Source organism: Lysinibacillus sp. NPDC094403, from assembly GCF_050278745.1.
Taxonomy (GTDB): domain Bacteria; phylum Bacillota; class Bacilli; order Bacillales_A; family Planococcaceae; genus Lysinibacillus.
In genome coordinates this window covers 230,392-284,891 of record NZ_JBNNTL010000004.1, presented here as the reverse complement: position 1 = coordinate 284,891, position 54,500 = coordinate 230,392, and the positions used below count along the sequence as shown (strand labels likewise).

The 54,500-nt window shown below is 34.5% G+C and carries 53 protein-coding genes, 1 pseudogene and 1 riboswitch (1 of these 55 running past the window's edge); of the genes and pseudogenes, 32 read left to right on the top strand and 22 right to left on the bottom strand.

Annotated elements, in window-relative coordinates; translation table 11 throughout:
• Nucleotides 1-171: IS3 family transposase (locus ACQKMV_RS09925; protein WP_427503704.1), on the top strand; the 171-nt coding region annotated here is incomplete at its 5' end.
• A 111-nt stretch (nt 172-282) separates the two neighbouring features.
• On the opposite strand, the gene ACQKMV_RS09920 is transcribed toward ACQKMV_RS09925, so the two are convergent.
• The 8 genes from ACQKMV_RS09920 to ACQKMV_RS09885 form a co-directional block, all read right to left on the bottom strand.
• A complete protein-coding gene (locus ACQKMV_RS09920) occupies nt 283-1,041 on the bottom strand; it encodes an ABC transporter ATP-binding protein (protein WP_427503693.1) in 759 nt (252 codons plus the stop codon).
• A gap of 246 nt (nt 1,042-1,287) precedes the next feature.
• Nucleotides 1,288-1,773: a DinB family protein gene (locus ACQKMV_RS09915; RefSeq protein WP_427503691.1), complete on the bottom strand. Its 486-nt coding sequence runs from the start codon at nt 1,771-1,773 to the stop codon at nt 1,288-1,290.
• 74 nt (nt 1,774-1,847) lie between these two features.
• On the bottom strand, nt 1,848-3,287 hold the full coding sequence (locus tag ACQKMV_RS09910; RefSeq protein ID WP_427503689.1) for an ATP-binding protein: 1,440 nt from the start codon (nt 3,285-3,287) through the stop codon (nt 1,848-1,850).
• Nucleotides 3,288-3,295: 8 nt separating this feature from the next.
• Nucleotides 3,296-4,006 (bottom strand): response regulator transcription factor, encoded by a 711-nt coding sequence (locus ACQKMV_RS09905; RefSeq protein ID WP_427503688.1) that lies wholly within the window; start codon nt 4,004-4,006, stop codon nt 3,296-3,298.
• 23 nt (nt 4,007-4,029) lie between these two features.
• On the bottom strand, nt 4,030-4,737 hold the full coding sequence (locus tag ACQKMV_RS09900) for an ABC transporter permease (RefSeq protein ID WP_427503687.1): 708 nt from the start codon (nt 4,735-4,737) through the stop codon (nt 4,030-4,032).
• Nucleotides 4,738-4,755: 18 nt separating this feature from the next.
• Nucleotides 4,756-5,622 (bottom strand): ABC transporter ATP-binding protein, encoded by an 867-nt coding sequence (locus tag ACQKMV_RS09895; RefSeq protein ID WP_427503703.1) that lies wholly within the window; start codon nt 5,620-5,622, stop codon nt 4,756-4,758.
• Between the two features lie 481 nt (nt 5,623-6,103).
• Nucleotides 6,104-7,120: an ABC transporter permease gene (locus ACQKMV_RS09890; RefSeq protein WP_427503685.1), complete on the bottom strand. Its 1,017-nt coding sequence runs from the start codon at nt 7,118-7,120 to the stop codon at nt 6,104-6,106.
• Nucleotides 7,117-7,845 carry an ABC transporter ATP-binding protein gene (locus tag ACQKMV_RS09885; RefSeq protein ID WP_427503684.1) on the bottom strand — a complete coding sequence of 243 codons (729 nt, stop codon included), beginning with the start codon at nt 7,843-7,845 and terminating at the stop codon, nt 7,117-7,119. The genes ACQKMV_RS09890 and ACQKMV_RS09885 overlap by 4 nt, the downstream gene beginning before the upstream one ends.
• Before the next feature lie 389 nt (nt 7,846-8,234).
• Between ACQKMV_RS09885 and ACQKMV_RS09880 the strand changes: the two genes are divergently transcribed.
• Nucleotides 8,235-8,834, top strand: a complete 600-nt coding sequence (locus ACQKMV_RS09880) for a TetR/AcrR family transcriptional regulator (RefSeq protein ID WP_427503682.1) — start codon at nt 8,235-8,237, stop codon at nt 8,832-8,834.
• A gap of 59 nt (nt 8,835-8,893) precedes the next feature.
• Here the strand turns inward: ACQKMV_RS09880 and ACQKMV_RS09875 are convergent, their stop codons facing one another.
• The 3 genes from ACQKMV_RS09875 to ACQKMV_RS09865 all read right to left on the bottom strand — a co-directional run bounded on the left by ACQKMV_RS09875 (nt 8,894) and on the right by ACQKMV_RS09865 (nt 11,640).
• On the bottom strand, nt 8,894-9,691 hold the full coding sequence (locus tag ACQKMV_RS09875) for an ABC transporter permease (protein WP_427425350.1): 798 nt from the start codon (nt 9,689-9,691) through the stop codon (nt 8,894-8,896).
• Nucleotides 9,688-10,575, bottom strand: coding sequence for an ABC transporter ATP-binding protein (locus tag ACQKMV_RS09870; protein WP_427503701.1), 888 nt, complete (start codon nt 10,573-10,575; stop codon nt 9,688-9,690). The genes ACQKMV_RS09875 and ACQKMV_RS09870 overlap by 4 nt, the downstream gene beginning before the upstream one ends.
• A gap of 165 nt (nt 10,576-10,740) precedes the next feature.
• A complete protein-coding gene (locus ACQKMV_RS09865) occupies nt 10,741-11,640 on the bottom strand; it encodes a hypothetical protein (RefSeq protein ID WP_427503681.1) in 900 nt (299 codons plus the stop codon).
• A gap of 233 nt (nt 11,641-11,873) precedes the next feature.
• Between ACQKMV_RS09865 and ACQKMV_RS09860 the strand changes: the two genes are divergently transcribed.
• The 4 genes from ACQKMV_RS09860 (at nt 11,874) to ACQKMV_RS09845 (ending at nt 15,395) form a co-directional block, all read left to right on the top strand.
• Nucleotides 11,874-12,446 (top strand): class I SAM-dependent methyltransferase, encoded by a 573-nt coding sequence (locus ACQKMV_RS09860; RefSeq protein WP_427503680.1) that lies wholly within the window; start codon nt 11,874-11,876, stop codon nt 12,444-12,446.
• Nucleotides 12,446-13,060, top strand: a complete 615-nt coding sequence (locus ACQKMV_RS09855; protein WP_427503678.1) for a DedA family protein — start codon at nt 12,446-12,448, stop codon at nt 13,058-13,060. Before ACQKMV_RS09860 ends, ACQKMV_RS09855 begins: the two co-directional genes overlap by 1 nt.
• Before the next feature lie 132 nt (nt 13,061-13,192).
• Complete coding sequence (locus ACQKMV_RS09850) at nt 13,193-13,894, top strand: response regulator transcription factor (RefSeq protein ID WP_427503677.1); 702 nt, start codon at nt 13,193-13,195, stop codon at nt 13,892-13,894.
• Nucleotides 13,878-15,395: an ATP-binding protein gene (locus ACQKMV_RS09845; protein ID WP_427503676.1), complete on the top strand. Its 1,518-nt coding sequence runs from the start codon at nt 13,878-13,880 to the stop codon at nt 15,393-15,395. The genes ACQKMV_RS09850 and ACQKMV_RS09845 overlap by 17 nt, the downstream gene beginning before the upstream one ends.
• A 33-nt stretch (nt 15,396-15,428) precedes the next feature.
• Here the strand turns inward: ACQKMV_RS09845 and ACQKMV_RS09840 are convergent, their stop codons facing one another.
• Together ACQKMV_RS09840 and ACQKMV_RS09835 are read right to left on the bottom strand one after the other, a co-directional pair.
• Nucleotides 15,429-15,737 carry a hypothetical protein gene (locus ACQKMV_RS09840; protein ID WP_427503675.1) on the bottom strand — a complete coding sequence of 103 codons (309 nt, stop codon included), beginning with the start codon at nt 15,735-15,737 and terminating at the stop codon, nt 15,429-15,431.
• A 71-nt stretch (nt 15,738-15,808) separates the two neighbouring features.
• A complete protein-coding gene (locus ACQKMV_RS09835; RefSeq protein WP_427503674.1) occupies nt 15,809-16,687 on the bottom strand; it encodes a LysR family transcriptional regulator in 879 nt (292 codons plus the stop codon).
• Nucleotides 16,688-16,790: 103 nt separating this feature from the next.
• Between ACQKMV_RS09835 and ACQKMV_RS09830 the strand changes: the two genes are divergently transcribed.
• The 4 genes from ACQKMV_RS09830 (at nt 16,791) to ACQKMV_RS09815 (ending at nt 19,553) form a co-directional block, all read left to right on the top strand.
• Nucleotides 16,791-17,984 (top strand): YbfB/YjiJ family MFS transporter, encoded by a 1,194-nt coding sequence (locus tag ACQKMV_RS09830; RefSeq protein WP_427503672.1) that lies wholly within the window; start codon nt 16,791-16,793, stop codon nt 17,982-17,984.
• 184 nt (nt 17,985-18,168) lie between these two features.
• Nucleotides 18,169-19,011 carry a hypothetical protein gene (locus ACQKMV_RS09825; protein ID WP_427503671.1) on the top strand — a complete coding sequence of 281 codons (843 nt, stop codon included), beginning with the start codon at nt 18,169-18,171 and terminating at the stop codon, nt 19,009-19,011.
• 170 nt (nt 19,012-19,181) lie between these two features.
• On the top strand, nt 19,182-19,364 hold the full coding sequence (locus ACQKMV_RS09820; protein WP_427503670.1) for a hypothetical protein: 183 nt from the start codon (nt 19,182-19,184) through the stop codon (nt 19,362-19,364).
• A 36-nt stretch (nt 19,365-19,400) separates the two neighbouring features.
• Nucleotides 19,401-19,553, top strand: coding sequence for a hypothetical protein (locus ACQKMV_RS09815; RefSeq protein ID WP_427503669.1), 153 nt, complete (start codon nt 19,401-19,403; stop codon nt 19,551-19,553).
• Nucleotides 19,554-19,788: 235 nt separating this feature from the next.
• Here the strand turns inward: ACQKMV_RS09815 and ACQKMV_RS09810 are convergent, their stop codons facing one another.
• Together ACQKMV_RS09810 and ACQKMV_RS09805 are read right to left on the bottom strand one after the other, a co-directional pair.
• The gene (locus ACQKMV_RS09810; protein WP_427503667.1) at nt 19,789-20,649 is read right to left on the bottom strand and encodes a YitT family protein; all 861 of its coding nucleotides are present in this window, start codon (nt 20,647-20,649) and stop codon (nt 19,789-19,791) included.
• Between the two features lie 30 nt (nt 20,650-20,679).
• On the bottom strand, nt 20,680-21,219 hold the full coding sequence (locus ACQKMV_RS09805) for a helix-turn-helix domain-containing protein (RefSeq protein ID WP_427503666.1): 540 nt from the start codon (nt 21,217-21,219) through the stop codon (nt 20,680-20,682).
• 178 nt (nt 21,220-21,397) lie between these two features.
• Between ACQKMV_RS09805 and ACQKMV_RS09800 the strand changes: the two genes are divergently transcribed.
• The 13 genes from ACQKMV_RS09800 to dut all read left to right on the top strand — a co-directional run bounded on the left by ACQKMV_RS09800 (nt 21,398) and on the right by dut (nt 34,410).
• Nucleotides 21,398-21,649 carry a PLD nuclease N-terminal domain-containing protein gene (locus ACQKMV_RS09800; protein ID WP_427503665.1) on the top strand — a complete coding sequence of 84 codons (252 nt, stop codon included), beginning with the start codon at nt 21,398-21,400 and terminating at the stop codon, nt 21,647-21,649.
• Nucleotides 21,633-22,535, top strand: a complete 903-nt coding sequence (locus ACQKMV_RS09795) for an ABC transporter ATP-binding protein (protein WP_427503664.1) — start codon at nt 21,633-21,635, stop codon at nt 22,533-22,535. Before ACQKMV_RS09800 ends, ACQKMV_RS09795 begins: the two co-directional genes overlap by 17 nt.
• A gap of 4 nt (nt 22,536-22,539) precedes the next feature.
• Entirely contained in the window at nt 22,540-23,319 is a 780-nt protein-coding gene (locus ACQKMV_RS09790; protein WP_427503663.1) for an ABC transporter permease, read from the top strand.
• A 556-nt stretch (nt 23,320-23,875) separates the two neighbouring features.
• A complete protein-coding gene (locus ACQKMV_RS09785) occupies nt 23,876-24,577 on the top strand; it encodes an ABC transporter ATP-binding protein (RefSeq protein ID WP_427503662.1) in 702 nt (233 codons plus the stop codon).
• The gene (locus tag ACQKMV_RS09780; protein ID WP_427503661.1) at nt 24,567-26,162 is read left to right on the top strand and encodes a hypothetical protein; all 1,596 of its coding nucleotides are present in this window, start codon (nt 24,567-24,569) and stop codon (nt 26,160-26,162) included. Before ACQKMV_RS09785 ends, ACQKMV_RS09780 begins: the two co-directional genes overlap by 11 nt.
• The gene (locus tag ACQKMV_RS09775) at nt 26,159-26,539 is read left to right on the top strand and encodes a GntR family transcriptional regulator (RefSeq protein ID WP_427503659.1); all 381 of its coding nucleotides are present in this window, start codon (nt 26,159-26,161) and stop codon (nt 26,537-26,539) included. Before ACQKMV_RS09780 ends, ACQKMV_RS09775 begins: the two co-directional genes overlap by 4 nt.
• Nucleotides 26,540-27,034: 495 nt before the next feature.
• Nucleotides 27,035-28,513, top strand: coding sequence for an Lsa family ABC-F type ribosomal protection protein (locus ACQKMV_RS09770; protein WP_427503658.1), 1,479 nt, complete (start codon nt 27,035-27,037; stop codon nt 28,511-28,513).
• Nucleotides 28,514-28,965: 452 nt separating this feature from the next.
• Nucleotides 28,966-29,178 carry a hypothetical protein gene (locus tag ACQKMV_RS09765; protein WP_427503657.1) on the top strand — a complete coding sequence of 71 codons (213 nt, stop codon included), beginning with the start codon at nt 28,966-28,968 and terminating at the stop codon, nt 29,176-29,178.
• A gap of 859 nt (nt 29,179-30,037) precedes the next feature.
• A riboswitch (cobalamin riboswitch) is annotated at nt 30,038-30,215 on the top strand.
• A 119-nt stretch (nt 30,216-30,334) separates the two neighbouring features.
• Nucleotides 30,335-30,559, top strand: a complete 225-nt coding sequence (locus ACQKMV_RS09760) for a glutaredoxin family protein (RefSeq protein ID WP_427503656.1) — start codon at nt 30,335-30,337, stop codon at nt 30,557-30,559.
• On the top strand, nt 30,556-30,915 hold the full coding sequence (gene nrdI, locus ACQKMV_RS09755) for a class Ib ribonucleoside-diphosphate reductase assembly flavoprotein NrdI (protein ID WP_427425375.1): 360 nt from the start codon (nt 30,556-30,558) through the stop codon (nt 30,913-30,915). The genes ACQKMV_RS09760 and nrdI overlap by 4 nt, the downstream gene beginning before the upstream one ends.
• Nucleotides 30,912-33,005 (top strand): class 1b ribonucleoside-diphosphate reductase subunit alpha, encoded by a 2,094-nt coding sequence (gene nrdE / locus ACQKMV_RS09750; RefSeq protein WP_427503655.1) that lies wholly within the window; start codon nt 30,912-30,914, stop codon nt 33,003-33,005. Before nrdI ends, nrdE begins: the two co-directional genes overlap by 4 nt.
• A complete protein-coding gene (nrdF, locus tag ACQKMV_RS09745) occupies nt 32,993-33,961 on the top strand; it encodes a class 1b ribonucleoside-diphosphate reductase subunit beta (RefSeq protein ID WP_427425377.1) in 969 nt (322 codons plus the stop codon). Before nrdE ends, nrdF begins: the two co-directional genes overlap by 13 nt.
• Before the next feature lie 11 nt (nt 33,962-33,972).
• Nucleotides 33,973-34,410 carry a dUTP diphosphatase gene (gene dut / locus ACQKMV_RS09740; RefSeq protein WP_427425378.1) on the top strand — a complete coding sequence of 146 codons (438 nt, stop codon included), beginning with the start codon at nt 33,973-33,975 and terminating at the stop codon, nt 34,408-34,410.
• Nucleotides 34,411-34,618: 208 nt separating this feature from the next.
• On the opposite strand, the gene ACQKMV_RS09735 is transcribed toward dut, so the two are convergent.
• Complete coding sequence (locus ACQKMV_RS09735) at nt 34,619-35,386, bottom strand: sulfite exporter TauE/SafE family protein (protein ID WP_427503653.1); 768 nt, start codon at nt 35,384-35,386, stop codon at nt 34,619-34,621.
• Nucleotides 35,387-35,490: 104 nt separating this feature from the next.
• On the opposite strand from ACQKMV_RS09735, the gene ACQKMV_RS09730 reads away from it, so the two are divergent.
• The 3 genes from ACQKMV_RS09730 to ACQKMV_RS09720 all read left to right on the top strand — a co-directional run bounded on the left by ACQKMV_RS09730 (nt 35,491) and on the right by ACQKMV_RS09720 (nt 39,549).
• Nucleotides 35,491-36,375 (top strand): LysR family transcriptional regulator, encoded by an 885-nt coding sequence (locus tag ACQKMV_RS09730; RefSeq protein WP_427503651.1) that lies wholly within the window; start codon nt 35,491-35,493, stop codon nt 36,373-36,375.
• A 254-nt stretch (nt 36,376-36,629) separates the two neighbouring features.
• Complete coding sequence (locus ACQKMV_RS09725; RefSeq protein ID WP_427503650.1) at nt 36,630-37,025, top strand: VOC family protein; 396 nt, start codon at nt 36,630-36,632, stop codon at nt 37,023-37,025.
• An 814-nt stretch (nt 37,026-37,839) separates the two neighbouring features.
• Nucleotides 37,840-39,549: a methyl-accepting chemotaxis protein gene (locus ACQKMV_RS09720; protein ID WP_427503648.1), complete on the top strand. Its 1,710-nt coding sequence runs from the start codon at nt 37,840-37,842 to the stop codon at nt 39,547-39,549.
• Nucleotides 39,550-39,700: 151 nt separating this feature from the next.
• Here ACQKMV_RS09720 and ACQKMV_RS09715 read toward each other — a convergent pair.
• Nucleotides 39,701-40,181 (bottom strand): annotated as a pseudogene (locus ACQKMV_RS09715) (ZinT/AdcA family metal-binding protein); the annotation flags it as partial.
• Nucleotides 40,182-40,814: 633 nt separating this feature from the next.
• Here ACQKMV_RS09715 and ACQKMV_RS09710 point away from each other — a divergent pair.
• The 6 genes from ACQKMV_RS09710 (at nt 40,815) to ACQKMV_RS09685 (ending at nt 47,755) form a co-directional block, all read left to right on the top strand.
• On the top strand, nt 40,815-42,524 hold the full coding sequence (locus ACQKMV_RS09710) for a methyl-accepting chemotaxis protein (protein ID WP_427503646.1): 1,710 nt from the start codon (nt 40,815-40,817) through the stop codon (nt 42,522-42,524).
• Between the two features lie 289 nt (nt 42,525-42,813).
• Nucleotides 42,814-43,896, top strand: coding sequence for a sensor histidine kinase (locus ACQKMV_RS09705; protein ID WP_427503645.1), 1,083 nt, complete (start codon nt 42,814-42,816; stop codon nt 43,894-43,896).
• Nucleotides 43,897-44,145: 249 nt separating this feature from the next.
• Nucleotides 44,146-45,507: an ethanolamine ammonia-lyase subunit EutB gene (locus ACQKMV_RS09700; RefSeq protein ID WP_427503699.1), complete on the top strand. Its 1,362-nt coding sequence runs from the start codon at nt 44,146-44,148 to the stop codon at nt 45,505-45,507.
• Nucleotides 45,508-45,522: 15 nt separating this feature from the next.
• Entirely contained in the window at nt 45,523-46,380 is an 858-nt protein-coding gene (eutC, locus tag ACQKMV_RS09695; protein WP_427503644.1) for an ethanolamine ammonia-lyase subunit EutC, read from the top strand.
• Nucleotides 46,381-46,411: 31 nt separating this feature from the next.
• The gene (locus tag ACQKMV_RS09690; RefSeq protein WP_427503642.1) at nt 46,412-46,873 is read left to right on the top strand and encodes a response regulator; all 462 of its coding nucleotides are present in this window, start codon (nt 46,412-46,414) and stop codon (nt 46,871-46,873) included.
• Between the two features lie 543 nt (nt 46,874-47,416).
• A complete protein-coding gene (locus ACQKMV_RS09685; protein ID WP_427503641.1) occupies nt 47,417-47,755 on the top strand; it encodes a GNAT family N-acetyltransferase in 339 nt (112 codons plus the stop codon).
• A 238-nt stretch (nt 47,756-47,993) separates the two neighbouring features.
• On the opposite strand, the gene ACQKMV_RS09680 is transcribed toward ACQKMV_RS09685, so the two are convergent.
• From ACQKMV_RS09680 to ACQKMV_RS09660, 5 genes are all read right to left on the bottom strand, one after another.
• Complete coding sequence (locus ACQKMV_RS09680) at nt 47,994-49,790, bottom strand: HAMP domain-containing sensor histidine kinase (protein WP_427503640.1); 1,797 nt, start codon at nt 49,788-49,790, stop codon at nt 47,994-47,996.
• Complete coding sequence (locus ACQKMV_RS09675) at nt 49,790-50,473, bottom strand: response regulator transcription factor (protein WP_427503639.1); 684 nt, start codon at nt 50,471-50,473, stop codon at nt 49,790-49,792. The genes ACQKMV_RS09680 and ACQKMV_RS09675 overlap by 1 nt, the downstream gene beginning before the upstream one ends.
• 89 nt (nt 50,474-50,562) lie before the next feature.
• The gene (locus ACQKMV_RS09670; RefSeq protein WP_427503638.1) at nt 50,563-52,083 is read right to left on the bottom strand and encodes a hypothetical protein; all 1,521 of its coding nucleotides are present in this window, start codon (nt 52,081-52,083) and stop codon (nt 50,563-50,565) included.
• Between the two features lie 23 nt (nt 52,084-52,106).
• Nucleotides 52,107-54,044, bottom strand: coding sequence for an ATP-binding cassette domain-containing protein (locus ACQKMV_RS09665; protein WP_427503636.1), 1,938 nt, complete (start codon nt 54,042-54,044; stop codon nt 52,107-52,109).
• Nucleotides 54,045-54,339: 295 nt separating this feature from the next.
• Nucleotides 54,340-54,500 carry the end of a hypothetical protein gene (locus ACQKMV_RS09660; protein WP_427503635.1) on the bottom strand. It continues 949 nt past the right edge of the window, so only the last 161 of its 1,110 coding nucleotides appear in the window; its start codon lies beyond the right edge, outside the window — the gene reads right to left on this strand; the stop codon is at nt 54,340-54,342.

Here is a 54,500-nt window from a genome sequence, read left to right as displayed (position 1 = left end):
TCATTTTTCGGTCATTTTAAAGACGAAGTAGACTTTAGCTCCTTGAAGACACTTGAGGAACTAAAAGCGAAAATCAATCACTATATGGTCTATTATAATAATTATCGTTATCAATGGAATCTAAAAAGGATGGCTCCTGTACAATACAGAAACCATCTCTTAGCTGCTTAATCTCTTTTTTTAGTTTGTCCTTGACTTGGGTACCACATTAGCTAATAGTACATTTTGTATTTTTCTTTTCTTGATATGTGCAAAACAAAGAGTAATAATTGCGTGCATTTTTTACTCCTTTCCCGCGACAAAAGAAAATATAATATGTTCACGTTCTTGTATGCTAGCATCATCGTATTGATCGAAGTTTAAAATACCTCCAATTTTTCCATCCTGAATGATAATAAGCCGATTAGCACGACAGGCAGCTTTTATATCATGTGTAATCATTACTACAGACTGACCCTTTTTGTTTATATCCGTTAAAATATCTAGGACAGCTACACCATGATCATAATTTAAACTACCAGTTGGTTCATCTGCAAACAGAATTTCTGGGTCATTGACTAATGCTCTAGCAATAGCAGCTCTTTGTTGTTGTCCACCAGAGGTTTGCGAAGGTAAACGATTTCGTTGCTTTTCAAGCCCCATTTTATTTAATAGCATATCCGCTTTTTTTATCACATCTTTTTTAGGATATTTTGCAATATATCCTGGGAGGGTGATGTTTTCTAGCAATGTCATATCCGGGACGAGATTACTACTTTGATAAACATATCCAATTTTTTTAGAGCGAAATGTAGCTAACTGCTGTTCGGTAAATGTATCCAGCCTTTCTCCATGAAAATAAACTTCACCAGTCGTAATGGAATCAAGACCACTTAAAAGATAAAGCAGTGTCGATTTACCCGAACCGGAGTTTCCCATAATGACTGTAAAATCTCCTTTATATATTTCAATATTAATATTTTTTATTGCATGAAATTGCTCACTCCCTGTGGAATATGTCTTACATAGATTTTGAGCACGAATAAGTACTTCTTTATCCACGAGAATACCTCCTTCAAATGTATTACTTTTAGTGTAAGGGGGAATTATTATAAGGTCCTTATTAAATTATTAATAAATTCTTACAACATATTTGTAGATTTGAAAATAATATATTATCCCGTATTAACAGCCCGTAAAAAGTGATTGGTGGAGAACTAATAATCAGTAGGAATAACACAGCGAAATTTTATATAAAAACAAAAATAAGCTTTGGATATAAGATGATGTCCAAAGCTCTTTCATAAATTATTTTGTCTTTACCTGCTCAATTTTTAATCCGAAAATTTGAGGCGGTTCAATCTTGTTCATTTGTAAATATGTAGAGATTTGTCCGCGGTGATGGATTTCATGCTCGGGAATCGACATAAGTATTCTCCAAGCACTTACTTCATGACCATGAAGGGTTAAAACCTTTTTTGACAACAAACCGTTACCAATTTTCAATAGCCCCTCTGTTAATTTAGTTTGACATGATTCTAAATAATTTGAAATATCCTCAAGAGTAGCCCCCTTACTAGTATCATGTCCTGCGTACGTCCACGAGCTGTGTTCAAATATTCCGAGGAACATCAAACGAGCCGATGCAATATGTCGCAATAATTCACCTATAGAAAATTTATCTTCTGAGGGCTTCCAATCTAAAAGTTCATCAGGTATTGCCTTCATATATTGCATCGTTCGTTTATGAACACCATCTAAATATTTTACATATTCCCCTATGTCTTGAATCATGTCTGAACTCTCCAATCTTTTCTGACTTTCATTACTTATATTCTTAATTTTTTGAAATTATCCTCTTGAGAAATTTAAATAATAGGAAGGGTTAATGTAAATGTTGTTCCTACATTTTGCTTACTTTTAAATGAAATGGAACCATTGTGAGCTTCCATAATATGCTTGCAAATAGATAATCCGAGTCCGGCTCCTTCATTTTTAACAGCAGTTTCACCTGTAGCTTGAATACCTCTGAAATAGCGTTCGAAAATAAAAGGCATATCCTCAGGTAGCATTCCATTACCATTATCTATGACATTAATGTTTAGTAATTGATTTTCTATATTGATAGAAACTGTTATTGAATCACCTTTAGTAGTATGCTTTAGTGCGTTCGTAATAAGGTTTGAAAGTACCTGTTCAAGTCGATGCTCATCTACTTGAGTAAGTACATTAGGGATAGACTCTGGCTCTATAAAATGAATGCCGGCCGTTTGGACGTAATGACGAATTGGATACAAAATATTCGTAAAAACATCTTTGCTATATTGCTCTGTTAAGTTAACTGGGATATGTCCAAGCTCTTTCAAAGTATGAATAAATAAATCATTAATTAATCTGGACATTTTTTCAGTATTTGTTTGCATGATTTGGATATACGACATAAGCGAATCCATATCAGGACAAATTCCCTCAGAAATAGCATCTAAATAAGCTTTTATTGTTGTTAGAGGAGTTCTTACTTCATGCGAAATACTAGAAATAAGCTTTTTTTGATTTTCTTCTTGTTCATCACGTTGTATAGTAAGATTTTTTATTTCTAAGCGCATTTGATCAAACACTGCATACAATTCACCGATTTCATTTGCCCGCGAATATACAGTATTTTGTTCATAATTTCCTTTAACAATTTCTTCGGTATTTTTTTTCAAATGATTTAAAGGAAGTAAGATCTCCTTGTTAGACTTCCTTACAATGTACAAGGCAAGCAATATAACTAAAAAACATAAAAAACCACTGAGAAATAAAATAACAAAGTTGCTAGGGCTAGACTTTTTTGCTGGTAAGAGTTCATCTTGATCAATGGTGAAAATAGCGTTACCTAGTTGTTCATTCGTACTACTAATTATTGGAAATGCGATTTTAATGATCCCCGGTTGTTGTTGAGACGTAAATAAATCATAATGTAAATCCTCTTTTAAGTTGATAAACTTTGACATGTCTCCTTGGATTGAATTAAAAATAACTTTCCCATCTAATCGAACAACAGTAATATCTATCTCTTCGCTATTGCTCATTTCTTGTAGGGAATTGCGTAAATTTGGATTCTGCTCAATACTTGTATAATGGTCTTCTATGTACAATAATAGTTCATTTACTTTTAAACGAATTTGATTGATGACGTATTTATTTTGTGGTTCCTCATTGCGATTAAAATTTGTGAAAAATAGTGTGAGGAAACAAATAAACAATAGTAAAACACAGATTAGTGTCGACCATAACCATTTCTTCATCCAATTTTTTAAGTACATTGTGCCTCCTACGAATGATTTTGAGTAGTAAACTTATAGCCAACGCCCCAAACAGTTTGAATATAAAAAGGACAAGATGGATCGTTTTCAACTTTTTCGCGTAGACGTCTAATGTAAACGGTTATCGTATTTTCATCACCATATGTCTCATAGCCCCAAATAGCATCGAGTAACTGATTTTTAGAGAAAACTTGATTACGATTTTTCATTAGAAAAAATAGTAGATCAAATTCTTTAGCTGATAGAGGAACGTGCTTTTTATGACGTGAAAAAGTATATTCATTTTTATTGATTTCCATATGATCGATTTGAATAATATCCATCTGGCTCACATTTTCCTGTAGCCATCTATTCTGTTTTCGTAAATGGGCATTTATTCTTGCTACAAGCTCACTTAAAGAAAAGGGCTTTGTCATATAATCATCTGCACCGAATCCCAAGCCAAGAACTTTATCGGTGTCACTGTTACGGGCGCTTAAAATTAGTATAGCAACATTACTATTTTCACGAATTTGACGACATAATTCGATACCATCGCAATCCGGGAGAGAAAGGTCAAGAATGATGAAGTCTGGATAGGTTGCCTTCATATATTGGATTGCCTCATGACCAGTATTAACGATGTGAGGGTCAAAATGGTTGACGCTTAAGTAGTCCTTTAAGATATTTGCAATAGCACTTTCATCTTCTATAATTAGCACCTTGGCTTTGTTAACCATAAGAACGCTCCTTCTTTAGAAATTTATCTCCTTTTTCGATTCGAAAGGAGGAAGAACAATATTATGACTAAGATTGCATAGAGGAAAATCCAAACAAATTGCCAATAAAAAATGTTCGGTATTGACGTTATAGAATCTTCCGAACTCATCATTTCCAGTGAAAGACGGACAGGTGGAAGCAGCCAAACTAGTCCCTTGATTTGAAGAATTGTCTCTTTTAAAGTAGCGATAACGACAGAAACAATTAAGATACCAAGTACACCCCACCAAGTATTTTGCTTGTTTTTAACGAGTTCTCTAGTAAATATAGCTGAAAGTGCGATAGCTAGTACAGATAAACTAAAATGAGAGAGGAATCCAAGTAATTGATGTATAAATCTTGGTTTTTCTCCAAAGGCGCCAATGAGAGTAGGGTAGATTACTGATACACAGCTTAAGAATAAACCAATTAGTACACAAATCATAAAAATTGCTAAATTGTATTGTGTTCGACTTTTTGCATGAAGAGTTGTAATTACTTTTTGTCCTTCATCTTCTGCGTGAAATAGTGTAACTGTAAACCATCCCATTAGAAAAAAGAGAATAATAGCTGTAAACGAATAGCTATTTAAAATTGGATTCGGTGTAAAGGTATAGTTTACAACAAGACATAAAACGAAAATTGAAAAAGGTGGAACATATTGATAGGTTCTTAAATAATTGATAAATTGATAGCGCAATAAACTAGTCATGGTAGCGTCTATTCCTCCTTAAAAATGGGTATAAAATTGTTCCTCCTTCTGATTGATTGGGATTAATTGTTTAATAGAGGCTTTTTTCTGTAGGAGATCTAATAATACCTGATCTGTATCTTCGGCCTTAATAATGGCAATTATCTTATGAGAACCATTATTTAAAAGGGATTGTTGTTGAATTTCAAGAAAAGGTAGTAGGTTATCTAATAATTTCATGCTTGAAATTTCGAACATTAATTTATTTTGTGGTATATCTTTTTTATTTAATGTATCAGCTAGAATAACCTTATTACTTTGAATAACAAGAACTGTATCAACAAGATGCTGCAGTAATTTTGTTTCATGACATGTTAAAACAATACTTAACCCTTTGTCCTTTAAAATAGAGAGGGTTTCTTCTAAATCGCTCTGTGCCTTGGAATCGAGTCCTGATAATGGTTCATCTAAGATTAGCAGATCTGTGTCTTCAAGCATTGCCTGCATAATCATAACCTTTTGCTTCATACCCTTAGAAAAGTTAACAATCCGAATGTTCCGAGCTTCTTGTAAATGAAATAATTCAAGTAAGTCATTTATTCTTTGCTGTAGTTGTTTTTTTGTCATACCTCGAATGCTGCCCATATGATAAAGATATTCTTCAGGTGTAAACAAAATATGTGAAGGTGTTACTTCTGGCACATAGCCAATTTTTAAAGATTGTCGATGTTTTACTATAGAACCACTGTCAGCATCGACTAATTCCGCAATAATTTTAAGAAGGGTACTCTTACCTGACCCATTCTTTCCTACAAGAGCTATAATTTGATTGGCACAAATAGCAAATGTAGCATTCTCTAATATTTTCTTACCTCTATACTGTTTAGAGATGTTCTGGATTTCCATAATCGTATTCATCATTACACACCTTTATTTTACGATTTCTTATTCTAAATCACTGTTATTTTTATATATGTATACTTACGGTTCATCACCAAAAGTTGTGGGTGACATTTTTTAAGACGTAGGCTTTGTATATAAGTTGATTGGAGTGGAGACTGGGCGACTCCTTGGGGATCAGCGTCACAGATGAGACCCTGGAGCGAGCTCTGCGAGTGAAGCGGCTCATCGGACGCCCCCAGGAAGCTTTGCTCTGTGCGAAAGCGTAGTGCTAACGTAGCGGCAGCGACAAAGCGCCCAGTCGGAACGGAAATCAACCACACGTTATGGAGATGATCCATACTTCTGATGTACAAAGTCCAAGACCAGTAACTGTAAATTTAGTATAGATGAATATTTGTTCTATTGCTAATAGAAATTGGTGTAATTTTCTATTTTTGGTTAGTTTATAAAAAGGGTCTGCCCAATGTTGAGCAGACCCTTTTGATTATAATGAGCGATATTTTTTTAGACCTACAATATTTAATGTAATAAATACAAGAGCAAAGCAAGCAAGAATCACTAAGTCCACTAGAATTTCACTAAAGGAATATCCTTTATACATAACCCCATTCAACGCGTCAGCGGCATAGTATAGTGGCATAATACGACCAATATTTTGCAACCACTCCACCATATTATCAAGTGGGAAAATACCAGAAAAGAAAATTTGCGGTACAATGACAAGCGGGATAAATTGCATCATTTGAAACTCTGAAGCAGCAAAACTTGATAAAAGAGCTCCTAAAGATAATGAAACAAGTGCTACTAAAATATTGATCAGCAGAACGAGCCAAATCGAGCCAACGTGCACGATATCAAGGACATAAATCCCGAATAGAACAATAATAATCGTTTGAATAAATGCAAACAATCCATATCCAATCATATAGCCAGCAACAATTTCAGAACGTTTAATCGGCGTCGCTAGTAAACGCTCTAGTGTTCCTGAAGTTCGTTCTTTTAACAACGCTATACCTGTAATTAAAAAGACGAAGAAGAAAACAAAGAAGCCTGTCAGCATCGGGCTAAAAATATCAAAAATGGCGGTATTTTCATCACCATATACGTATTCAGTCGTCAACTTCATCATTGAAGATTGTTCTGGCTGCAAAACCTGAGAAAGCTTCATCTTTAAAGCCTTAGCTGTAGACGGATCATCATTTAATAATGTGAGCTTCAATTGAGTTTGATGAAAAGCTAACCAGCCATCATATTTTTCTTCTTTTAAACTAGCAGCAGTAAAATCATTGTTCTCGATAACATGAAAATCCGCCTCTTCAAGCTTTTCAATTAGTGATGCAGGACCATTTGATACTACGATTGTCATTTCAGACTCATTACTATTAAAAACAAAATACATTAACGTAAGCACAAGAAGTGGTGCCAAAAATAATAAGGCAAGTGTACGTTTATCGCGTCTCATTTGTTGCATAATTCTTGTAACAACTGCGCCGATTCTCATAGCACCTCACCTCCAGCCTTTAAAAACACTTCATCAAAATCTTTTGCCTGATAATGAGCTTTTAAATCATCTGGTGTTCCATACGCGATGATATGACCATTGCGTAGCATAGCCAACTGGTCACAGCGCTCTGCTTCATCCATTGCATGTGTCGTTACTAAAATTGTTTTATGCTCATCGTTTTTTAAACGAATTAACTCCTGCCAAATTTCTTTTTTTAATACTGGATCAATACCAACAGTTGGCTCATCTAAAATCAGCAGCTTTGGATTTTGGATAAGAGCAATTGCAAGGGATAATCTCCGTTTCATCCCTCCAGAATAATTCAATACCTTACTATTTAAATCATCCGTTAAATGAACAAGGCTTGCAGCATAATTTACACGCTCAGCACGCTCTTTTTTTGATAATCGATAAAGCTTAGCAAAAAAATGAAGGTTTTCTTCACCGGTTAAATCCAAATACAGTGCATCAGATTGTGCCATATAGCCGATATCCGTCAGTAATTGCTTATGAGGGACGATAAAATCTAATACTTGAATATTGCCGTTATCGGGTTTGATCATTCCCATGATCATTTTAATTAACGTCGTTTTCCCACAGCCTGAAGGACCAAGTAAGCCAATAAGCTGTCCCTGTGGGATTTCTAAGGAAAGCGGGGCAATTACTTGTTTTTGATGAAACTTTTTTTCAATGGAGTTTAGTGAAATTGCATTGTTTCCCATATTTCCATCTCTCCTTTACTAAACACAGTGTTGATACTTGAAATTTTAAGGTAGTGTATTAGGAATTACAATAAACAGATAAATAAAAAGTGTTAAGTGATTTTGGATTACTTCGTTTTGAGGCTTGATGGACCTACCTTAAACAAAAGTGAGGTAAATGCTAACAACTACCAGAATCGTACTGTTTATATAATTTGAAGGTTAGGGAATTGATTGAGATGTTTATTTCCAAATCCTGTAGGGAAATAAATAAAGAAGAATGCCGATAAATAAGGTAATGCCTGTGATTACTAACACTATTTTGACCTTGTTGTGATCATGAAAGTAACCATATAACAAGATCGCTAAATCCAAATCGGAATAAAGTGATAATAAAATGGGGGTTCTAAATGTCCATTCACGATATTATGAATTTTGAAACAAAACAAGCTATAAAAAATGCATTACTTATACAAATAGAGGAAGTGGGCTTTGAACGAGTAACAGTAAAAAATCTAGCTATTACTGCAAACATAAATCGAGGAACTTTTTATTTACATTATAAGGATAAATATGAAGTGATGGAGGATTTACAGAGGGGATTATTAGATGAACTTGAAAGCTATGTAAAAAACGTTCAACCACTAGAAGCATTTCACACGATAAAAATAGGTCAACTTTATCAACCATTTATAGCAATGTTTAAATATATTAAAGAGCATGCAACAGCCTTTCGAGTTATTTTAGGGGAGCAGGGGAGCCCCGCCTTTAGTAAGAGGATGAAGAAAGTTTTTAGTAATCATATATTGGACAGAATTTCTGTTATTCGAGAAGAAGGACTTGACCCAGAGTTTCAACAATATTTCGAAGCTTTTTTAAGTTCTGCGATTTTAGGTGTTATTCAAGAGTGGCTAGACAGTGGAGATGAGAGTTTAAACGTGGATGAGTTAGCAATGATTCATTTTCGGTTATTGCGTTTCCTTGGTGATTTGGCATCTTTGCAGCAATGATATTTATATTTCTAAATCTAAGAATCTGCTTGCTCCAAGAAAGCAAGCAGATTTTCACGTTACAAATACAAATCACGTTTAATAAAAATACGAATAGCCAGCATATAGCAAAGCATCCCGATTAAAAATAATGCCCCTAGCATCCAAATAGACGAGCTATCTTGAGTCATTAATTTTTCAGGTGCAAACAATGAGTAGATGGTGAAGTACTGTAACTTTCCTAAAGCACCACCCATATTACTAAGCGCCTGAATTAAATAAAATAGAATAGGAATTCCTGTACTATACGCATAAGAGGTTCTTAAATCCTTACTACTGCAGGATACAAAAAAGCAGTATCCACTAATGGCAAAGTGTAAGAAAAAAAGACCGATATTTAAAGTCAAAAAAGCACTTATATCCAATTCATTTGGAAATAGAATCTCTGAAAATATAACTGCAACCAAAGTTGTTATAGAGAGCAGAATAAAAATGCTAGCAATTAAAAAAAATGCTTGCGTGAAAACAATTTTAAAACGTGTATTCGGTGTCGCGATTAAGTATGCCATGGAGCCATTATCGATATAGCCCATAATTAGTTTATTTGCCAACATAATGATGAAAACTAACGGCAGAATGAGTAATAAAAATCCATACAAATAGGTTGATAGAAATTCAATTAACGTATTACCTATGTTACTCATGCCAAATGCTGACATCAATTCAGGCATTGTTTCGGTAAGCTTATTAAGAGTATTACTCATTTCAGGGTTATACATATAAACAATACTAATGATATAGAGCATTAATACAGCGAGTATAATACTAAAAAGTTTAACAGTAGCAAGAACCTCATGTTTCAGCAAAGTAAAGTTCATGATTCATTACCTCCTCTTTCGTAATAATGCATGAATATATCTTCAAGTGATTGTGAAATTATATCGAGGTCATTAATTTTATAGTCTGCTAGTGTATGAAGTAATGTTTGGACATTACCCTGAACTTTTATAATTGCTTGAGTTGGGCCAATCTGTTCAATTTTAAGTTGCTCTCCTAAGAAACGAGACAGCTCTTGCTCGCTTTGAAATTCAATTAAAAACTTTTTAGATTTTTGTTTTTTTAAGTTAGCAATTGTTTCAGTTGCTACAATTTTCCCAGCGTTAATTATCGCTACACGGTCACAAGTTTTCTCAATTTCTTCAATCATATGAGAGGACATGAATATGGTCGTTCCTTTTTCTTTTTCAGCTAAAATAAAGTCTATAAACTTTGTTTGGATAAGAGGATCTAATCCACTTGTCGGTTCATCTAGAATGACTATCTCTGGATTATGCATAAATGCGCAAATGAGACCAACTTTTTGCTTCATACCCTTTGACATTTTCTTAATAAGCCCAGTGGCATTTAACTCAAAGTATTGCATGAGATCATTAGCTCTTGTTAAATCATGTAACCCTCGCATTTGGGCAATAAATTTGATAAATTGTAGTCCAGTCATTTTATCGATAAATGCAATTTCACCAGGTAAATATCCTACAAATTTTTGAATTTCAGCCGTAGATTGTCGACAATCCAACCCTTTTATGAAACACTGTCCTTCTGTGGGCTGTAAGAAGCCCATTAAATGACGTATTGTTGTAGATTTACCAGCACCATTTGGACCTAAAAATCCAAACACTTCACCTTTTTCGATTTGTAGGTTCACATTCTGTACGCTATAAAAATCCCCAAACATTTTAGTTAAATTATTGACCTCGATCATTGGCATACAATTCACCCCTTCGACTGTTCTTTATAATGATTATAAGTCTAATTTTCAAAAAATAAATTACAATAAAAAAGAACATGAATGGCTTCTTTAAAAAGACTCATTCATGTTCTTTGGTTAGTGATTATAACTTTACATGTAGTATCAGCTTGAAGATATTTATTCCCCATAATAATTATTTAGTGCTACTTCTAAACGTTCCTCTAGGTGCTTCGAAATATAGTTCAACACAAATTGCTCCTTTTCCATCTCAATTTGAGAGGAACGGAAAGTTTTTCTGAAAAATCCTGCCTTATTTTCCACCGCAAATTGCTGTAATGCTTCTGTTCGTAATGTCGACACTATTTCATTTTCAATATGACGCTCACGAATTTTTTGAACAATATCCTTTACGCTACGCTCTTGCAGTTCTGAAATTTGTTTTTGTAGATTTTCATTTTCGTGTTTAAGTTCAGCTGTTTCTTTTTGAATTTTTTCTACTTGAAGATTTGATTCTGAGGATACTAATTGAATTTTTTGTGCGAGAAAATCTTGATTTATCGTTACTTGTAATACTTCACGTTCTTCATTTGGGAAAATATTGAAAAGTCCTGTTTGTATCATTTGCTGAAGAACATTCCCAAGAACATCAACTTTATTAACTAAATCATCAGAACCCATAGTTGTTGCAGTTATTTGATGTTTGATGAGCTGACCGTTGTCATCTATCCCTAGTAAAAGTTTTAAACCTTTAACGCGGTATTCATCTTTTAATAGTAAAATCATGCGAAGTCTTAAAATGGCAGGGAGGTTCAAGCGAATATTGGTGTTTGGGCTATTCGTAGCATTATCAAAAATATACTGTTCAAATGGTTTAATGTAATAGCGAAGCATCGCATCCGTTATTTCAAACCAACCTGCGACTTCTGAAGTAGAATAATAATTTGCTACCTCAATATGTGCTAAATATCCGTCATTGTAAAGTATTTCCTCTAAAGACGAGTTTTGTATTACTACGAACAATGGGTCATGTTGCACAATTTCGAGTACCATATCTTTTGCATCAGTTAGTTTAAGCATCCTTTCACACCCCACTTTATTTTTCCGTTCAGTATTAAATGTTTTCTATATAGGTTTCTATTCTACTGGAAGCAATTGTATGACTATTTTGTGTAGGAAATAATTATTAGAACCAATGACATGCAAACCTTTTCTGACTCTTAAGAAAAATTTAAGAAATCTCCTCGGAAATCTTTAAGGAATGCTCTTTATAGTAAAAGTATACAAATAATCATTGATCGGGGAGAAAATATATGCAATTTATAACGTTCCTTGCTGAATTTATAAAACATCCAAAAACTATAGGTGCGATTTCACCAAGTTCTAAAAAATTAGCAGAAAAAATGGTCGAAACAATTTGTTTTGAAAATGCCCAATGCATTGTTGAACTAGGCCCAGGTACAGGTTCATTTACGAAAGAATTAATGAAAAGAAAAGAGCAGTCAACAAAGTTAATTCTTATTGAAAATAATGAGATTTTTTGTGAAAAGCTACGTAAACAATTTGAACAAGAGCCGAGTGTAATCGTTATACATGGATCTGCTGAGAATTTATGCATGTATATGTCAGCGTTGAATATCGAAAAAATTGACTATGTCGTATCTGGGTTACCTTTTACCTCTCTGAATCCTGCCATCTCCTCATGTATTTTAAGAAATGTAAGGGATTGCTTAAAGGACGGAAAATTTATTACATTCCAATATTCACTTGTTAGGAAATCCTTTATTCAAAAATATTTTGAGGATATTTCACATGAAAAAGTGTGGATAAACATTCCACCTGCCTATGTGCTAAGTTGCAAACTTGGAAATGTGAGGGCTAGTTAATGGGGTTACAGGATCTTTTATCATATATCGAGCAATACGGTTATTTTGCTTTATTTTTCAGCTTATGGTTAGGCATCGTAGGTATGCCTCTTCCTGATGAGCTGATCGTTATGAGTGGTGGATTTCTGTCGTCATTAGAAAAAATGAGTGTGTTGAAAGCTTTTGTAATAACTTATCTTGGCGCGGTTTCAGGACTTTCCTTAGGATTCATCCTTGGTAAAGTGTTTGGTCATAAAATACTTGATAAATTGATGAAAAAGAAAAAGGCTAAATATTTATTAAAGTCAAAAGAACTAATAGATAGGTATGGTCATTTTGCTTTAGTTATAAGCTATTTCATACCAATTGTGAGACATATACTTCCATACGTAGTAGGTATGAACAACATGTCATTTAAAAAATACGCTTTGTATTACTACACAGCAGGTTTTGTTTGGACATTGATTTACTTTACACTTGGTTTATTTTTCGGGAAAAATATGGAGTACATTTCCACACTTGCTACAAGATATGGTATATATTTTGGCGTTTTCGTTGGAATTGTAGGATGTCTCTATTATTTTTTATATACGAAAAATAAAAAAATAGTTAAAATTAGGAACTATAATTATTGATAGGAAGTATATTGCAGGAATAGGGTGATTTTAGTGGAGACTGGACGCCACCCAGCCGGAAAATCAACTCCACGTTATGGTGTTGATTAATATACCTGATACTTTAATATAATTTGAAATTGGTGGGATTAGATGACTAAAGAAACAATACTTATAGTTGATGATGAGAAAGAGATTAGAAATCTTATTGCTATTTATTTAAAAAATGAAGGTTACGATGTTCTAGAAGCAAGTGATGGAGAGGAAGGCTTAAGTCTTTTAAAGAAGCATAAAGTACATTTAATTGTCCTAGATATTATGATGCCTAACGTGGATGGTATTGAAATGTGTATGAAGGTAAGGGAAATAGCTGAGATGCCAATTATCATGCTGTCAGCAAAGTCTCAGGATATGGATAAAATCGTTGGACTAACTTTAGGGGCAGATGATTACGTAACAAAGCCCTTTAACCCATTAGAGCTAATTGCGCGTATAAAATCTCAGCTTCGTAGATATATCAAAATGAATCGTTTAGATATGATGGACGAGAATGAGATAGAAATTGGTGATATGCGAATCAATACAGACACACATGAAGTAATCGTCAACAATGAAAAAGTGAAGCTTACGCCAAGGGAGTTTTCAATTCTTGAATTATTTGCAAGAAATCAAGGCATTGTGATGAGCGCTGAGCAAATTTATGAAAAGGTTTGGAAGGAAGAGGCTATACAGTCTGAAAACACGGTAATGGTACATATTCGTAAAATTCGAGAAAGAATTGAGACAAATCCAAGAAATCCTCAATATATTAAAACAGTATGGGGAGTAGGTTATAAAATTGAGAAAGATCATTAAGCCATTTAAATACTTACTAAGCAAACTTAAATTATTTATAGTGAATGCCATTACAAAAGTTCGGGAAAGTATTAGAATTCAACTTTTAACAACCTTTATCCTTTGTGCATTTCTTGGTTTACTTGTTGCACGATTTACTCTACCGTATGTTGGGAATCCAACACCTACCATTGACTACAGTGGAGATATGCAGAAAATAAATTTTCAAGCAAAGCAAGCGGCAGATTTGGCTGTTAGTGAAAATAGTGTCGAAACTATACTGCAAATGATTGAAGCAGAAAATGAAAAACTGAAATTGACAGAGTATGCGCTGAAAGTGTTAGTTACCGATGAGCACGGGAAAGTTTTGTATAAAACAAAGCAAGCGGAAGAGGAACAAATTGATGTACATAATAAGATTCGTCATGTAATGGATTTTGCAATCAATAATCCACTCTATAATTTTAATTATGATATACCTGCAGTCGAGCAATCTCATAAAGAAATTATTGCCTTTTATCCAATAACTATAGAAGATAAAAATTTATATTTGTTTGTCAGTGGTATTCCAACAGGCGTACTTATTAAAAGCATTACGGAGGGTCCTTTTCCCGTATTAATTGGACTTGCTGTTTTTGCCCTGTCATTCTTTTATTTAACGAAACGAAAAATGAAACAAATAGAGGTGTTGGCGGAGGGGGTTAAGGAAATCGCAAAAGGAGATTTAACTTACCGAATTGAAAAAAAGGGGATAGATGAAATAGCTTTACTAACAGAGAACGTCAATCATATGGCCGAAGCCATTATGACGAATATAGAGATGGAACGAAGGATTGAAAAACAAAAAAATGAATTAATTACCAACGTTTCGCACGACCTACGAACACCACTAACTTCGATTATGGGCTATTTACGATTGTTAAGAGATGAGAGGTACGACACGAAGGAGCAATATGATGAGTATTTAAAAATTGCTTTCTCAAAATCCGAACAGTTAAAAAACCTAATTGATGATTTATTTGAATATACGAAGCTAACGAATGAAAGTATTATCCTTGGGCAACAAGATGTATGTATCAATGAACTGCTGGATCAGTTAATCGAGGAGTTGATTCCTCAAGCGGAGGAAAACCATCGTACATTCAATAAAAATTTCTCGGAGGAGCGGATCTTTGCTACAGTAGATTCTGAAAAAATTGTCAGGGTTTTTGATAATTTATTAATGAATGCAATTAAATATAGTACAGGTGATGGTGAGATTTTTGTTTCTCTTGAAAGAAAAGAAGGTAATGTTCAAATCTGTGTCGCAAATGAAAGTAATGAATTTACATCTGAAGAGTTAACGAGCTTATTTGATCGTTTTTATAAAAAAGATCAATCTAGAACAAGTGTAGCGGAAGGTTCAGGACTTGGACTTGCTATTGCTAAAAGCATTGTAGAACTACATAGTGGTAAAATTGACGCGAAGTATACGGATGGAATGTTGCAGTTTATCATCGAACTGCCTGTTACAGCTTTATAAAAAAAGGTAGCATTAGAGCAATGCTACCTTTTTTTATGGGCGAATTAAATGCTCAATAGTGAGAATATGATTGGCATTAGAGAGGGGGAGGCTCTTTTGTAAGTGCATTAAAATATTTTTGTCTTTAATAATAATTTGAATTTCTGTATAGCTATATTGTTTTTGGACTTCTTGAACATATTCTGTAATTTTCAATAAATGATGTGGGTTTTTTATTTCTACTTCTACAAAAAAGGGCAGCGTTAATTGATGTAAACTTAAGCAACCGCGACGAATCCAAATCGCCTCATTGACGTAATAACGGATAGGTAATTGACGATTACTCGCGATAAATAAGTCCATTTATTTCTCCTTTTTTATATCTTGATGTTAATAGTGATGGATAGAACCATCAAAATGATGGACAGCCTTCTTTAAATCGAAGAATATTTGTACGCATCAATCGTCTCTAGAAAATATTTTAGCGCAGGTGATTGTACTTCGTCATTGCGATAAATAAACCAAGTTGGGATTTGAGCTTGCTTTGTTGCTAGTATGTGCAGCGACAGTGACTGAATATCCATATATTTTTGAGCGATTGCACGTGGCAGTAATGTTACACCTAGCCCAGCAGCAACGCAGCCAATGATTCCATCGAGGGTGCCAAATTCCATACGCTTTTGTGGTTGCACACCGTCTTCACGTAACCAATGCTCCCAAATAGCTCTATATGAGCAACCATGAGGAAAAGTAATAAATGTGCTGTCCTCTAAATCTCGTTGGCTATCAATTCGTTTATGCTTGCTAGATGTGATGATAACAAGCTCCTCACAAACAAATTCCTTCGCAAGGATATTTTCTTTATAAACGGGTCCATTTACAAATGCACCATCTAATTCATAGTTTTCTAGCCGTTCGATATTTTGTTGAGATGGACTCGTCAATATAGTGATATCCACCTGATTATAGGCTTTATGGAAAGTAGTTAACAGGGTAGGTAAATGCAGTGCCGCAGTCGTTTCCATTGAACCAATTCGTAAAAGTCCTCTATTTTCCTCTGTATCCTGAAGTATTTCAAAGGATTTTTCATAGAGATATAGCATTTTTAATACCATTTCATAAAACTGTTCTCCCTTTGGTGTCAATCGGATACCTCGATGTCCTCGATAAAAAAAGGTTGTTTGATACATGGCCTCAAGATTTTGTATTTTCATAGAGATGTTGGATTGGGTGTAATTAAGCTCTACAGCAGCCTTGGAGAAGCTACCTGTTTGTACGACTGTCCGAAAAATTAAGAGATCATTAATATTCATATATTCCCTCCAGCCATCAATTTATTTGATATCTATTATAACGAATTCGTGCTATTTGTGATATCTGAATTTTCGTTATAGTGAGAAGGAGGGGAGGGAAAATATGCACAAGCACACAGTTCAATATTTAGTAGGAGGCATTTTTTCACTAGTTATTGCTATGAGTATTGGGCGTTTTTCATATACGGTTATCTTGCCGTATATGCAAGATACTTTTGACTTTAGTCATGCCACAGCAGGTTTTCTAGCGACAAGTAATTATTTAGGATACTTAGTAGGGGCGTTGGTGGCTGGTCGTTTACAAATTGGGGAAAAACGTATTCCTTTTTTACAAATAGCACTCGTTATTAGCATTTTGACAACGGCTATGATGGGCTTTACTGATGCTGTTATCGCATGGTATGTACTTCGTTTTATTTCTGGCGTTATGAGTGCATTGATCTTTGTAGTTGCTGCTAGCCTTGTACTCGATCAGTTAGCTGGGAATGGTAAAGCGCATTTATCTGGGCTTTTTTATAGTGGGGTAGGTGCAGGAATTGCCCTAAGTGCGGTTATTGTGTCGCCCATACATGCAATGTTTGATTGGAATGGAACGTGGATTGCTTTGGCGTTGTTTTGTGCCGTATTGCTTGTATTAATTGTAATGTTCATAAAGCCAGTTGCTCAACATCCACAACAGAAACTAAGTCAAACAGTAGTGTCACAAAAAGTCCCACCTACGCCATGGATGAAGTGGCTAATTTTGGCTTATAGCTTAGAGGGCCTTGGCTATATTGTCACGGGAACTTTTATCGTGTCAATCGCAGAAGAATCAACAAGCTTTCATGGTGATGCTACCTTTGTATGGTTTGTTGTTGGGATTGCAGCGATTCCATCCTGCATTGTTTGGTCTACGCTGGCACAGCGATACGGTTACGTGAGAACATTATTGATTTCCATGTTAATTCAAGGGCTAGGAATTGTTTTACCAGCGTTTGCGACTAATACAATGACACTTTATATAAGTGCATTTATTTTTGGAGCAACGTTTATGGGAATTACTACTGTAGCTACAACATTAGCAAGACAAATATTGCCTGTGAACAGTCACAAAATATTAGGTTACCTAACTGCTGGTTATGCTTTGGGACAAATGTTAGGTCCTTCACTTGCAGGAGCATTAGCCAATTATACGAATCGCTATCAGTATGCCTTATTTGGAGCAACAGCTGTTGTAGTGGTTGGAGCTATATGTCTAATTAGTGGATTAAAATATGAAAAAGTGAAAGTCGGAGAGCTGGATGCCATAAGTGAATAATAGAAAAAAGCCAAGTTAATTGCAGTACACTTTATCAATACGCAATAAAAATACCTCTTTTTCGGCAAAAGAGGTATTTTATATAGAGATTATAAGAACCCATTATGCAAGTTTATTAAAGAATTACTTATCCAATTACGTCAATACTAGAAGTTATATCTGGCTGTAAAAAGGGGACTTATTGATGAAAAAATTAATGCTACTTACATTATTGCTACTCTTTGTAGTTAGTTTTAGTCCAATATTTGTTCACGCTAACGAGCACCAGAAAGAAGACTTAATAAAAATTGTTAGCCGATTTATGCCATCGAATGCGTCACTTTTAAGCCCTGTAAATCCTTCCTCCACACTGCCAATTCAACTCTATGACTTTGACCACGATGGACAGAAAGAAATATTATTTACTTTTGAAATTAAAGCAGAAAATCAACCATCTCCTTCTCAGTTTGGATCAATAGTGCTAAAAAAACACAATTCGGATTGGAGAAAAATTTGGGAAACTAAAATTCAAGGAGTCGATTTGGATTTTTCGGGTTTGGTGGATATAACCGGTGATGGTACAAAGGAATATTTATTTGGTATTACAATTGGTGCAGCAATAGGAAGCGAACTTCAAGTTTTCCAATGGATTGATAACTCATTCATAAAAATTGCAGATGTGCCTTATCATAAAATTGACTTTGTGTGTGGGAAGCAAAATGTCGGTATAGCAGTTTGGCAAATGTATATTGGTGATAGTTATTTAGTGGATGTACTAAAATGGAATGGGGAAAAGTTGGTTTATGATGAAGAATTATATTCCAAATACTATCCAATCATCGAAAAGTTTTATAACGATAAAATTTCAGAAATGGATGCCTGGTTTTATTGGTATTGCCTTGCAGATGCCCAAATCAAAGCAAATAAATTTGAAGAAGCATTTAAATCGATACAAAAGGGAATTTCGTTGGCTAAAAAATCATCAATGCGAGAAGTAGTCCAAAACTTTAATGATTTAACTGAAAGACTGGAGAACAAGAGAAAATAAAAGAAAGCTTAACTGCTGTAGCAGTGATTTGTACAGCAATCGCCTTCTTATTGTTCCCGAGAAGAGGTGGTATTGCATGATGAATATACTCAAGACAAAATTTTTATTATTAAAAAAAGCCTAGCTCTTTAATCGCAACTACTATTATTATTTGTCTTTATGCGTATATTATGGGGATTGGACAACAAGCAAAGCAGCCGGTTGCTGTCCATTCGACTTTAAGTGAGGAAATGACTAAGCAAGTACTGGCTGAGTTAGAAAGTATTAAAAATTACCAATTTACGACCTATAATATGGATGAAGCAACAAAATTAGTTGAAACAGGTGAAGTTGATGTAGCAATTTTTTTATAGGAAACAGGCTATGAGTTACTGGTGGCTGTTGATTTTATGAATTCCAAATTGGTTCAACATGAACTAGACCGAATTTATAATCAGGTGCTTCAAAACGATGTGATGATAAAAGCTTTTCCTACAGATTTGCAAGATGAGGTAACAAGTGCGATCGCAGTAGCGAAACGATTAATGCTAGTTCTTATGTAGAGCTACTACAACCTTTAAGTCTACTATTATTTATGACAGTCGTATTTATGGGCATTGGCATTAGTGTCATGGAGAAGAAAAGCTAAAGTGTAGTTCAATTGACTTCTGCCAGTAAGCTAAACCCATCGTAATGTTAATTCAACTGTAAATTTAGTCATAAAAAATACTGCACCTACAACTGCTAGATATCTAACAATTGGGGTGCAGTTCATGAACGTCTTACTTTACCTTTTATTTAGTGAATATCACGTTTTTTGAAGTTTCCACCACGTACCTCTGATACATCAGAAATAACTACGAAGGCACCTTCATCGATATCTTTAATAATCGACACAAGTTTATTTTCTTCCATACGGTTAATGACACAGTTTAATATATCAGTTGGTTCATTGGAAAAACCGCCACGCCCTTTTGTATATGTAACACCACGTCCTAAACGAGCCTGAATAGCATCTCCAATCTCCTCTGACTTCGCACTAACAACACGAACGTCTTTTGATTTTTCTAAACCATCTTGGATAATATCGATAACGTTTTTCGCAATAAAGTATGTTAAAGCTGAGTATAATGCACTTTCTAAGCCAAAAATAAAGCTTGCCCCTAAGAAAATAAAGGCATTAATAAATAATATAATATCCCCGACTGAAAATGGAACCTTACGTGAAAGTAACACGGCTAAAATTTCAGAGCCATCCAAAGCACCACCGTTACGTAAGACAATCCCAATCCCAACACCTAGTAGCATACCACCAGATAAAACAACTAATAACGGATCATTTGGACCTAAAATTGTTTTAACATTATGCATTAGCACTGTGGAAATAGATAGAGCTGCTATCCCAGCAGTACTCATCAATGCAAAAGTTTTACCTACTTGTTTGTAGCCAATATAAATAAAAGGAATGTTTAATACAAAGAGCAGCACGCCTAATGGAATACCAAAGAGGTGTGCTCCCATAATACTAATCCCCGTCACACCACCATCAATGACATCGTTCGGTATTAATACCGCCTCTAGTCCATATGCTGCGATGACAGCGCCTATTACAATCATGATAAATTTTCGTGTGTTTTCAATTGACTTTCTTTTTTTCATTCATCTTCTCCATTTCTTTAAAAATGATACTTAAGGTTTTGGAATAATATTTATAGCTAATGTTTTTGTCTCAGTCTCATTGCTTGAGTCGGCCATATTATAGTATTTAATTATTAAATCGTTTAATTCTTTTTCAAAACTCATAAATTGATCAGTCGTTAATGTCAAATCAAGAAATGAAAAAGTTGCTAAATCTGCAAGTCTTTCTTCTTCATCAAGTGAATGCAAATAATTTTGGTATTGAGATAGTAGAGCTAATTGATAGTTGGAAACATAATTTAATTTTTGTTTGATAGTTAGTTGTGTCCAATCCTTCTCACTAAGTTTTTCTGCTCCTTCATTTAATGCATAAAATTTTTCTGTAACAGATCGTACTTTTCGCTCTTTAACAATTTTTATGATGTTTTCATCCATTAAAATTTGGATGTGACGATACAAAGTAGCTTGAGGTACATCTTTTATGATAGAAATCATCTCCAAGGTGCTTAAGCCTTCTTCTTTATCGTGCATTAGAGCTTGTAAAATTTTCATTCTCACAGGGTGCATTAAAACCTCTGCTTTATTCCGCATAAAAACGATCCTCCTATCAAATTGAATCAAGGGAAGCACAATCAAATGTTATCAATATGAGAACATTATCAAAACATATACTATATATTTTTTTTTAGGATGTACAGTAAAAAGGTAATGAAATTTTTTACACATTCTGTTATCATTATTGATAATGATAATGAATGGGGGTTTAGGAATGAAATTACACTATGGTTTTGATGATTTAAGTCAACTGGATTGGGCAAGCATACTTCCAATCATTTTGCCATTTTTATTCGTAGGATTTGTTTTAATCATGGTTGCTTTATTCGATTTATATCGGCACCGAGATACGCGAGAAAACATACTTATGTGGACAATTATTATTTTGTTCTTTAACTCAATCGGTTCTGTTCTATACTTCATTATTGGTAGGAAGGATGTAAATAAACGTGCGCTTAGAGATTAAAAATATTACGAAAAAGTTTAAATCAAAAACAGCAGTGAATGATTTTTCAATGGTCATTGATGCTAATGAGTGTGTCGGGTTAATTGGACCAAATGGAGCGGGGAAATCCACGTTAATTCAGATCATTGCTGACATTCTGAATGCAGACAAAGGAGAAATTCTTCTTGATGGGCAAAAGATTTCATCTATGAAAAATCACATTGGTTACTTACCTCAGTATCCTAATTTTTTCTCATGGATGACAGCATTTGAAACATTGTCCTTTATGGGAACACTTTCTGGCATATCAAAAAACGAATTGCAGAAAGAGATTCCATTACTTTTAGAAAAAGTGGGCTTAGGGAAAGAAGCACATATTCATGTCGGGACATTTTCAGGTGGTATGAAGCAACGACTTGGCATCGCACAGGCATTATTGCATAAGCCTGCTTTAATGATTATGGATGAACCGGTATCTGCACTAGATCCAATAGGGAGAAGGGAAGTGTTAAATCTATTAAATGAGATCAAAAAAGAAACGACTGTATTATTATCAACACATATATTGAGCGATGCAGAGGAAATTTGTGAGCGCTTTGTGATGATCAAAAATGGTTACAAAATAGAGGATGCTACAAAATCAGAGTTGCTTAAGCGCCATCAAGAATCAGCTATCTTTTTAATGATTCGAAAGGCAGATTATAAATGGTTAACAATGATTGAACACTTATCATATGTGAAGAAAATCGAAAGCTGTGGAGATGGCTTTAAAATCTATGTTGAAAATTTGGAAACAGATGCTAATCGACTAATACAACATGGTTTGGATACAAAGGTGATGTTTACTAAATTGGAAGTGGGTATTCAAGACAATCTAGAAGAAATATTTTTGGAATTGGTGGTATGAGCATATGAATTCGTTTATCGCACTAAGTAAAAAAGAAATACATCAAATGGCAAGGGAATTTAAAATACTTTGGCTCCCAATCGTCTTTATTTTACTAGGGCTAACCCAGCCGATTATGATGTATTATTTACCTGTTATTTTACAATCAGTTGGTGGTGTTGAAGGGATAATGATTGATCCTACGATGGCAAAGCCTGAGGGACAGGAGGTACTTGCCTCAACATTAAATTCACAGTTTGATCAGTTAGGCATTATTATTTTGGTCGTTGCCACTATGAGTATTATTCAAGGGGAAAAAGCAAATGGCATGATGGCGTTTATTCTAACCAGGCCAGTATCGATATCATCTTATTTGAATAGTAAAATCATCATCCATTATATTTTGGCTGTTATATGTATAGCTCTTGGTTATGCGGTATCTTACGGCTATTCAGCGTATTTATTTACAACTGTTCCTGTGACACAAGCTATGTGGGCTTTAGCGTTCTATTGTGTTTGGCTGTTATTCATCATAACGTTTGTTGCGCTAATGAGTACATTTTTTAATAGCCCTGCATTTATAGCACTAATAAGTATCGTCGTCCTATTAATATGTCGTTTTATCGCGGGACTACATCCATTCATAGACGTTGTGAATCCTGCTAGTAATAGTATGTATGCAACAAATATTCTAACGACAGGTGATGTGGAATCTTGGTATGGCATCAATATTGTAGTAACACTGCTGTTAGTTTTATTGATGGTCATTACTATGCAAAGTTTCATTGCGAAAAAGAAATTTTAAATTCTTTCAGCAGAAGTCTCCTACCTCTATTGTTGGTGAGATGAATGCGAATTTAAGTCACTTTTCAGTGGGTGTCCAACACCTGTACCTGTCGCTACGCTTTCGGTACAAAAAACATTTGCTGAAATAGAGGAACTCAGTCTAAGAACGCCACGTCCTGTGGCAATTTATCTGTGCGAAAGTGAAGCGACAACAACAACAACAACAACACACGACTGAGTGACCAACATCGTGCTGCTGCCGCTGCGTTAGCACTACGCTTTCGCGCAAAAAACATCGTGCTGCTGCCGCTGCGTTAGCACTACGCTTTCGCGCAAAAAACATCGTGCTGCTGCCGCTGCGTTAGCACTACACTTTCGCGCAAAAAACATCTGTTGGCCTAAAGCCTCCGGCGGATGTCACGGAATCAGAAAGGAGTTAATAAAGGATGTTAGCCTAAAATCATCGCATCCATGCGATAACGGCTAACTGACCTGCATCACGCAGGCCTAAGCACAAAGCTGATTCAGGACGCAATTATGCCGAGGAATAATTGATCAGAAATTAGGTGGAAAAAATGTTATCGATACAAAATTTACAGAAATCGTATGGACAGCATGAGGTATTAAAGGGAGTAGAGTTAAAAATAGAAAAGGGAGAGATATTGGGGTTCGTTGGTGGGAATGGTGCAGGTAAAACAACGACATTAAATTGTATTACTGGATTAATTGAGCAAGATTCAGGAAAAATAATGATTAATAATGTGCCAAAATCGCAGTCACTCGACTATAAAAAACAATTTTATTTTATTCCTGATACCATTCATGTATTTCCAAATATAGCTGCATATGATTGGATACAGTTTGTTTTGAAGCTATATGAAAAAACTGATGATGAAAAACTACAAAGCTTCATTAACGTCTTTGATATGGAAAAAAGTATTTATAAACCAATCGGAACTTATTCTTATGGAATGCTTCATAAGATGGCGTTAATTACTGCCTTTACAATTAGTCCGCCCATTCTAATCATGGATGAACCATTAAATGGTCTGGATCCACTTGCTGTAGTTGCTTTTAAAAATTGTATGAAGGAGTATGTTGAAAATGGTGGGACCGTATTCTTTTCTACTCATTTATTAGACGTTGCCGAAAAAATTTGTCAATCCATTTCGTTTTTAAAAGATGGAAAGATTGTCTTACATGAGCGTGTTGAGAAATTACTAGTCGATGGGAGCTTAGAAACTATTTTTATGGAGAAACAAGCCAATGAAGGATAATATACAATTAATCAAATTCTTTTTAACATCATTTTATGCAAAGCCAAAGCAGCCAGTAATTCAAGTACTCCTAATTATTGCATTTATTTATGTAGCGATTCAGTATTTTACGCTTACGCTCATTATCTACTTTATAGCGACCCCAGAGGAGTATTTGTTTTATAATGTTCTTCTTTCAAATGGTGTGACGTATTTACTGATTTCATATTTTGCAATTTCGGTAGTGTTTAGTCAAAGTGATTTTTCTATATTTGCCCATTTGCCCATTTCAGCGAAGCGGGTTGTGATGTCGAAAATAATAAGTGCTGTAGCTTTACCGATAATGGCAGTTAGTATTCTATCAATACCTACCTTTTTCATATTACTGATAGAGTTTAAGCTAGGTGTTGCTATAAAATCACTTGCATTTTTACTAGTCATGAACGTATTAATTGTATTGTTCCTTCTATTTATATTATCCATTTTGAATCATTTTCGCAGTGTATTTATTAATACCTCTATGTATTTGCTTGTTAGGATGATTCTTATAGTAGGTATTGGAATAAGCCCAATATTGTACTTTCTAATAAAAAATTATCATGCAATCGGCATTGTTTTAGCAAAATTAGATGTATCAACAATATCATCCTTAAGATCTTCAATTTCAGATTTTCTCGAAATAGGTTATCGTTTTGCTATGCAGCAGTCAGTGGTGGAGACACTGTTTCCATTGACTACTACAAAAAGTTTCATTTATTTCATCCTATTATTCGCACTATGTTATTTATTGTTTAAAGCTACGATAAAAATGATTGCGTCTAAGTATTATGAACATGGCTTGCTTGTCAGCAGAATAGAAAAAACAACTAAAGTTTGGGGGAGAGATATTCAAAGTAGCTGGGTCAATTATTTGCAGCGTGAATATTGGATTATTCAGTCTGAACCGTACTTTAAAATGCAAGCTGTTATAGGGATAATTTTAACGCCAATTAGTACAATCATTTTTTTAATTCTCGTACAGATGAGTATTTTAAAGGCCGAATGGATTGTAAACAATGAATCTTTTCTATTTGTCTATATGGTTTTGCTGATGAGCTGTATAAACAATATTAGCGGAACTCCCTATTCAAGAGAGGGGAAATACTATGCATCTAGCGTGACATTGCCATTTGATTCACAAAAGATTTATCTAGCAAAAGTTATGATTTCATCATGTATCGGCACAATTTCGGTTGTAATAAGCTATATCATTTACATGCTATTTGGTAGAGGCGATATTATTATGGGACTGCATTTATTGATTACATTACTATTAGTAATTACTTATAATTTATTGTCACCTCTTTATGATAGAAGGCATCCATTACTTGAATGGTCTAATCCATCAGAGGCAATAAAATCAAATCCTACAGTATTAATAAGCCTGCTATATGGATTACCGATATTGATTGTCATGGGGCTTCTTCATTTTAGCTTGCTCTCTTTCAATATTTCTCCGTCGATGACTGCTGTAATTATTTTGATTATTGTAACTCTATGTGTAATTACATTAATTTACAAAATGTTTTTTGAAGGAAAGAATATGAAAGGATACGTAAACAATTGAATGTAATAATAGATCCAAGAAGTAAAATTCCTTTTTATCAGCAGCTAACCCAGCAACTACTTTTTGAAATAGCGAGAGGGAGTTTGCAAAATGGTGACCCATTGCCTTCCATTCGTGATTTAGCGGCTGAAACAAATCTTAATCTTCATACCGTTCATAAAAGCTACAAGGAGCTTGAGAAGAAGGGAATAATCGTTATAAAACCTAACTCAAAAGCAATTGTTAAGAAGTCTGCTGAAGCAAAGGAGGGTGACCTTCAACAAATTTCTATAAAGGTTGAACAAATAATATGTGAAGCTTATGTTTTAGGTATTAGCGAACAGCAACTACAGAAGATGTTTCATGAGAATTTGCGAAAATATTTTATTGAACGCTAGGGGAGAAAGGAACAGAAGCCATCTCTTACTAATTTGAGGTGAGGATGATATTGAATTGTATTCCATAAAAAAATTTGTTAATATTTAAATACAATTATGAGAGGACTGATGGATGGAAATGATTAACTAATCTATGTTTTTATTTGAAATGAATAACTTCAAACTACAAAATATAGGGTTAGTCTGTCCATTTTTATAAATCAGTTTACATTTTATTTGTCATGACTCCAATGGCAAATAAGAACTTATGTAATATAAGTGAAAGACTAAACCTTCCAATTACAAATTGGGAGGATTTTTTATTCTCTCATAAAAATTTTCAATCAAATCAATAAAGGAGAGAGAAATGAGCGAATCAGACACTATTGTTACGCATGTAATACTCCGTATAAGTCGCTAATATCCATCAAACTTATACGGAGAAATTTAGAATAGATGGATGTGCCGACTTTGTATAAAAAGTAAAAAGTGTTGATATACAAAGGAGGAATTATCATGTCAATGATAAAAGTTCAAGATTTAACGTTTTCTTATCCAGGTAGCTTTGACAATATTTTTGAAGGTGTAAACTTTCAAATAGATACGGATTGGAAACTTGGGTTTATTGGTAGAAATGGACGAGGTAAAACAACTTTTTTTAATTTATTATTAGGGAATTATGAGTATAGCGGGAAAATCATTTCTTCTGTAGAATTTAATTATTTTCCTTATCCCGTTTCGGATAAAAATAAGTATACTTATGAAATCTTTGAAGAAATTTGTCCTCAAGCAGAAGATTGGGAATATCTTCGTGAAATATCCTATCTAAATGTCGATGCCGAGGTAATGTACCGACCATTTAAAACATTATCAAATGGAGAACAAACAAAGGTGTTGCTTGCTGCACTTTTTTTGACAGAGGGTCAATTTCTATTAATTGATGAGCCGACCAATCATCTGGACACTGATGCACGAAAGATGGTCTCTGATTATCTAAGGAAGAAGAAAGGGTTTATATTAATTTCACATGATAGAACCTTTTTAGATGGATGTGTTGACCATATTTTATCTATAAATAGGGCAAATATTGAAGTTCAAAGTGGTAACTATTCTTCTTGGAAGTTAAATTTTGATAGACAGCAGGAACATGAAGAGGCAACAAATCAGCGTCTACAAAAAGACATTGGGAGATTAACACAGTCTTCAAAGCGTTCAGCAGGTTGGTCTAATCAAGTGGAAGCTTCCAAAAATGGGACAACGAATTCGGGTTCTAAGTTGGATAAAGGTTTTGTAGGACATAAAGCGGCAAAGATGATGAAGAGAGCAAAGAACATTCAATCAAGGCAACAAAAAGCTATTGAGGAAAAGTCAAAACTGCTAAAAAATGTGGAAAAGACGGAGTCATTAAAATTAAAACCATTGGAATATCAGTCAAATGAATTAATTGTTTTGGCGGATGTGTCTGTTAAGTATGATGACCAAATAGTGAATAAGCCCATTAGCTTTAAAGTTGAACAAGGTGACCGAATTGTACTTGATGGAAAGAATGGGAGCGGAAAAAGTAGTATCCTAAAACTAATTCTAGGAAATCCGATCCAGCATACAGGCACAATGAATGTAGGTTCAGGCCTCATTATTTCCTATGTCCAACAAGATACTTCTCATTTAAAGGGACTGTTATCGGACTTTATTGCAGAGCATGAGATCGATGAAACGTTATTTAAATCCATCCTACGTAAGATGGATTTTGATCGAATTCAATTTGAGAAAGATATAGCTCATTATTCCGGCGGACAAAAGAAAAAATTGCTTATAGCCAAAAGTTTATGTGAAAAAGCTCATTTATATATTTGGGACGAACCGTTAAATTTTATTGATATTTATTCGCGCATGCAGATTGAAGAGCTTATTCAAAGATTTAATCCAACAATGGTTTTTGTTGAGCATGATCAGGCATTTCAACAAACAATTGCAACAAAAACTATATCTCTGTAGTTAAATATGAAGAACTGAAGGTATAATTAGTAAATCTGCTCATTAAACTATATGATGCTTTAGTTGACGAACGTTGCTAAAATAATCAAACCTTTTATGAAGACCTAAAAATAAATATCTGCTAGAGAAGAATCCATTTTGATTAATCTTTTTTCAAAATGGATTCTTTTATTTTTCGTATAAAATGGGTTTAGCGATGTATTTTTAATCAAACTTTAAAGCATACTAGAAGTCATCATGACCATACTCATTGCAACGATAATAGAAATAATTAGAATGACCGACAAAAGCTCTATGAGGGCATAAATCAAACTGTTAAAAACACCACTAATGGACGAAGTTAGTACCGTTACACATTACACCAACCAGTATAGCGGCAATAGTTTGCTTTGCGAAAACATGAAATCATAATGGAAAGATGTTTTTTTATGAACTAAATAGGAGTGAACTAGATGACGTCACATTCAATCTCGTATTATGAGAATCAGTTAAGACAGCAAATTATGAACAGCCTATATAATGAAAATTTTATTTCATTGCAAAATTATGTAAAAAAGTTAATTCGAGATAATACGGATCATAATAAGAATATTACTTATGCCTATTTGAATATAAAACGTGAGCTGGTAGGGTCAATAAGTAATAATGAAGATCAGACTTTATAAAGTGATTATAGATGAAAAAAATATAAAAGAAGTGAACATTTAAATGGAATGCAAAATGAAACAACTTGGCATTTGACTATAGAATGACATTGCTTATTAAAGTAGAGAAAATGCCTGGATTAGAAATGTTTTTTCTAATATGTTATAAATAGAAAATTGAATAATTAGAGGATCCAGAAGTTAATAGTTTCTTTTGTAATTCAATAAATGGTAAAGTAAAAGAAGTCTATGATAGTTTTAGGGACTATCATAGAGAAAATAATCTTTTAACTGCGCTAAATTATATTAACTATTTTCAAAATATAATCCTCAATTTAAAGTAAATTCAGCTCCTGAATTTTTTAAGGAATTATTCTATTTGTAGGTAATATGTACGGTAAAATTCATTTAAAAATTGAAGTGGTAAAACAGTCTATTATTCTTTGGAATATGGACTGTTTTAATGTAAGGAGTTCAAATAATAACTTTGTATCTACGATTGATCTAATTGTTGATTACGACTTAATAGATGGAACTTTAAGGTTTTATTAGACTGTTACAATACATTTGATTCACCTCAGAAATTAATTTTTACATAAGTGTTACATTAAATTAGAGTTCTTAATTAGATGGAATGAGATAATCCTGATTGATAAACAAGATACTGCATTTAGGTAAATGTAAAATAAGCAATAAATTTAACTTCATATTTTTTAGAAATTTTTTAAATAAGTCGTCTAGTGCAGCTAATTATTTGTTAAGATCGTATTTTGAGAGTGTGAAAGAAAATATTGAAAAATCTCATATTAAAGAAGTTTCTAATCTAGATTTACTTTTTATTTGAAGGATGGTACACTTAGTTCTATTGAACAACAATATATTGTGTTCGTTTTATAAAGGTACTACTATATGTAGTTTAATAGAGAAGTTCGGTGCAATACCGACGCTGTCCCCGCAACTGTGAAGCTGACGATGATATAAGCCACTGTGCATTCGCATGGGAAGGAAATCAGAGAATGAAGCAAAGCCAGGAGACCTGCCTATATAAAACAAATTGATCATTTCTTCGGGGATTAAGAGATGGGAACGTATGTGTTTTTTTGGTATTTTAACGTTTCCATTTAGGCTATCTCTCTCGAAGGGATAGCTTTTTTATTTTATGAAAAGAGGGATATATATGAAACTTTATACGAAAACAATCTGTCCAAAATGCCTTTGGGTAAAATCTGAACTACAACGTGTAGGACTTGAAGCAGAAATTGTAAACATTGATCACGATGAACAAGCTAAGCAAACAATTATTGACGCAGGTTTTTTAAGTGTGCCTGTTTTAGAAAGTAATGAAACATTTATAGGAGATGTTAAGGAGATTGTTTCTCATATAGAGATGATTGCAATATGATTGTTTATGCTAGTCGTACAGGCAATGTCCGGAATGTTGTTTCTAAATTAACAGCGGAATCTATTGAACTCTCTGATGGGTTAGTGTTGAATGAGCCCTACCTTTTAATCACCTACACAGATGGTTTAGGTGATGTCCCTTCAAAAGTGTCATGTTTTTTAGAAAACAACAGGAAATTTTGTAAGGGTGTAGTTGCCAGTGGCAATAGTAATTTCGGGCATAATGTTTTTGGAGCTGCCGGTGAGAAAATTGCTGCAACTTATCATGTGCCCTTAGTGCGGAAACTAGATTTAAGAGGCAATCAAGCAGATTATGAAGCAATACAAACGTTTTATGAAACGAGGGTAATGGGATGAAAACATATTTAAAGCTTAATAATGACGTACTGAATCGTTATAGTACAACTGGTCTACTAGAGTTAGAAAAGGATCGTGAAGCAACGCGCCGCTATTTTTTAGAATATGTCAACGTGCGTTTGCGTTACTTTATTGATATCGAGGAAAAAATCCGCTATTTAGTCGAAGAGGGCTACTATGAGAAAGCATTTATCGATATGTACGAGATGGAATTTATTAAAAAACTGTACAAGAAAGCATATGATTATAATTTCCGTTTTCCATCTTTTATGAGTGCGAGCAAGTTTTACGATAGTTATGCAATGAAAAGTCGTGACGGGGAAGAAATTTTAGAAAAATATGAGGATCGTATTGTCATTATTGCTTTATATTTAGCACAAGGGGATACCGTTTTAGCAGAGCGTTCTATTGAAGCGATGATGGAAGCATATCAGCCTGCAACGCCAACAGCATTAAATAGTGGGAAGAAAGCCCGTGGCGAATTAGTAAGCTGCTTTAAATTATCAATGGATGACTCCATGAATAGTATTGCCGAAAATATTGGTTATTGTTTGGAGCTATCACGTCTTGGTGGTGGAGTTGGGGTAAACTTAACGGATTTACGCCCTTTAGGTGATCCAATTAAAGAGATACTAAATCGTGCAAGTGGTGTAATCCCAGTAGCGAAGCTGTTGGAAAACTCTTTCAGTTATTCAAATCAACTAGGACAACGAAATGGCTCGGGCGTTGTCTACCTAAATATTTTCCATGCAGACATAGAAAATTTCATTTCATCAAAAAAACCAAATGCTGATGATAAAATTCGCCTCGCAACACTGTCAACAGGAATTATTATACCAAGTATTTTCTTCGATCTTATGAAACGTGATAAAGATATTGTATTGTTTAGTCCATACGATATTTTTAAAGAATATGGCAGACGCATGTCTGAAATTTCAATATCAGATATGTACTATGAACTTCTAGATAATCCGAATATCCGTAAAATTAAACGTTTGAATGCACGTAAACTCTATACAGAGGTAAAAAAAGCGCAATTTGAATCGGGCTATCCGTTTGAAATTTTTGATGATAATGTCAATAAAGTGCATCCGCTCAAAAATATCGGTCGTGTAAAAATGTCAAATTTATGTACAGAAATCTTGCAAGTTCAAGAAACAAGTATCATTACTAACCAAGATGAACCGAATGAATATGGGTTAGATGTATCGTGTAACTTAGGGTCAATTGATATCCATGCAGCAAGTAAAGTAAATGATTTCGAAACATTAATCGATACAGCCATGCACTTATTAACAAATGTATCGCAAATGACGTACATTAAGAATGTACCATCTGTTGCAAAAGCAAATAAATTAATGCATTCAGTAGGGCTTGGTTGCATGAATCTTCATGGTCATCTTGTTACTGAGGGTATCATGTACGGCTCAAAGGAATCTATTGATTTTATGGATCGCTTTATGGAAGCGATGAACTTTTATTCACTCAAATCATCAATGGAGATGGCTAAAGCAAAAGCTGAAACTTTCTACCGATTTGAGGATAGTGATTACGCTTCAGGTAGCTATTTTGATCAATATGTAAATAAAAGTGAAGAGGAACTATCGCCTGTTGTGTTAAAAGCACTTGGAAATATTCCAATCATTACGAAAAAGATGTGGGAAGTTTTAAAGCAAGATGTTATGCAATATGGTTTATTCCATTCATATCGTTTGGCTATTGCACCAACTGGTAGTATTTCTTATATTCGTAGTTGTACTGCTTCTATATCTCCATGTACAGAGCGTGTAGAGGTTCGTGATTATGCAGATAGTAGAACAATTTATCCAATGCCTCATTTAACAAATGAGAACAGTCATTTATACGCAGAGGCATACGATATTGATCCTTATGACTTAATTGATTTATACGCAGCTTCTCAAAAACACGTTGACCAAGGTATTTCGATGACGCTTTATGTGACTGACAATTGGACAACAGAGCAATTGGCTAAGGTATACATTTATGCATGGGTAAAGGGAATTAAGTCCGTTTACTATGTTCGTCAACGATTACAAAGCTTAGAGGAGTGTGTAGCATGTCAAATATAATTTATGAGGCAGTCAATTGGAATAAGGCAACGAGTGAACTTGCACAAATATTTTGGGATCAACAATGGAAGCAAATTTGGTTTCCTGAAGAAATTGCAGTAAGTAAAGATATCAAACAGTGGAAAAGTTTTGAACATCAAGATACGTATAAAAAAGTATTTGCAGGATTAACTTTACTTGATACCGTTCAGACAAATATAGGGATGAATCGTGTTGCTGCTTATACAAATGATTTACAAGAGAAGGCTGTACTAACCGTTTTTGATGCATTTGAAGCGATACATGCCAAATCCTATTCTTATATATTCACTACCCTTTGTACAAACGAAGAAATAGATGAGCTATTTGAATGGGTAAAGAAAAATGAATTTCTACAATATAAGGCAAATAAAATTGCGGATATTTATAACGGTATTGAAGAAGGCGATTCAGAGAGTTTATGGAAAGCGATGTTCTCGTCCGTTATGCTCGAATCTTTCCTTTTCTATTCAGGCTTTTTCTACCCACTGTACTTAGGAGGACAAGGTTTCCTACGAAACAGTGCAGAAATTATTTCACTTATTTTACGCGACGAATCAATCCATGGTGTAGCAGTTGGATTTTTTGCTCAAAATCTATTTAAGCAATTTTCAAAAGAAAAACAAGAAGAGTTACAATTATGGGGTTATGAATTGTTGCTGGATTTATATCAGAATGAAATGAATTATACTGATGATATCTATGCGGAAACAGGATTATCTCCTGAAGTAAAAGCCTATGTACGGTATAACGCTAATAAAGCATTAATGAATGTCGGTTTCGATCCAATGTTCCCAGAAGAAGAAGTTAATCCTATTGTTATGAATGGAATTCGTAATGAAGGCTCCACATATGATTTCTTTTCACAAAAGGGTTCTACCTATGCGAAAGCAAAAGTAGCACCGATTACAGATGACACATTTAATTTTAATCGTTGAGGATGAAAATAATGAACTTAGAAGTAAAAATCAAAAGAATTCACACTGATGCATTACTACCTATGCAAGCCAATCCAGGTGATGCTGGAATGGATCTCTACTCAATTGAAGAAGTAGAGATACCAGCGGGAGTAACGAAACTAATTAAAACAGGATTACAAATTGAATTACCTAAAGGAACGGAAGCTCAAATTCGTCCGAGAAGTGGACTAGCATTAAAACATAGTGTAACAGTTCTCAATAGTCCAGGCACAATAGATGAAGGCTACAGAGGGGAAATCGGTGTTATTTTAATCAATCATGGTAAAGAAACATTTAAAGTAGAAAAATCAATGCGTATCGCCCAAATGGTTATTCAGCTTGTCCCTTCAATTCAACTACTAGAAGTAAATGAATTATCTCAAACTGTTCGTGGAACTTCTGGATTTGGAGCGAGTGGTATAAAATAGGGTTAAAATTTTGAAAGTAATTTTTCAATGAAGTGACCCCAAGGATTGAGTTTGGTATGTGCCGAACTCAATCTTTTTTTATTTCTATTAATACGTATGTAGTTAATTTTTCCCTTTCAACATTGATCTGTTTATTAAACTAAATGAGGATGGGATTGCGAAGTTTAACAACAAATCCAACAATTAGTCCAGGAACAGGTACAGTGATTTATATCAATAAATCTGATAAGACCTGAATAATCAGTAAGAAAAAAATAATTGGTAATAAAACTTGAATCCATTTTGTATTGATAAAAGGAATTATCTTTAAACCTAAGAACGAGCCAACGATAGAGCCAATGGAAACAGGAATGGCGATTCCCCAATTAACAATGCCAGTAAAGTAGTAAAAGAGAAAGGCACCTGTACAACTTGAAAAAGAAATAATTCTCGTTAACTCAACTGCTTTTATATAGATATATTGCTTTCTCAGGTAATAGGTTATATTCATAAGAGCTGAGCCTGGTCCAAAACCACCGTCATATATTGAAATTGCAAACGGAATGAGTTTATTAATTGGTTGTTCCTGTGTTTCTTTTTTGTCCTTTACAATAAATTTATTACTGCAAAGTACAATAAAAAATGCGACAATTAAGCTTACACAAGCTACAACATTCATGACTTGTTCCGATAATAGAGTGGCTAAAAATGCGCCAAAAACACCTCCTAAACTAGCAATCATCATTAAAGATGTGAATTTTTTTAACGATAAATGTCCTTTAATTAAAAACGATACGACATTTGATAAAGCTGAAATTCCTGTCGCAAATTTATTAACAGCTACGGTTGAATGAATCGGAATTCCAATAAGTAACATCGCAGGTAATAAAATAAAGCCGGCAGCGCCGAATAGAACACCAATGACTGCTGCGAGTAAGCCAATTGTAAATAAAATAAATCCGTTTACTGATAACCATTCATGTAGTAATATTTCCATCAAATCACCTCTACACCTAAATTACTGCTAAATAATACATAAAACAAATATATATAAATTACTTATCCATAAATATTATTTATGGATAGAAAGGTGTGAATGAAATGAATTTGCATGCGTTAAGGATTTTTACGAATGTAGCAAAACTTGGAGGAATTACCGCAGCGGCGAATAAAATGCTTCTTAGTCAACCAGCTGTCACTATTCAAATTCGGAAATTAGAGAGCGAAATAGGGACAAAATTGATTGAAGGTAAAGGACGTGGTATTCAATTAACTCCTGAGGGAAAGTTTTTGTATGAGCAGGGAATGCGTTTATTTTATTTAGAAGCACAAATTGATGAAAAGCTCGGTAAATTTTTAGCGAAGGAAGAAAAAATACATATTGCTTCTTCCTATATACCAACAAACTATATACTCCCGCCTATTATTGCAGCGTATAAGCTTGCTAATCCTCACATAGAATTTTTTGTGTCGTTAGGGAATGTAAAATCTGTGGAAGAGCAAGTTCTTAATTATGAAGTAGATCTCGGTTTTGTCGTGCAAAATAAAATTGGTCACCCTGATTTACAGTTTGAAAAAATACTAGATATTCCGTTTTGGTTTGTTGTTCACCCTTCACATGCTTTGGCCAATCAAACTGTCTCCATTGAAGAATTATCGAAAGAGGACTTTATTTATCGGGAACGAGGTAGCTCGACACTTGATTTATTGGAGGCAGTTTTTTACACGTTTAATGGTCCATTACCTAAATTCGGACTTCAAATGCAGGGCTTACATGAATCAATTAAAGTAGTGGAAGCGGGGTACGGTATGACTTTAGCACCCTCCTACAGTGTAACTGAAAGTATAACAAATGGGAAACTAGCTCGGGTGTATGTAGAACATGCAGATATTCAGCAAAGTTTATTTATATGTACACGCAAATCAGATATAGAAAAACATCCATTTATTCAGTATTTAAAAGATCATTTAAACGCTATAAAATAACCAATTAAAATCGAAGAGATTTGTTCATGCAGAAAATAACCGGTAGAGTGTCTGAAAAAATTCGTGATACCGAAGATTGTCAAAACCTACGACGTTGTGATAGAATGGAAACAAATGTTCTTATGTTGAGGTGGGATTATTTAGTCAATAAAGCATACAAATAAATTCCCTTCCACATAATAATATTTTATAGTAATTGTAGTTAAACACATATTAATTCAAGTAAGATTTCGCTTTAAGACGAGGAGGATATCATGGGAAGATTAGTTCATTTTGAAATTCATGTAAGTGACATGGAACGTGCAAAGAATTTTTATGGAGAGGTATTCGGATGGTCATTTCAAGATTGGAGTGAATATGCAGGAATGCCTTACTTTGGTGCGACGACTGGCAGTGATGAAGAGCTTGGAATCAATGGTGCTTTAATGCAACGTCAAAGTGCTCCTCCAGAAACAAACCAAGCATTAAATGGATTTGCTTGTACAATGGGTGTGGAAAATTATGATGTAACGGAAGCTAAAATTATTGAGAATGGCGGCAAGGTTGCAATGCCAAAATATGCACTACCGGGAATGGCGTGGCAAGGTTACTATATTGATACCGAGGGCAATATATTCGGAATTCATCAACCCGACAAAAATGCAAAATAGAGTTCAGATAAGTCAATAAGTATGCAATCACAAACAAGACAAGCATTCTTAAAAATCCTGTCTAGCTTAAAGAATTGCTTTTAGCTTTTAATAACTTATCATCATTTGATTTGTTCTAAAAAGTTATAGCTGTATAAAAAGACCTGAATTTTGGAATTGTACCAAACCAGGTCTTTTAATTTTTGCCATATAATACAGCTCAAAGTATTTGATTCATTCAAGCTCTTACAGATAAAGAAGTTCTTTATAGTAAAATGTTAGTATAGGCAAGTGTGGGTTTTAAAGAAGCATGAATGGCTCTCTAGGGAGAAATGTTAACAAAGAATAGTATTCGCTAGAATTTCGAAGAGAGTAAAAACATAATAAACGCTTTCGAGGGAATGTCCCAAAAGTCTACAAATGACTTTTAGGACATTCCCCTTTATTTATTTATAAAAGTAAAGAAAGTGTATCTTGAGAACTACTTATTGAAAAATTCCATAGTAAATTAGGTTTATTTACTCAATTGTATTATTTTGTCGGTTTTTTTGTTCAAAAATAACGAAATCTGTCGAAATATATTGTGAATAGTATGGAGAATAGATTTCAAAGTTATTAGGAAGGGGCTAAAAAGCATATTTAGTAAAAGGATTTATTTTAGTTTTAAGTATGTAAGCAGTAAAACGAAGAGACGAGAAATATAATGAAAACATAGGATTAAAACGAGACAAGCAGGTTAGCCTCCATGTTGTCATGAAGTAAACAAACATGTACGTTCGCACCTTTCATTAAAATGTGCACCAATTAATTGAAATCAAGAAGGAGAGTATTAACCATGCTGCGCAATCTATCTATATTTAAAAAATTAGTCCTATTAATGTTTATAGCCATTTTAACAATTGGTATTATCCAATTGATTGGATATAACACAATGAAATCTTTGGAGAATAATACAGAGAATATTTTTAAAGACCGTTTAGAACCAAGTATTGTTTTGTCTGATTATAGAATTAATAATCGAATTATTATTTCAAATATGTATCGTTCTTTCGTTTATACAGATGAATCAACACTTACAGAGATTAAAGATGAAGTTAAGAAAGCTTTTACAGATAATGAAAAGAATCTTCAATTACTTAAAGCAACCAATTTAAAACCGGATGAGGATAAAATAATAAATGAACTAATTCAGCAATATCCAATTTTTAAAGAAAGCATGGAGCAAGTTTTCCGACTAAGTCTCGTCAATAAGAATGAGGAGGCATTCAATCTCTATAATTCAAGTGCCAAGCCTGTGTTTGATAAAATTGCGACAACAGGTTTAGAGCTGACTGAATTGAATAAAAAATATGCAAGTACTTTGAATATGGAAAGTAAAGCCGAGGCAAGTAGAAGTATTACAATCACTCTAATCATTTCAATTGTATTAGGAATTTTATTTGTTGCAGTCGGTTTTATAGGTGTACGAAAATATATAATTTCCCCAGTTGAAAAATTAAAATTTGCTGTTCAACGAGCTGAAGCTGGAGAATTAAATTTTAGTATAGACTACGATTCAAAGGATGAACTAGGCGTCTTAACGTCTTCATTTAGTCATATGATTACACAATTACGAGATTTAATTGGTCAGGTGAAGCAATCATCCGAACAGATGGCGGCATTTTCGGTTGAGCTTTCGGCAAGTGCGGAACAAACAAGTGAAGCTAGTGAACATATTGCGTCTGTTACGTTAGAGGTGGCAAGCGGCACGGACGATCAAGTTAGAGCGATTATCGATACATCAGATGTTGTTAATCATATGGTGCAAGATGTTCAAACAATAGCTAAAAATTCTACTAATGTTTCAGAGGCTGCTATTCAAGCTGAACAAATTACAGTGGATGGAAATGACATTATTACAACCGCTGTTCAACAAATGAACGCAATTCAAACTTCTATTAGTAGTCTAAGTAATGTAATTAGTGGTTTAGGTGAGCGTTCGACAGAGATTGGTCAAATCGTTGAAGTCATTACTGGCATTGCAGCACAAACCAATTTACTGGCATTAAATGCAGCAATTGAAGCGGCAAGAGCAGGTGAACATGGAAAAGGCTTTGCGGTCGTTTCAGAAGAAGTGCGAAAATTGGCCGAAGAATCATCAGGGTCGGCACAGAGAATCTCTGAGTTAATTACAGGAATTCAAACGGAAACGAATAGAGCATTAGACTCTATGCATTTCACTACAAATGAAGTGGAAACAGGTATTAACAATGTGAACATCGCAGGTGAATCCTTTAAAAAAATTCAACATGCTATCAATGAAGTATCTATGCAAATTCAAGGAGTCTCTTCTTCAGTAGAACAGATGGTTACAGGAGTTAACCAAATGACTGAATCGATGGAACAAATCAATAAAATTGCCCAAAGCTCTGCAGAAGGAACACAAAATATTTCAGCGGCAACAGAAGAACAGTTAGCCTCTATGCAAGAAATTACCGCATCTACTTCGGCACTATCTAGTATGGCGGAAGATCTACAAGAAAAAACAAATATGTTCAAAGTATAATGATGACGTATTGTTATATGGTATAGACTAAAAAACCTGTTATCTAAGGATAGCGGGTTTTTTATTTACATCTTATGAGGTAAATACTGTCTTAAAAAATTAATATTTGATTTAATAGACTGAAATGCATTTGAAGAAATGGAACTTAAATATACTTACCAGAATATTTTTTTTCATTTTTAAAGAATGTAACTTTATCTGTCTGAATTATAATACGATCAACATCTGTTTTAAATCCTTCATGATAATACTCCTCGTATTCTTCTGTAGTCTTGTCACCTTTATGTTCTGCTTTATAAGTAAATACCTCGTCTTAATGTACCGTCTTGTAAATATCGGTATATAGATTGCCAGTCTCCTTCCCAGTCTGAGAGTTGACGATCTTTCACTTGACTGTCTTCAAAATAACCTTTATTAATTTGTTTTGTCTCGTCGTCATGGGCATGACTATGATTGTGTTCATGATCGTGATTGTAATTATTTTCTGATGTTTGCTGTCGCGCTTCAGAGGAGTCTTTGGAATTTATTGATGATGTTGTTTTTTCATTGTCAATTGACTCTGCCTCGGATGAATCTGATGTCTGACACCCTACTAATAGTGAACTAATTGCTAATACACTATACCCTTTTATAAATGGAAATCATTACGATTTAGGGTTATGCATATACTTCGTATTTAAGTCAAGGAAAAATCAACGAAAGAGAAGAAGTTAGCTGGAGGTGAACTGAGACAGTAAAGGTGTATGTATAGGACAAGCTTTTTTTTATTCTAGTTATGTTGAACGAGATTTGTTAATGCTTAATAAGTGGAACTTTAATCAGTGAGGGGTTTAGTTTTCACCAATGGGGCTTTTTTTTTCGGAGTTTATTTGCTTGTTAATTGTCTATAAAGATTAATATGTTGACTTTGGATATCCCAAAAGTGCATTTTTTTTTTTTTTTTTTTTTTGAATTTTTAGAAAACAAATAACGCGGAGTGTTTCTAAAGTACTACTATTTTAAAAATAATCCTAGTAAAATAGGTTCGTTAATTCGATTGTATGATTTTGTCGATATTTAGTTCAAAAAGACCGGAAGATGTCGTAGAATATTGTGAATAGTATGATAAAAGTTTTGGGATTATCTGAAAGGGGACAAGTAGGTTAATCTCCATGTTGTCATGATGTAAAAAACATGTATACTTGCACCTTCGATCATGTACGATTAATTGTCTTTCATTAAAATGTGCAACCAAATAATTGAACTAAAAAAGGAGTGTATTAATCATGCTACGAAATCTATCCATATTTAAAAAGTTAGTCCTATTAATGTTTATAGCCATTTTAACGATTGGTATTATTCAAGTGAATGGATATATTACAATGAAGTCTTTAGAAAATAATACAGATAATATTTTTAAAAACCGTCTAGAACCAAGTATAGTTTTGACTGATTATAGGCTTAATAATCGGGTCATTATTTCAAATATGTATCATTCTTTCCTTTTTACAGATGAATCAACTATTAAACAAATTAATGATGAAGTAATGAATGCTTTTGAAGAGAATGAAAAGAATCTTCAAATACTTAAAGAAGCTAATTTAAAATCAGATGAGGACAAAATAATAAATGAATTGGTTCAGCAATTTCCAAACTTTAAAGAAAGTATGGAGAAAGTCTTTCAACTAAGTCTTGCCAATAAGAATGAGGAAGCAATAAATCTCTTTAATTCAAGTGCTAAGCCTGTATTTGACGAATTTATGTCAAAAGGCTTGGAACTGACAAAATTGAATAAACAATATGCAAGTACATTGAATATGGAAAGTAAAGCTGAGGCAAAAAAGGGTATCACGACCTCTCTAATCATTTCAATTGTATCAGGAATTCTATTTGTTGCTGTCGGCTTTATGGGTGTACGAAAATATCTAATTTCTCCAATTGAAAAATTAAAAATTGCTGTTCAACGAGCAGACGCTGGGGAATTAAATTTTAGTGTTGATTATAATTCAAAGGATGAACTAGGGGTCTTAATATCTTCATTTAGCCATATGATTGCTCAATTACGAGACCTAATTGGTCAAGTGAAACAATCGTCCGAACAGATGGCTGCATTTTCGGTTGAGCTTTCGGCAAGTGCAGAACAAACGAGTGAGGCGAGTGAGCATATTGCATCTGTTACAGTAGAGGTAGCAAACGGCTCCGACGATCAAGTTAGAACACTTATAGAAACATCAGATGTTGTTAATCATATGGTACAAGATGTTCAAACAATAGCTAAAAATTCTACTAACGTTTTAGAGGCTGCTAGACAAGCAGAACGACTGTCAGTTGATGGAAATGAAATTGTTAATACCGCAGTTCAACAAATGAACTCAATTCAAACCTCTATTGGTAGTCTTAGTAATGTAATTAGTGGGTTAGGAGAGCGTTCGGCAGAGATTGGGCAAATCGTTGAGGTTATCACAGATATCGCAGCACAGACTAATCTACTGGCATTAAATGCGGCGATTGAAGCGGCTAGAGCAGGAGAACACGGAAAAGGCTTTGCGGTTGTTTCGGAAGAAGTGCGAAAATTGGCCGAAGAATCATCTGTGTCGGCACAGAGAATCTCTGAGTTAATTACAGGAATTCAAATGGAAACGAAACGAGCGGTAGATTCTATGCAGTTCACAACGAGTGAAGTGGAGACAGGTATTAACAATGTGAACATCGCAGGTGAATCCTTTGATAATATTCAACATGCTATCAATGAAGTATCTATGCAAATTCAAGGAGTCTCTTCTTCAGTAGAACAGATGGTTACAGAAGTTAATCAAGTGACCGAATCCATGGAACAAATCAATAAAATTGCCCAAAGCTCTGCAGAAGGAACACAAAATATTTCAGCGGCAACTGAAGAGCAGTTAGCCTCCATGCAAGAAATTACAGCATCTACTTCGGCACTATCTAGTATGGCGGAAGATCTCCAAGAAAAAACAAATTTATTCAAAGTATAACGATAACGAATTGACATATTAAGTGAGAAAGTTCAGTGCAGTGCAGTTCAGAGATAAAAGAGACTGTTCAATATAACCTGTTATCTTAGGATAGCGGGTTTTTGTTTTATATCTTATGAGGTAACCCGCGTTTTACATTTTATTTTGTAAACTTAAACATTTATACAACTTAAAAGAGTTAATTATTCACCTTCGTTTTGAAAATTCGACAAATATTTCCGTGTCATGTTGTACACATTTTTTATTTTTGCTATAGTGTTTGGAAAACTAGAGAAAGGAGGAGCATACCATGATAGGAGTTTTAGATTTAGAACGATTGACAAGCTTATCAAATGAAAAGTGTAAAATTATATTAGGTGTGGCTAAAAACCTTCAAATAATAGCTGACATTTCTCAAGCAGATATTTTTATTGATTGTCTTTTGAAAGAAGATAACGCATCTTTAGTTGTAGCTGAAGCAAAGCCTACTACTATAGCATCTTTGTATAAAAAAAGTATGTTAGGGCAGATAGCATATGAAGAAATGGAGCCGGGTGTTTTATTTAGTTTAAAAACTGGTAAACCAATTTTTGGATCAAGAGGCATTACAGAAGAGCGCGGAATAATGCAACAAGATATTATTCCTATAAAAGATTCGCATGGGGAGACCATTGCGGTACTAATTAAGGAAAGAGATATCTCACAGGTAGTTCAGAATGAAAAAAATATAGAGCACTTTATGAAAGCGACTAATAGTAAAGACAAGCAACGTGTATTTCAAGCTATTGTCGTTCAGGAAATACATCATCGTGTTAAAAATAATTTACAGGTTATTTCCAGTTTGTTGCGATTACAAATGCAACATACTCACTCGGAAGAAGTAGCTGAGGTATTTCACGATAGTATATCCCGTATTTCAAGTATGGCTTTGGTTCATGATTATTTGGCCAAGCGTGGAATTGATGAAGCAGATATTAAACTTTTAATACAGCAAATTTCTACCTTGCTAGTTTCCTCGTCTATTATTCCAGGCCAACAGATTACTATGTCTGTTGAAGGGGAATCGGTATTCTGTCCTTCAGATAAAGCAACAGCTATTGCACTCATTGTCAATGAATTAGTTCAAAATAGCATTAAGCATGCTTTTCCTTCACAAAATTACGGGCAAATAGATATAAATGTGAGGAGACGAAAACAAATGGTTACTATTACAGTAACGGATGATGGATGTGGAATTGGTGATTCTTTTTCTTTAGGCGATATGTCATCTTTAGGATTACAGCTTGTAGATATGTTAGTTGAAGAGAGATTACAAGGGGTTTTTTCATTTCCTCTGTCGGACATAGGGACAAAAGTTTCAATAACTTTTCCGATAGTAGCTAACGAAGTTTAAATAATACTAGATATTACTGAGGGATCCTAAAAAATCTTAAGTAACAATTTTAATTGATACTTTGTTTCGTTAATAGAGTTGTTATTGTTTTCGAACTATTTACAAAATATTTGAAAGTAGTGTAGAATGAATTAAAATAATTACTAGGCAAAGGCGCCTTTCACTTATCTCCGAAGAAAATTTCTTCAGGGATAAGTGAAAGCGCTTTTTTTTCGTTTGATTGCAACATATAAAAAGGGGTGTTAAATGATGAAATTGTCTTGTGTGGTAAAAGGAACTCATTATACGTTTTCGTCGGTAAGGGAGGTACTTGCAAAAGCGAGTGAAGCGAAGTCTGGGGATGTGATGGCGCGTGTAGCAGCAGAATCATCACTTGAGCGCATGGCGGCAAAAGTTGTTCTTAGCGAGATGCAGCTGAAAGAAATTTATGAAAATCCGGTTATTCCGTATGAGATCGATGAAGTAACACGCTTGATTTATGATGATATTAGCGACACGATTTACAAAGATATAAAAAGTTGGACAGTCGGTGAACTAAGAAATTATATTTTGTCATCTAGTACAGGTACGGATCAATTATTGAAACTTTCAAGGGGACTAACAAGTGAAATGATTTCAGCTGTTGCCAAGCTGATGTCAAGCATTGATCTTGTCCTTGCTTCGCAGAAAATGAAATATCAAGCACATTGCAATACTACAATTGGAGAGCCTGGTCGCTTAGCATTTCGATGTCAGCCCAACCATCCAAATGATGTTCCAGAAGGCATTTTGTATTCAATAAAGGAAGGGTTGTCCTACGGAGCAGGTGATGCAGTTATTGGTATCAATCCGAATGTGGATACCATTGAATCCGTCAAAAAACTTTTGACACTTTCACATGAATTTATTGAGAAATGGAAAATTCCAACACAAAATTGTGTTTTGGCTCATATAACAACACAGATGGAAGCTTTAAAGCAGGGTGCACCTATCGCACTTATGTTTCAAAGTTTAGCAGGTACACAAAAAGGTAATGAAGCATTTGGTATATCCAAAAAAATTCTTGATGAAGGCTATGAGATGATGGCTCGATATGGTACATCTACAGGCCCAAACTTTATGTATTTTGAAACAGGACAGGGTTCGGAAGTATCTTTAAATGCTGACTTTGGGGTAGATATGCAAACGCTTGAATCAAGAAGCTACGGTTATGCACGTCACTGGAAGCCTTTCATGGTTAATACCGTTTCTGGCTTTATTGGACCGGAGACACTCTATGATGGACGCCAATTAATTAGAGCGGATCTTGAAGATGGATTTATGGGGAAATTGCATGGCTTGCCAATGGGGATTGCTCCAACGTATACAAATCATATGGATGCCGATCAAAATGATCAGGAAGTTGCCGGTATAATAACGGCAGTTGCAGGAGCGAATTTTTACATGGGAGTACCAGGTGGAGATGATGTCATGCTAAATTATCAAGATACAAGCTATCACGATGATGCTAGTTTGCGTGAGATCCTAGGCTTACGACCACTTCGGGAATTTGAAAAATGGATGGAGAAAATGGGTCTAATGGAAAATGGAAGGTTGACAAAACGTGCAGGAGATTTATCAATTTTTGATTGAGGAGGGGGGCGCAAAATGGATATTCAAGAAATTATTCAAAGGGTAGTAGAAGAAGTGAAGAAAAACATGGATTCTCCAAAAAACGATACCGTTCAAAATAAAGAAGAAATTATAAATTTTCCAGAAGAACGATTAAAAGGGGTAGACGAGCCACATAACGCTGCATCTATTGAGCGAGCACAAAGTATTACACCTGCCCGTATTGGTATTGGTCGAACTGGAACGCGTATGTTAACGACAAGCTATTTACAATTTTTAATTGATCATGCAGCTGCACAAGATGCTGTATTAAGAGATGTAAGTGATGATTTTCTTCAAAATATGGGTTTACACAAGTTGGAAACAAGAGCTAATGATATGAAGTCTTACTTAATGGATTTAGATGCTGGTCGAAAGTTATCGGATGAAGCTATTAAATATCTTGAAAAGAACGGGGAAAAAGGCAAAGATGTTCAAATTATTGTTTGTGATGGATTGAGCTCCTCTGCGGTAGAAGCAAATGTAGTTGATTTACTACCTGCTTTAATACAAGGGTTAAAATTAAAGAATATAAGTGTCGCAAAGCCGTTCTTTATTAAGCGAGCGCGTGTATGGGTGCAAGACGAAGTAGCAGCTATTGTTAATTGTGACCTTGTCATTTCTTTGATTGGTGAAAGGCCAGGTCTGAATACAGATGAAAGCTTGAGTGCATACATGATTTATCGGCCTACTGAAAAAACAGTTGAAGCCGATCGGACGGTAATTTCAAATATCCATAAAGATGGACTAACTTCAGTTGAAGCTGGTGCCTATTTATCTGATTTGATCGAACAAATGCTTCTTGCTAAGTGTACAGGAGTTTCTTTTGCTCAACAAAGGAATAACAATATGTAATATTCTCCCTGTCCAGAAAGGTTGTGATGTTATGAAAAAACGGATTTTAGTTGCTGAGGACGAACCAATTATCAGACTGGACTTAAAAATGATGCTTCGAAATAATGGCTATGAGGTAGTCGGGGAAGCAGGAGATGGGGATCGAGCAATCGAACTTGCTTTTAAGTTAAAACCAGATCTAGTGTTAATGGATATAGAAATGCCAAAACTAAATGGTTTAAAAGCAAGCGAGGTTATTGGTCGTCAGCTAGATATACCAGTGTTGTTGATTACTGCATACAGTCAAAAAGAATTTGTAGAAAAATCTAGGCAAGATAATATTTTAGGCTATCTAGTTAAACCCGTTTCTGAAGCTAGCTTAATTCCAGCGGTGATCATTGCATTTCAACAAGCTGTGAGGACACAGACGATAAAACAATCTTTACAACTAACACAAGAGCAAATTCATAAGCGAAAGGTTGAGCGAGCTAAAGGCCAACGTAATGGGCAGTAGGCATTTACATTATTCTATAATAAAAGCATGTTACAACAAGTATTACCCATTTTTTTATTCGACTAATTTCGTTATACACTAGCCATGAAACCGAAAGTGTCATGGAGGGGCTGTTATTATGAAAATATGAATAATCGAGCGCTACACATTAATGCTATCATTCAAAAAGATTATCTTTAATAGTTGCCACTACGAGGGGAAAAAGTAGCTGTTTTTAAAACGCAGGATTCCATTTTTCTACCTAGTTGATACACCTGTTTAATATACAGAAAATTCTATATTTACAAAGAGTATGATAACTTGAATTGGAACTTTGTGGAATATAGTAGGGATTCATCTGCATGTGACGAACTAAACTAGAGTACAAATAGAGTGCAAATTGCGTTCTCTTTAATGTGCAGTTTAGCGTTAATAATCCATCTTATGAGGAGTGATGTGGTATGTATATAAGAATAACAAGTTGTTTTATCAGTAGGGGAATATTAATTTAGTAGAGAGTTCGTGATCATGGATTTCTCTACTACTAGAGGAGGAATCTGAAGTTTGATTAGTCTAAAATCGATTGATCAAAGTAATTGGGAAGATTGTATTCAACTGAAGCCTAAGCAAGAACAGGAAGGTTTTATTGCTTCAAATCTATATTCAATTGCAGAAAGTAAATTTTTACCGCATATGAAGATAAAGGCGATCTATTATGGAGAAATGCTTATCGGTTTCGCGATGTACGGGATAGATTTGGATGACGGAAACTATTGGATATATAGGTTTATGATTGATGAGCAATTTCAAGGGCGTGGACATGGGAAGAGCGCAATGAAATTGATTATTGAAGACATCCAGAGCAGAGATGATCACACTGACGTCATCTGGCTTGGGTATTAGCCGGACAACGAGCAAGCAAGAAAACTATACGCCAGTGTGGGTTTTGAAGAGGAAGGAATAGCTCCATGGGGAGAAATGTTAGCAAAGTATAATTTTTGTTAGAATATCAAGGAAAGTAATAAGTATCGCGTAACAAAGGCTTTCAAGGGGATGTTCCAAAAGCCACAAATGGTTTTTAGAACATCCCCTTTTCTTTATTTATCTTCATTTAGCAGACGAAGAGAAAAACAGTTGGTGATTAGTAGTTCAAGTAATCTGTACTAACTGCTCTCAAGTCAAAGTAAAATTCGACTCCATTTTCAGTGTTATTTACGCCGAAGCTACTGTGATGACGTTCCAATATTTGTTTTACAATAGCTAAACCTAAGCCTGAACCACCAAATTCTTTGTTTCTAGATTTTTCTACTCTGTAAAACGGATCCCAAATTTGTTCAATCTCATCATTGGGAATGAAAATATTTTCATTTTCGATTTTGAACATATATTTATTGAAACCCTCTATATAGACAATTTTGATGTTGATACGGTTATGTTTTGGCGTATATTTTACAGCGTTGACAAATAAGTTGGTAATGACCTGCTCGATTCTTTTTATATCCCCATTTACATAAGCTTCCTCATCAATTTCAAACAGAACTTGCAATCCTTTTTCGTCAGCAATTGCTTTGAATTTATCGTACACCTTTAAGAATGTGTGCCATAAGTCAAAGGTGCTTTCAGTAAGCTGATAGATAGGGGACTCAAGTCTCGAAATATCAAGCATTTCTTGTACCATTTCCGTCATTCGATCGACTTCATCCAAAATAACATCACAATATTTCAAGTCGTTTTGCTTATATACTCCGTTTTTTATGCCTTTAATATAACCGTTTATTACGGTTAAAGGGGTCTTTAATTCGTGAGATACGTTGGCAACAAACTCTTTTTCTTTTTCCTTCAACTTCAACTGTAATTCATAATCTTGTGCAAGTTTTTCATTGGCATGGACTAATTCCGTAATTTTCTGTTCTAGGTTTGTAGAAATTTTGTTTAATGCTTCACCCATTTGCCCTAGCTCGTCCTTGGACTTAACAATATATTTTTCACTGAAATTTTGATTTGCAATCTGATTCGCGATAGTGCTCATTTTAACTAGAGGCTTTGATAAAGTCTTGGAAAAAATTATTGCTATTAAAATAACGATGATCATCGTAAAAACAAATAAAATAATATAGTACTGATTTAGATTCCCGATAACCTCATCTACAGATTGAAGAGAAGTGACGGCGAATATGACCAAATCTGTTCCTTCCACCTTTTTAGTTAACACCAAATTATTAATGTCTGTCTGTGTGTCCCGTACCGTATATATTTGATTTGGGGATACTCGTTCTTCTTTTCTATTCATCGTGACAATCATTTCTTGAATGAGGACATTTTTTTGCGCTATGAAGGATTTACTTTCAGTTGGTTTAGAAATCACTTTTCCTTCAATTGCAATAGGCTTAGGCTGCTCATTTATTATGTCATTATCACTTAAAGTGAATCCTTCAAAAAATATCGAGGATACCTCAGTTGGCTCTAAGACTCGAGTACCCATTTTGATTTTCTTCGGAAGGACCAAGGATTCCTTATCATCCAATAGTAGACCTTCGATTGAGATGCTGTTTTCTTTATTTATCTCTTTATAGTCGATGGAATAAAAGTCATCTACGATTTTATACTCTTTGTTGTCCTTCGTTCTGACCACGAATTGTGTGTAATTATTGTTTGATGATGATCCGTAATGATGCTGAAGTTGATCATCGATAACCGAAATGATAGCATTGTTATTTTCCGAAATTTGTGTAATGTACTGATTAATAGTGTCAGTTGACTCATGATTATTAATCTTTGATTCGATTGTACGAGCAAACTCTTCCATGTTTTGCTTTTTCGTATGGATATAGTAAGGTTCGAAGTAAGTCGATTGAAAGACGATTTGGATTATAAATATAGAGGCAAATAATAAAATATGAATTAAAAAAAGCTTATAGGCAATTCCTCTTTTTCGCATTATTCCACCTCGAATTTGTACCCTAAACCAAATATGGTTTTAATTAGGTAGGCTTTATGCAGTAAGTTTTTTCTAAGTTTTTTGATTTGCGCATCTACTACTCTTGTATTTCCGAAATAATCATATCCCCATACTTCATTTAATATTTGATCTCTGGACAAGACAATATGCTTGTTTTCCATCAAATATAGTAAAAGATCAAATTGTTTTGGCTCTAATTCAATGGACGTGCCATCTATCCATACTTCACGTGTAAGTTTGTTAATCGTGACTCCTTTTAGCGTCAAGGTTTCTTTGTCTCTATCTTCTTTTTTTACAGTATAGATTCTATCGAGAAGAACTTTAGATTTAGCTACTAGAATCTCAGGATTGAACGGCTTAGTCATATAATCGTCCACTTTAAATTCATAGCCCATCAACTGATCTTCTATCTCTGATCGTGCTGTCAGCATGATGATAGGAACATCTGATTTTTTTCTAATTCTTCTGCACACGGAGAATCCGTCGATTTCTGGTAGCATGATGTCGAGAATAATTAAATCGACTGTTTCTTCTTCAAACATTTGCAGACCAACCTTACCATCCGTCGCAATTAGGATTTTATATTCGTGCATTGTAAAATAGTCTGCTATGATATTAGCAATTTTCATTTCATCTTCTATAATTAAAATCGTTCGCTTCATTAAGTATCTCCTTATTTAATAAAGCAGGCATCTTCATAGTAAAAATACTTACCGTACGAAGAAAAATGCCTGCTAAATATATGGATTCGTTAATTCATCAATATTTGATACTCTCCGTCTTTTTCCTCATACTTGGCATCAAAGATTAATAGATCATCTCTTTGAATCGTCAGTAGTTTGTCCTTAGAGAATTCGATATCCTTTTTAGGAACAAACACAATCGTGTAACCCATTATCGTATTTGGATTCATCTTCGTTGGATCTTCCAAATCTTCCATAGGAGCTTCTATGGAAAGAGATTTCATTTTGTTAAGTTTGATTCGAGTATCTGGAAGGATAATTTCTCTTGTCGTTGTCTGTATTTCTGCTGGATTCCCTTTATATTGGTATTCGACTATCATATCCTCAAACATAGCTGAGGAGTTTTGGATCGTCACAGGGATTCTGACTGCTGCATACTGGTTATCCTTCTGTTTGGATGCTATATCATCTACATAAGATTTTAGCTTACTATTATAAGAATTGTAATAATCATCGTTAGCTTTTTTAATATTTTGATGACCTTCAGCTTTTTTGCTACCGAATTGGGAATTCAATAATCCTAAAGGAGAAGCTGTTAATATGGTTTTGTCATTAAGGTTCAAGTCAACTGCAGAAGCAATTGCTAAAGCTCCGATATCATAAAATTCTCGGTCCTTCATCAAGAGTACTTCTTCTTGCTCTTGATTAGAATTATCTATAATATTTTGTGCAGTCAACTCAATTAATTCTTTTACAGATGCGTCTGGATGTTTAATCATCTGATATGCTTTTGACTCTAGATAAGTAGCCATTCCTTCAATATTATCGTAGCCGTCTTGGTCCTTATTCTTTTTGTTACTATTTAAATATAATTCATAAAAATATACCGCTTGTTGAATCTGATCGATTTTCTCATCTTTATTCTTGGATTCAATAGCTTTTTTTAGGTATTGGTACATTTCATTTCGGTAATATCTACTGTCGATATCTTCGGGATATGTTTCAGCTCTTGTACCAAGACCTTCCGCAGTGTCTCCAGACTGCAGTAGAATATGAATCCCTTCATGGACAATAAACTTAAATACATTTTCATATGCTGCTTTCTCATCTGTGCCAGAAATAAAGTTTGACGCAAATTCAAGGTTAAAGACATAGGTAGGGTGATCGTTAAATGTCGTGAGTTGGAAGGGCGTTACCAACAATTGGGTATCCTTAATGGAATCCGTACTGTACTCAATCACTTCGTCTTTAGGTCCAATATCGGTTTTCTGGTTGTTAATTAAATAGGCCATTTTATTAGAAGGATTCAACAATAATATTTGCTTATCCTCATTATTGAACGATGGCCATAGCTTGCTTGCATCGTCTATCAAAATCTTTTTTATATCTTTCACTAATTCAGGCGTTATTTCTCTAATTTTTTTACTATTTTCAATCGGGTTGCCGTCCATCGAATCTTCGTTCGTCTTCTGGGATTCTTCAACCTTTTTGTTTTCAGGCTTTTCGGTTGTTTCCTGATTATTGTTGTTGCATGCTGTCAATATCGTTATGATCAAAATCATGAACAATAAACGTACTGTTTTTAACATAATTATCATCCTTCTTTCAATAATTAATCCTGTTTAAGCAGTTGAATCGGATTCAACTTTGCTGCTTGGTTAGCTGGAATCATACATGCCAACACATTAATGACAATCCCAAATCCTATAGTTAGCAGTACTGTAAATACATCAATATGTAACAGCTCGAAATGAATTTTAGCTTCTAGTGCACGGTTTAAAATAACCTGAACCACAATGCCTAGCACTGTACCATTGATAGAAGCCATGCCTCCCAATAAAATTGCTTCCGAAAAGAAGATCCAGCGAACTTCTCTGTTTCTGCCGCCAATTGCTTTGAACAAACCAATTTCTTTTCTTCGCTCTAAAACACTGATATAAAGAATGATTCCTACCATAATAGAGGAGATCAATAGAATTAGCATAGAAACCCCAGTAATAGCAAGCTGTATATTTTTAAATGTTTTAGTTAACTCTTTCAATACGTTTTCAGGTGTTGTAATGGTATAGCTTTGTTTAAACTGGTTGACAACTGATTCGATTGAACTTTTATCATCCACATACACTTCATAGTTGTTAGTTGTTATTTCTGAGTCTTTTCCAATAAATCTTGAACGTTTAACAACCTCTGTGTGGAAATCGTATGGAATATATGAATATTCTTTTCCAATAAAAGATTGTTCTGTAATGGCAGAAATTTTCAGCTTTTGTGTGTCCCATCTAGAGGGATAACTCGTAATTTCGTCCATGGACAGAAATTTAATAGTAATCTCTTTACCGATTAATTCTTCCAGCTTGCCGCCTTCCTTTAGCAGTTTTTGGGCTGTGCTTTCTGACAAGGCAATTCCGTGCTCCTCATCTTTTGGAAGTTGGCCGTATAATACCTTCGGCAAGGCGTATTCGTTTCTATTTTTTTCTTTATGCAAAGGCTTGACATCAAAGCTGATAATATCCGGCTTTTTCTCAATTCTTGCCGATAGCTCGAATTCAGGCTGCACTAATTTGATATGCTCATTTTTCTTGAGTTCATAATAATCGGAACTAACCATATAATCTTGTTCTTTTTTAAAATCTAGCTTTTTACTGTCTATTACTTTATCGGATGAATACTGTATATAGTTGTCTATTCCGCTCCCAAACGCCAGAGCCAGTAAAAATCCACAAATCCCCATAGAAATGCCTATCGATACAAGGAAATATCGCCACCTTTTTTCCTTAATCCTATGATAAGAAAGTCTAAATGCTGATTTCAGTTGAAAAGCACGTTTCCGGGATGGTTCTTCCGGTATCTCCATTTGAACAGAATCCCGTTTACTTTGTTTCCTGTCCTCGATGATCTCTCCATCTTTAACTCGAACGATTCTTGAAGCTTGCTCAGCAACCGCCTCATCGTGGGTGACTACAACGACCAAGCGACCTTGCTCAGAAATTCTTTTCAATAAATCAATTATTTCTTGAGAAGTATGGGAATCTAAGGCACCCGTAGGTTCATCAGCCAAGATGATGTTTGGCGACTTAACTAACGCTCTTGCAATCGCAACTCTTTGCTGCTGTCCTCCTGACAATTCATTAGCCTTTTGGTGAATCGCTTTTTCCAGGCCTACCTCTTGAAGGGCTTGTACACATTTTTTGTGGGCTTCCTTTTTCTCATACGAGCTCATAGCCAAAGCCAATTCTACATTTTCCAATACGGTCAGGTGAGGAATCAGGTGAAAATGCTGAAACACAAATCCGACGTTATCTTTACGATAATCAGAATACTGATGATCATTAAACGTTGACATAGGTGTTTCATTAATATACACCTCACCCGAATCTGGCTTATCCAGTCCTCCAAGTGTGTTAAGGAGTGTGGATTTTCCAGAGCCAGAAGCTCCTACAATCGCAACGAACTCACCGTGAGCTAACATTAAATTTACATTTTTCAATGCAGGGATTGGGGTCGATTTATCTGGATAATAGGTTTTACTAACATTTCTAATTTCTATCATTGAACCACTCCATTTCTTTTAACTGTTGTCTATAAAGATAACGGTTGGTTATGATGACCTTATGACTACCTTATGACTTTTTTGTGACTATTGGAAAAGAATATCGATTCAAAAGTCAGACCTGAAATTTTTTGTTGACTACAAAAGAAAGGGGGCTATCCCATAAATCATTGATCAATGACTTTTGGGAGAACCCCTAAACTTTATAGCATTTATATTGACTCATCAGACGGCCCAAGGAAAGCGCCCAGTCGGAACGGAAATCAACCCTACGTTATTGAGATGAGTCTTTATATTATGGTTGGTATACCTTTCCTTTTATCGTTACTTTAGAAGCTGAGATTAGAATTTCTTTATTTGCTTCATAATATGGATTTAAAATTTTATCGATAGCAGCCCATTTTTCACTAGATTTTTCAGAGTCACCTTTTTTATCAAGAGCTGTTGCTTCTTCAT

Bases quoted from the DNA above. Each gene is read 5' to 3' on its own strand.
- ACQKMV_RS09670 (WP_427503638.1), bottom strand. From the start codon at position 52,083: ATGTTAAAAACAGTACGTTTATTGTTCATGATTTTGATCATAACGATA.
- ACQKMV_RS09870 (WP_427503701.1), bottom strand. From the start codon at position 10,575: ATGATCGAGGTCAATAATTTAACTAAAATGTTTGGGGATTTTTATAGC.
- ACQKMV_RS09850 (WP_427503677.1), top strand. From the start codon at position 13,193: ATGACTAAAGAAACAATACTTATAGTTGATGATGAGAAAGAGATTAGA.
- ACQKMV_RS09875 (WP_427425350.1), bottom strand. From the start codon at position 9,691: ATGAACTTTACTTTGCTGAAACATGAGGTTCTTGCTACTGTTAAACTT.
- ACQKMV_RS09690 (WP_427503642.1), top strand. From the start codon at position 46,412: ATGAAAAAACGGATTTTAGTTGCTGAGGACGAACCAATTATCAGACTG.
- eutC (WP_427503644.1), top strand. From the start codon at position 45,523: ATGGATATTCAAGAAATTATTCAAAGGGTAGTAGAAGAAGTGAAGAAA.
- ACQKMV_RS09720 (WP_427503648.1), top strand. From the start codon at position 37,840: ATGCTGCGCAATCTATCTATATTTAAAAAATTAGTCCTATTAATGTTT.
- ACQKMV_RS09825 (WP_427503671.1), top strand. From the start codon at position 18,169: ATGAAAAAATTAATGCTACTTACATTATTGCTACTCTTTGTAGTTAGT.
- ACQKMV_RS09800 (WP_427503665.1), top strand. From the start codon at position 21,398: ATGAAATTACACTATGGTTTTGATGATTTAAGTCAACTGGATTGGGCA.
- ACQKMV_RS09820 (WP_427503670.1), top strand. From the start codon at position 19,182: ATGGGGATTGGACAACAAGCAAAGCAGCCGGTTGCTGTCCATTCGACT.
- ACQKMV_RS09835 (WP_427503674.1), bottom strand. From the start codon at position 16,687: ATGAATATTAATGATCTCTTAATTTTTCGGACAGTCGTACAAACAGGT.
- ACQKMV_RS09865 (WP_427503681.1), bottom strand. From the start codon at position 11,640: ATGCTTAAACTAACTGATGCAAAAGATATGGTACTCGAAATTGTGCAA.
- dut (WP_427425378.1), top strand. From the start codon at position 33,973: ATGAACTTAGAAGTAAAAATCAAAAGAATTCACACTGATGCATTACTA.
- ACQKMV_RS09805 (WP_427503666.1), bottom strand. From the start codon at position 21,219: ATGCGGAATAAAGCAGAGGTTTTAATGCACCCTGTGAGAATGAAAATT.
- ACQKMV_RS09810 (WP_427503667.1), bottom strand. From the start codon at position 20,649: ATGAAAAAAAGAAAGTCAATTGAAAACACACGAAAATTTATCATGATT.
- ACQKMV_RS09680 (WP_427503640.1), bottom strand. From the start codon at position 49,790: ATGCGAAAAAGAGGAATTGCCTATAAGCTTTTTTTAATTCATATTTTA.
- ACQKMV_RS09730 (WP_427503651.1), top strand. From the start codon at position 35,491: ATGAATTTGCATGCGTTAAGGATTTTTACGAATGTAGCAAAACTTGGA.
- ACQKMV_RS09840 (WP_427503675.1), bottom strand. From the start codon at position 15,737: ATGGACTTATTTATCGCGAGTAATCGTCAATTACCTATCCGTTATTAC.
- ACQKMV_RS09905 (WP_427503688.1), bottom strand. From the start codon at position 4,006: ATGGTTAACAAAGCCAAGGTGCTAATTATAGAAGATGAAAGTGCTATT.
- ACQKMV_RS09675 (WP_427503639.1), bottom strand. From the start codon at position 50,473: ATGAAGCGAACGATTTTAATTATAGAAGATGAAATGAAAATTGCTAAT.
- ACQKMV_RS09710 (WP_427503646.1), top strand. From the start codon at position 40,815: ATGCTACGAAATCTATCCATATTTAAAAAGTTAGTCCTATTAATGTTT.
- nrdE (WP_427503655.1), top strand. From the start codon at position 30,912: ATGAAAACATATTTAAAGCTTAATAATGACGTACTGAATCGTTATAGT.
- ACQKMV_RS09765 (WP_427503657.1), top strand. From the start codon at position 28,966: ATGACGTCACATTCAATCTCGTATTATGAGAATCAGTTAAGACAGCAA.
- ACQKMV_RS09890 (WP_427503685.1), bottom strand. From the start codon at position 7,120: ATGAGAATCGGCGCAGTTGTTACAAGAATTATGCAACAAATGAGACGC.
- ACQKMV_RS09785 (WP_427503662.1), top strand. From the start codon at position 23,876: ATGTTATCGATACAAAATTTACAGAAATCGTATGGACAGCATGAGGTA.
- ACQKMV_RS09815 (WP_427503669.1), top strand. From the start codon at position 19,401: ATGAATTCCAAATTGGTTCAACATGAACTAGACCGAATTTATAATCAG.
- ACQKMV_RS09915 (WP_427503691.1), bottom strand. From the start codon at position 1,773: ATGATTCAAGACATAGGGGAATATGTAAAATATTTAGATGGTGTTCAT.
- nrdF (WP_427425377.1), top strand. From the start codon at position 32,993: ATGTCAAATATAATTTATGAGGCAGTCAATTGGAATAAGGCAACGAGT.
- ACQKMV_RS09725 (WP_427503650.1), top strand. From the start codon at position 36,630: ATGGGAAGATTAGTTCATTTTGAAATTCATGTAAGTGACATGGAACGT.
- ACQKMV_RS09860 (WP_427503680.1), top strand. From the start codon at position 11,874: ATGCAATTTATAACGTTCCTTGCTGAATTTATAAAACATCCAAAAACT.
- ACQKMV_RS09855 (WP_427503678.1), top strand. From the start codon at position 12,446: ATGGGGTTACAGGATCTTTTATCATATATCGAGCAATACGGTTATTTT.
- ACQKMV_RS09700 (WP_427503699.1), top strand. From the start codon at position 44,146: ATGAAATTGTCTTGTGTGGTAAAAGGAACTCATTATACGTTTTCGTCG.
- nrdI (WP_427425375.1), top strand. From the start codon at position 30,556: ATGATTGTTTATGCTAGTCGTACAGGCAATGTCCGGAATGTTGTTTCT.
- ACQKMV_RS09900 (WP_427503687.1), bottom strand. From the start codon at position 4,737: ATGACTAGTTTATTGCGCTATCAATTTATCAATTATTTAAGAACCTAT.
- ACQKMV_RS09790 (WP_427503663.1), top strand. From the start codon at position 22,540: ATGAATTCGTTTATCGCACTAAGTAAAAAAGAAATACATCAAATGGCA.
- ACQKMV_RS09665 (WP_427503636.1), bottom strand. From the start codon at position 54,044: ATGATAGAAATTAGAAATGTTAGTAAAACCTATTATCCAGATAAATCG.
- ACQKMV_RS09910 (WP_427503689.1), bottom strand. From the start codon at position 3,287: ATGTACTTAAAAAATTGGATGAAGAAATGGTTATGGTCGACACTAATC.
- ACQKMV_RS09895 (WP_427503703.1), bottom strand. From the start codon at position 5,622: ATGGAAATCCAGAACATCTCTAAACAGTATAGAGGTAAGAAAATATTA.
- ACQKMV_RS09770 (WP_427503658.1), top strand. From the start codon at position 27,035: ATGTCAATGATAAAAGTTCAAGATTTAACGTTTTCTTATCCAGGTAGC.
- ACQKMV_RS09885 (WP_427503684.1), bottom strand. From the start codon at position 7,845: ATGGGAAACAATGCAATTTCACTAAACTCCATTGAAAAAAAGTTTCAT.
- ACQKMV_RS09830 (WP_427503672.1), top strand. From the start codon at position 16,791: ATGCACAAGCACACAGTTCAATATTTAGTAGGAGGCATTTTTTCACTA.
- ACQKMV_RS09880 (WP_427503682.1), top strand. From the start codon at position 8,235: ATGTCCATTCACGATATTATGAATTTTGAAACAAAACAAGCTATAAAA.
- ACQKMV_RS09735 (WP_427503653.1), bottom strand. From the start codon at position 35,386: ATGGAAATATTACTACATGAATGGTTATCAGTAAACGGATTTATTTTA.
- ACQKMV_RS09760 (WP_427503656.1), top strand. From the start codon at position 30,335: ATGAAACTTTATACGAAAACAATCTGTCCAAAATGCCTTTGGGTAAAA.
- ACQKMV_RS09780 (WP_427503661.1), top strand. From the start codon at position 24,567: ATGAAGGATAATATACAATTAATCAAATTCTTTTTAACATCATTTTAT.
- ACQKMV_RS09705 (WP_427503645.1), top strand. From the start codon at position 42,814: ATGATAGGAGTTTTAGATTTAGAACGATTGACAAGCTTATCAAATGAA.